This window comes from Desulfatiglans sp., from assembly GCA_012513605.1.
Classification (GTDB): Bacteria; Desulfobacterota; DSM-4660; order Desulfatiglandales; family HGW-15; genus JAAZBV01.
Map to the genome: position 1 here is coordinate 57672 of JAAZBV010000085.1, position 49562 is coordinate 107233.

Here is a 49562-nt window from a genome sequence, read left to right on the forward strand (position 1 = left end):
CTTTCAACATTACTGTTGGCTTCTGTTTGAACCTGTCGGAATTTCTGACAGGTTGCCTCTTCTTTCAATTCCCCTTCATCAAATATTGAACAAGCGGGGTCTACCCTTCACATTGGAAATTTTTCAATCCACCATAGGTGGACAAGTAATTACAAAACAAAAACAACTGGATTTCCCGGTGTACCGGGATCAATGACCCGCCTTTCAGGGGAATGACGTTCGGGACCTGGGTTCACCGATCCAGACATCGCTAACCACCTTTCCATCCTCTATAACAGTAGCTACTATGGAGGACAGGCGCTGAAGCTTCCACCGTCGCATGAAGCTATGGCGGGATAAAATGGTGGTCAAAAAAGTATGTCCGGCAGGCAAGTCGGGAATGACGTTTGGTGCCTGATCAACCTTTATGCATCTCTTTAAGCATCTGGCACAATTCATCCCCGAACAGTTCCATCTGCCAGTTTTTCAATATCGATTGGTTTGACAATGCTGATATATCACATGGATCAATCTGTACCAGCATCTGTATCTGGGAATTGGTGCACAAAACAGATGGCTCCAGTGCAAGCTTTTCAGCCTTTCTGTTTCTCCATTCCTTTATAAGCCTTATCTCTTTCCTGAACTCTGTCTCAATGCCCCTTGTCCCATTTTTAGGATATAAAGGAAGATTATCTTCCGGCATCCTCATGATCTCATCAATTTTTCTGAGTATATCATTCCCCATATTTTTAATCTGCATGTCAGAAAGCGAGGCAAGGTCATTTCTATTTACAGGCATCTTCTCAGCCAATTTCAATACCTGATCATTACTCAACACCTTGAAGGCAGGCCTGTCTCTAGCAATGGCCGCTTCATCCCTGAGCTTTAATATGGCCTCAAGCGCAGCAAGGTTTCTCGGCGCCAGCCTTTTTGCCCCCTTGAACTTCATATATAGGGGCTCCTCATTACCAGGTGTAAACCGCACCCTGGTTAACATATCGCACTCCTCGATAAGCCATGTGATGCGCCCCTTAATAGTCAGCTCCTTTTCAAGTATCTGGCTTAAAGGTATGAGGTAAAAGGTATCATATACGCCATAGGCAAGCATCTCTTCAGGCAAAGGTCTTTTTGACCAGTCTCTCTTCTGATATTTTTTTTCAAGTTCAACATCAAAATGCAGTTTTAACAGGCTTGCAAGACCGGTCTCACCAGCCCCAAGCAGACGCGCTGCAATCTGGGTATCAAACAGGGATGATACCTCAATCCCGAAATCACGATAAAGGGAGCGTATATCATAATCAGACCCATGCAGTATCTTTCGTATTGAGGGGTTTGAAAAGAGAGGGGCAAGGGGAGAGATGTCCTTTATTGCAAGTGTATCTATTAAAAGGTTTTTATTGATCGTGGATATCTGTAGCAGGCAGATCTTTTCCCTGTAATGGAAAAGGGAGTCTGACTCCAGGTCAACCCCTATTGCCCTCTCCTTAATAAGAGAAGATGCCTCTTCCTGAAGTGATTTAAAATCAGTAATATATTTGTATGAAATACCTTTTTTATTCAATTATTTTTTACCTTCTTCCAATATAAATCATATTAAATTTATTATAGCAAATCATAATAATGCTAATTAATTATTATTAAGTATGCGATTATAGGTTAAAAATGACACCACGGTCAAGCTGAAAGGGCATATAAAGGGTATAATCAGTTAATTTATCACAAATAAAACCCTTAAGTATTTTTTTAGTTATACCGATACTGTTGAAAGCATCAGATATGTACGGAATCTATTAATTAAGGTTAAAATGAGTCAGCCAAAAATTCTAATAATTGATGACAGTCCATTTTTCAGGAGCCAGATAGAAAATGAACTTAAATCGATTAATGGTTCGTTCTCACACGCTGAAGATGGTAGAAAAGGCCTTGATATGGCCCTGCTTGATTCATATGACCTTATTATCTCCGATATTGAGATGCCCAACATGGATGGATTTGCCCTTTGCAGCAAACTTAAGGCAAACCCTAACACAATAAGCATACCGGTTATCCTGATCAGCTCCAATGATACTGACAAATATATTGACAAGGGCTTCAAGGTTGGCGCTGACTCATACATTATAAAAACCGATCTCAAGACCAAGCTGCTCGATACAACGCTTGAGGTCTTAAAAAAATCAAAATTTCATAATAATAACAGAATTCTGGTTGTTGATGATTCATCGACAATAAGGTCAATTGTAAAGGACGCCTTTGAAAAGGCAGGGTTCCATGTAACAATCGCAGAAAATGGAAAGATGGCCCTCAAAAAGATACAGGAAGAGCCGCCTGACCTGATCCTGAGCGATATAGACATGCCTGAGATGAGCGGGATTGAACTCTGCAGCAGGGTCAGGATGGAACCTGCATTCAAGGCAATACCATTTGTGATCATGAGCGCCAATGACAACAGGGCCACCATGCGCCAGCTACTGGAAAGGGGCGTAAGCGCCTACCTGGTTAAGCCATTCAACATGGAACAGATGGTTATAACTATTGAAAAACTGCTGTCAGATCAATACCTCATACTTCTCAAGGAAAAGGAGCGACTCGATTCAGAAAGGCAGTTTATGCTTTCAGGCATCACCAGCCTTATTACCGCACTTGAGGCAAGGGATCATTACACCTGCGGTCATTCACAGGCAGTAGCCGCTATTGTGGAAAAAATGGCTGTTAAAATAGGTTTGTCAATGGAGGACATTGAATCTATAAGCATTGCCGGAAAGCTGCATGACCTTGGAAAGATAGGGGTACCGGACTCTGTTCTTTTAAAACCCGGCAGGCTCACTGATGATGAATTCAACCTGGTAAAGGAACACCCCCTTGTTGGTGTAAATATCCTTGGCAATATCACAAGCCTTGCAAGGGTAATACCCGCAATAAGGCACCATCATGAGAGGTTTGACGGCAAAGGATACCCAGACGGCATAAAAGGCAGTTCTATCCCGATATGGGCAAGGATAATGGCAGTGGCGGATACATACCATGCCCTTACCTCAGACCGCCCCTACAGGGATGGCATGCCCCTGCAAAAGGCAATGGATATAATCCTTACTGCAAAAGGGACCCAGCTCTGCCCTGACTGTGTGGATGTTTTTGTTGAGCTTATAAGCGAAATATCCCCTAAAAATCTTATTGCCTAATAACGAATAATAAAATAATTATCAACCTGTTATCACATTACAGGCATTGATCTATGGATTACAGGTTAAAACGATATCAAAAGGAATTCCCATTCAGCTATGCGGAGGGGGTCTATAGCTGTATAGAGCTGCTTGATGCACATCCCGAACATGCGACCCGTGTTTTATTATCATCATCTGGAGAAAGGAACAGCGGGGTCACACAGATAATCAAGATCTGCAGGAATCATTCTATACCCTTTGAGATCAATGACAGGCTTATAGAGAGGATCTGCCGTAATGGAAAACATCTTGCAGTAGGTGTATTTAACAAATACCTCTCTACTATTGAACCTGATAAAAACCACATGGTGCTTGTAAACCCCTCTGACATGGGTAACACAGGCACCATTGCCAGAACAATGGTCGGCTTCGGGATGGTTAACCTGGCATTGATAAGGCCTGCCCTTGATTATTTTGATCCAAAGGTCATACGCGCCTCAATGGGTTCAATTTTACGCCTCAATATTGCCTATTTTGATACCCTTCAGGATTACCAAAAGGCATTCAATAATAATCTCTACCTTTTCAGGACAGGTGAAAAGAGCAGCATCAGGGAGGCCAGCTTTATCTGGCCCTATAGCCTTGTATTCGGGAATGAAAGCTCAGGCCTGCCTGATGATATTGATGTACAGGGAACAACCATATCTATCCCGCAGGATAATAGAATAGATTCGCTTAATCTTTCTGTTGCAGCGGGTATTGCCCTTTATGAGAGTTGTAGAGAGGGATTTTAAAAGGGTTTAAACCATTTTGTTCCTACTTCCATAAATACGGCTTAAAAAATGGTGCTATAAGGCCCATATATATGTTTTTAAAAAATGAAAGGTTTTATCTTATGGTCGAAATGACAAGGATAGGTACAGGCGTAAATCAGCTTGACAGGATTTTGGGCGGCCTGTTTGTTGGCGATAATGTGGTGTGGTATGATGATGCAGGAAGCCTTGCATATGCATTCTGCCTCCATTTCATGAAGGAATCTGAATCACAGGATAAATATATAATATATGTAAGCTTTGACAGGTCTCCCAAAAATCTTCTCGATAAACTTGATACCCTGGCTGACTATGAAAAACTTACCATACTGGACTGCTTTACCCATGGGAAGGGTGAGGGCTCTGAGGTTTTTTTACGATTCTATAAAGAAAATATGCCTGAGGTTAAGTGCAGGATCATCCCGGTAAAAGCACCTAAAAAGGTGGAAGAGGTAATGAATGCCTTTTATGGCATACATGCAGAGATGATAGGCGATGTGCGCTTTATGTTTGAGAGCATAACAGGGATGCAGGAGCTCTGGGGTGGAGAAGATTCAATACTCACCTTTTATTCCCATTCATGCCCGAGATTATATGAACTGAATACAATAGCATACTGGATCATGGAAAAGGAGGCCCATTCCCCGCGCCTAAGGGCCAGCATAAATCAGATAGCGCAGGTAGCGATTGATCTTTCAGTAAAAAGGGGTAAGACATCACTGACTGTCCTTAAGGCAGAAAAGAGGGATTCAAGCACACTCAACAGGCCCTATGGCTACTGGACAAGAGATTTAAATATCCTGTTTGATTCTGAAAAAAGACCGACTGCCAGTATTGATATGGGGATGAGGCTCAAGGAACTCAGGATTAAGCGCGGATTATCCCAGACTGAACTGGCAAAACTAATTGGTGTTACACCCAGCACTATTTCGCAGATAGAAAGCAACCTCATATACCCCTCTGTGCCGGCGTTATTAAAAATGGCAGAAATGCTTAACATTGATGTCAGCGCATTTTTTCAGGGAGGAGGTGAAGGCAGGCCTAAAAATGTCTTCACCAGCTCTGATGCATCCGATATAAGGTTTGGTGAACTCGCTGAAAATATTATATCAGGGAAGCTCCTCACGCCCCTTGATTTTTATGCAAAGGCTGAGCCTTACATTATTGAGATAGGGCCAGGAAAAAATTTCCCTGGCCATTTTTTTATTCATAAGGGTGATGAGATAGGTTATCTAATATCTGGAGAGCTACAGATGAACCTGGATAAAACCTCATGTACTGCACGTGCAGGTGATCTTATATACCTGGCAAATGATATCCCTGCAAGCTGGAAAAACACAGGCCCAGAGGTGGCAAGGCTTCTCTGGGTTAAGATAATATAATTTAGTGTCAGCCCAGAAGAATCTTTTTTGCTGTCTCATCGTTGATATCTGAAACATGAGGAATCCCTGTTTCCCTCTCAGTCTCCCTGTTTGCAGAAAAGAGATCTTCCCTGCTTATTCTATCCAGTGAGAATTTCCTGGCGCCGGCCATGAGCTGCTGTAACCCGCATGAAAGTTTGTCGGCAAGGGTGTAGAAGGCAATTGCGCCATACGGGATATTCTTCATCTCCTTTTTACCCACCTTGTTCATGACATCAAAATAGGAGGCGAATATCTCTTCTGCCTTTTCTCCTATGCTGCTGACTGTTCTGGGCAGGCTATCCCAGTTGCCGTTTAATGCCTCTTTTTTTGCAGGCACAAGGGCGCCCTCAATATTGGAGCCTACAAAACCCGGTATCATGACTGCCCTACCCATGCAGACCATTTTTGTGTATGGAGCGCCAAGGGCCAGGGCCTTGAATATGCTGTCTTCAAGCGCAAAACCACCGGCAAAAGACATATCAACAACCTTTTCACCCTTTGCTGCAAGTAAACTTGCATATTCATATGCCTTTGCATGCAGGAATATGGAGGGGACACCCCAGCTCTGCATCATATTCCACGGGCTCATGCCTGTACCGCCGCCTGAGCCGTCAATGGTTAAGAGATCACACTTTGCATCACTGGCAAACTTTATTGCCATCGCAAGCTCTTCCATGCCGTATGAACCGGTCTTAAGGGTGATTCTCTTAAAACCAATGCTTCTCAGGTAATCGACAGAATCCATAAAATCCTTTCTTACCTGATCTGCTGTATCAAGGTTTGTACCGCCAAGCCTGCTGTGACGGGCAAAGGATTTTATTGAACCCTCTTTGAATGCCTGTTGTACCTCAGGCCTTGACGGGTCAGGATCAACTACATAACCACGATCCTTCAGGAACAGGGCATATTCAAGGCTTGTTACCTGGATCTCCCCGCCTATACATTTTGCACCCTGGCCCCATTTAAGTTCTATTATGCATTTGTTGCCATACTTATCTATTATAAATTCTGCGACGCCATTTCTTGTATCTTCAACATTCATCTGCACTATAATAGCGCCATATCCCTCATGATACCTTAAGTAGGTATCTATCCTTCTTTCAAGCTCTGGGGCCCCTGTTATCCTGCCCTTCCTTGTTTTACCCTTGCCGATCTTTGATTTAAGGTCAACACCGACTACGTTTTCTCCAATAACAACAGGTATACCAACAAGCGATCCGCCAATAGCAAAAGAATCCCAGTATTTTGCAGCTATAAATGTTGACCCCAGGGCGCCTGTCATTAAAGGCACTTTTACCTTGGTTTTCATCTCATTGCCAAACTCTGTTGAAAGGTCAACATTCGGGAATATGCAGTCATCAGGGTCATTTGAAAGACCCGATTTAAGGCCATGAGCTCCATAGGCATAACCCTGAATACGGAGTGCATTATAGTTTACCCCAACAGCTGTTGTATTATTGGCGCCAGCAGTTACAGTGCCAAAATCCCTTGGGTATAAAAGTTTACGTCCAACCAGACTTGCAAGCCATGTTTCGCATTTTCCCTGGCAATCTGCCCTGCAAAGTGTACAAAGCCCTGATTCAGCGGGGTTACCTCTGTTTACTGTTCCCAGAACATCATTGCTTTTATCAAATCTCATTGTTAATACCTCCAGTTAAATAATTTTTTAAGGCCCTTTCCCTTAATGAAAAAGATGGTTTTAAACCAAAAAAAAAGACGCCTCTCCGAAATTGGAGTAGACGTCTTTGTCATCATTTTAAAATTTACACGCCGTTGTGTAACTAAATTATCTCTATTTTTAGTTTTACTAAAATAAAATGTCAATAGTAATAATTTAAAATTTGCAAATATTTAGTATTACTAAAAAATGAGAGTAAGAGAAAGAGCAAGAGTAAGAGAATATTACCCCAAATCCTCTGAAAGCAGTATTGCCTCGGCCACCTGCCTCATGGATTTGCGTGTATTCATGCTCTGTTTCTGTATCCACCTGAAGGCATCGTTTCCGCTGATATTCTTCCTGATCATGATAATCTCTTTAGCCTTTTCAACCAGTTTTCTGGTCTCAAGCTCCTCCTGTATCACCTTTGATTTTACCATCAGTTCAGTGTTCATGATGGCAACTGCCGCCTGGTTTGCGACCGCGGTAATAAGATTAATCTCAGGTTCTGTAAAATCATGCGGAACAGATGTAAAACAGTTTAAAACACCTATAACCTCCCCCTTTTTAGCCTGAAGCGGCACACTCAGCATGGAAACAAGGCCCAGTTTTTTTGCCATCTCCTTTTCCTTGAACCTCGGTTCGGTAATGACCTCCTTGAGTATAAGGGGTTTGTTATTGGCTACCACATAACCCACAACACCTTCATTGAAGTCAAGAGACCTGTCCTGCACATAATCAGGGTCAATAGCCTGTGTGGCTTTAAGGCGTATCTTTTTGGGATTGGTTGAATTGTCAACAAGCCACAGGGAGCAGATTTCAAGCCCTGTAACCTTTGCTGTAACCATAACTATAAGCTTAAGTATCTCTTCTATATAAAGATCTGAAGTTATAGCGCTGCTGATATCGGTAAGCGCCTTTATATATTTATTATAATCTATCGAAGATATGTCATCCAACTCTTAATATCCTCCCGGATAAATTAATTGATAATATGAACACCATTTTCCAACCTTTCCAAATGAAAAAGAAATTAGAACAAATAGGGGATGATTTCAAGAGTAATCGTAATCATTTTTGATACTTGACACCCGGTTTTTATCCTCATATATTACTTGCAAAGGTTTACCTCATTATTTATTTCAGAAATGGCAGCATTGTTACACAATCTCACATCTCTGAGTTTAAGGATGGCTAAATTCTCATCATAGCAAAAGGTATTCAAAATAAAAAATGGTAAAAAATCATGCCGGCACTGATATGTTTAATTATGATAAATCCCGGCAAAAAAAAAGGAAATAATTATTATGTCACAGCTAAAACCAGATATGAAAATAAAAATCCTGAAATTTATGTGGGTCTACTTCCCGTGGATGCTGGTCATACTTCTGCTTATAATTGGCGGATGTACAGGCGCCATGCTGGCATCCAAAAAACAGCGGCTTGATTATGAGAAAAAGAATGCAATCAAAGAAGAGTCACCCGCTGTAAAAGTAGTAGCCCTGCATATTGAACCAAGGGAATTCAAAGACAGGATCAATCTTCCTGCAACAATTGAATCAGATGAAAATCTCTGGGTAAAATCAGAGGTTTCAGGCCTTGTGGTTCAAAAACTGGTTGATAAAGGCCAGTTTATTAGCAGAGGCCAGACACTCGTAAAACTGGATGACAGGGATTACCAGCTTAGGATTGACAGTATTGAGGCAAATTACAGGCTTGCCCTTATTGATCACAAACGTATTTCTGAACTGGCTGAAAAAAAGATCGCTGCCATTACTGATCTGGATAAAATAGATGCACAGCTCAAGGCACTGGAGTCCCAGCTTAATGAGGCAAAGCTTGCCCTGGAGAGGACAAGAATAAAGGCCCCTATAAACGGAAGACTTAATGAGATAGAGGCAAAAGTTGGCGACTGGCTTGGAGTTGATAAACCTGTTGCACAGATCCTTCAGATGGGCAGTGTAAAGGTTACAGTGGGTATTCCTGAGAGCGATGTGGCCGCAGTTTTTGATCTGAAAGAGGCTGATGTGACTATTGAGGCCCTTGACAACATTACAGTAAAAGGTAAAAAGATATTCCTCTCCAGAAATCCCGGTACCATGGCAAGGCTCTATAACCTTGAGCTGGCTGTTCAAAACCCTGATGGAAGGATATTGCCTGGCATGTTTGCGCGGGTGGACATCGTTAAAAGGAGCTTTAGCGATGCCATTGTCATACCCCTCTATGCTGTAATAACACAGCAGAATGAACGGTTCGTCTACATAGAAAAAAATGGAAAAGTTGAAAAGCGTATTATAGAGCTAGGGTTGCTCTCTGACTGGGAAATACAGGTAACAAAGGGACTCATGCCTGGTGACAATGTGATTATAGTAGGTCACAGGGTGCTGGATACAGGGCAGAGGGTTGATATCATAAGAACAGTAAAAGACCCCAGGGAGATCTTGAATTCATGACATCAATAACTGATATTGCCGTAAAGAAAAGCACTGCTGTCATAGTTCTGGTAATATGCCTGGCTATTGCCGGCATTGTCTCCTACTATTCCATGCCAAGGGAGTCAGCCCCTGATATCTCCATACCATATGTATTTGTGAGCACAGCTTATCCGGGGGTTGCACCTCTTGATATTGAACAGTCTATTACCATACCAATAGAAAAGAAGCTGAAGGGGCTGGAAGGTATAAAAAATATAACCTCATCAAGCGTCGAAGGGGTAAGTTCGATTGTAATCGAGTTTGTAACCGGAACGGACATAGACCAGGTTGTTACAAAGACCAAGGATAAGGTTGACATGGCAAAGGGAGAGTTGCCCTCTGATCTTGAGGATGACCCTGTTGTAAGCGAGATAAACATTTCCGAAATGCCCATACTCGTGCTCTCACTATCCGGCAATGTAGGGCTTGTAAGGATTAAAGATCTTGCCGATGATCTTGCTGATGAGATTGAGGCTGTTCCAGGTGTTCTTGATGCTGAGATAACTGGAGGGCTTGAGCGGGAGATAAGGGTAGAACCTGACCCTTTAAAGCTCGCCTATTATGGTCTTTCTCTTGTCAGCCTTCAGGCCGTAATTGCTGATGAAAACAGAAATACTTCAGGTGGTGGAATCAGGATGGGTGATGGCCGGTTCCAGTTGAGGGTGCCTGGTGAATTCAGGACCCCTGATGAGATATTCGGACTTGTTGTCGGAACCTATGAAGGGTATCCTGTTTATCTCAAGGATGTAGCAAAGGTTATTGACGGATACAAGGAGGAGACCGGGCGGTCTCGATTGAACGGAAAGCCTGCTGTAAATATACAGGTCAAGAAACGTACAGGTGAAAATATCATCAGAATCGCTGACAGGGTAGACGAGATTATTGCAAAACAGTCCAGACTCTGGCCAAAAGGCACGGAAGTAACCAAGCTGATGAATGAGGCCAAAGATATTCGCATGCTTGTGGAAGACCTCGAAAACAATATAATAACAGGGCTTATCTTTGTAATATTCGTGCTATTTTTTGCAATGGGAATAAGAAACGCAATTCTTGTTAGCACAGCGATTCCCCTCTCCATGTTTATATCCTTTGTAATCCTGGATATTATGGGTATTACCCTTAATATGGTTGTCTTGTTTTCACTTACCCTTTCACTCGGTATGCTTGTTGATAATGCCATTGTTATTGTAGAAAATATCTTCAGGTACATGGAGCAGGGAGTTCCGAAATTGCAGGCGGCCGTAAAAGCAACAGAGGAGGTTGCAATGCCGGTTGCCGCATCAACGGCTACTACTGTTGCGGCATTCTTTCCCCTTGCGTTCTGGCCGGGGATCATGGGCGGTTTTATGAATTATCTGCCAAAAACAGTTATTGTTACTCTCATTTCATCTCTTTTTGTTGCGCTGGTAATTAATCCTGTCCTTGCCTCCATTTTCATGAAGACTCCGCAGAATAGCAATTCAGTTAAAAAGAGCGCTGAAGAGGTTGAAAAGGCTGGTGAAGCACCCATTGAGGTCAAAGGGCCTATACTGAGGGCTTACAAAAGGTTGCTTGAAGGCTCCCTTGACAACCGGACCCCGGTGCTCCTGATCTCTTTTTTAATTGTTTGCCTGCTTGTAATGTTATGGGTATACAGGGTCGGGCTTGAAAAATCAGTGGAATTCTTCCCCAGCATTGAACCTGAAAATGTATATATCAATATCAAGATGCCTGAAGGGGCAGACCTGGATTATGCTGACAGGGTTGCGAGGGATATAGAGCTAGCAATATGCAGAGGGGCTGACTATCTGCCCTCACCGGGTGAAGAGCCTACTGATTGCTATAATAAGATAGATAACACCAGAAAACGCACTTTAAGAAGCGGTGTGGAGGTGATGGGTATTACTGATCTCCCTGATATTCAATATATAAATTCACGAGCTGTCTCTGTGCAGGGAGGCGCATCTCTTTTTGAAGAAAACTCCCCGAATCGAATTGGCGTGCAGCTTTATGAACTTAAGGAAAGAACCCGCTCATCATATGAAAATATCGAGCAGATCAGGGAAAGGATCAGGAATGTAACAGGTGGAGAGATAACCTTTTCCGAAGAAGAGCAGGGTCCTCCAACAGGCAGCGCGATAAACATAGAAATATCCGGTGAAAATACCGACATACTTGGAGGTTACGCCCGTGAGATAAGAAATATCTTAGAAAAGATGCCCTATGTATATGATGTGCGGGATGACTATGTATCAGGCTCCCCCACAATAAAGGTCAATGTAGACAGGCAGAAGGCAGCAATACTTGGTCTTTCAACAAACACAATAGGCTTTGTATTAAAGGTTGCCTATAACGGTATGAAGGTCTCCACATTTCGTGAAAACAATGAAGATTATGATATCACCATACAGCTTGGAGATGATGCCAGAAAGAAGACCGATATATTAAGGGAATTGCTCATACCGACAACTCAGGGTCTTATCCCCTTAAGCACAATAGCCAAATTTGAGGTTACCGGAGGTCTGGGGCAGATAAACAGGAAGAATGATGAGCGCATAGTCACAGTTAAGGCAAATGTTGATGAAGACAAGATACCTGGTGCAGTTGTAAGGCGCGAGGCAGAGAAATACCTTGAAAAGTTTGATCTACCTCCAGGGTATAACATAAAATTTACAGGTGAAGAGGATATGCAGAAGGAGGCAGAGGAATTCCTTACCAAGGCCTTTGCTGTGGCTATATTTCTTGTTGTTATAATCCTTGTAGCCATGTTCAATTCGCTGATGCAGGTTACTATCATTATGATTTCTGTCGTCCTTTCACTTGGGGGGGTCTTCTTTGGCCTTACTATTATGGATTACCCATTTGGAATAATCATGACAGGCGTCGGGGTGATATCCCTTGTAGGTGTTGTGGTTAATAATGCCATTGTTCTGATAGATTATACCAACAGGCTTTGTAAAAAAGGCATGGGCATCAGGGATGCAATAATAGCAGCAGGATGCACAAGGCTCAGGCCTGTTCTCCTTACGGCAGTAACCACCATTCTGGGCCTAATTCCGATGGTAACTGGAGTATCATACGATTTTCACCGTATGGAGATTGCATGGATGAGTGAATCAAGCCAGTGGTGGACATCTATGGCGATCGCTGTTATCTTTGGTCTGGCTATTGCCACGGTGCTGACACTGGTAGTGGTTCCTGTCCTCTATTCAACAGTGTATTCCTCTACACTGGCCTGGGAAAGATTTATTAAAAGGATCAGAAAGGCCTACTGGGCCCCATTTTACAGGCTTACAGGGACAAAACCTGACGACCAGTCATTAGAAATTTAGCGTTTTTTAAAAAGACAGCAATCTGTTTACAATTGCTGTCTTTTCTATATGGTAATCAAATATGGAAGCAGTCCTCAAAAAAGAAAATATAACCATTATACTCATTGATACACAGATACCGGAAAATATCGGTGCTGCAGCGCGTGCCATGAATAATATGGGGATAGAGAGGCTGATCCTTGTTAATCCAAAGTGGATTGACAGAGGTAGGATGCTCAAATCCGGGACTATTCATTCTGAGCGGATAATAGACAATATAGAGATAATTAATGACTTGAAGGAGGCAATAGGAAGGTTTGGATATATTGTCGGGACAACTGCCCGGCTTGGCACACACAGACCGGCGATGGCCGCGCCTGAAAGCCTGGCAGAAAAATTAGTTGATATCTCACAGAATAATGAAGTTGCAATATTATTCGGCCCTGAGGATAAAGGGCTCTCAAATGAACATCTTCAATACTGCCACACAATTACCACCATCCCCACATCGGAGTTTTCATCATTGAATCTTGCACAGGCAGTCCTGATTGTCTGCTATGAAATTTTCAAGGCATCAATAATACATACTGACTCAAGCATTCCAAGGCTTGCCAACAGTTTTGAACTTGAGGGGATGTATGCCCATCTGAGTGGTATACTCACAAAGATAGGCTATCTGAATCCCCAGAACCCTGATCTATGGATGCTCTACGTAAGGAGGTTTTTTTCAAGAATGCAGTTACGTGCAAGAGAGGTGCGTCTGATCAGGGGTATATGCCGCCAGATAGACTGGTATACTGATAAAAGGTTAAAAGATATAAAAGGATCTGATGAGTAAAACCAGGGGATGCAGGTTAAAAGATTATCCATAAAACACTTTAACCTTTTGCCTCCATACCCAATTTCTCAATTAAAGGGAAATATGAGTAATTATATTACGAATTTTGTCAGGGGTTGGTTAACTTGTGTTCTCGCTTTAGTGTTGTTTTTTGCAGCAGGTAATGCATATGTGGAACATGGGGTTATGTGCCCTGATCAGGCCTAAAAAGGCATGGGACGTGTGAATTGTCTTGAGCCAGTATTGCCTGACCATCTTCATTGAAGCTATTATGGGCGCAGAAATACCTTAAGAGTGACTATTCTATTTACCTGATTCACTCAGTTTCTCGCTGATTATTGCCCCTTTGTCAGGAGGCATCATGGCCAGGATACCTCCGGCCTCCTTGCCTTTCATATTACCCAGTATACGCACAACCGTATCAATCTGGAGTCTGTCCAGTATATCTGCTGCCTTTTTTGCCTCCATTGAGCTATAGAGTTTTACAAGATGGGCAATCTTGGCATCCTGCATTACCTTTTCTCTCTCTGCCAGGCTTTTTGAATATGCGGTAAGGGTGTTCTGGAGTTCATTAAGTTCAGCCATCCTGGAATCTATCTCTTCCCTTAAGGGCATCAGCTCAGTTTCCATCTTTTTAAGCTCTGCTTCTTTTTGCATAAGCTCTTTTTCCTTTTTACGAAGGCTCTGTTCCAGCGTTTCAAGCTTTCTGTCATCATCCTTTTTAACCTCTGGTAAAATCTCCTGGGCCATGACAATATTAGCGTTTGCAATGGATAAAGGTGAATTTGTGAGGAAAAAACCACTTATCACAATCTTGACACCAAGCAGGACAAAAAAGAGCGTAAGTGTAGTTATGTAAAAATTTTTTTTCAGAGAAAATCCTTTCCGTGTCTTATTATCGCTGCTTCGTTTATTTCCTTCAATTCCAGTTGATTCTGATCGTGAAGCCATTTTTCCATATCCCTTTCTTTTAACTTTTCAAAAACCTTATATTCCTTTGTTTTTTCAAGCAGATTTTTTCTCTTTTGAATCAGGGCCTGCTCTGCCCTGATCCTTTCCATTTTTTTGATCTCAATCTGTATAAGAAGCGCATTTATAAATTCAGAACAATTTATAATATCATCTGATGACATGGTTTCACGCATACGCTTTTCGAGGTCATCATTTGCCTTTCCTGTTTCACCATTCAGGGCGTCTATTTTTTCATCAATCTCCCTCACCCTGTTTTGCGCCCTTGCAAATTCAATGGCTGCCTTTTCCTTCAGGTGGCCCCTGTATGATAGCAGGGATTCGTATCTGAATTTGAATTTCAATTAATAAAGCTCGCTATAAAACCTTGTTCAGCCATTAAACTATCAGTTCCCTTTTGATAAAAGCTTTGTCATCTGAACAACAGATGTCTCTATTGTGCTTCCTTCATTTACATCCTGCCTTAAAAAGCCGTTAAGAGCCTCTATCATTTCAAGGGCATAGTCGGTGTTTTTGTTGTTACCCCTTTCATATGCGCCAAGGTTAACCAGGTCTTCTATCTTTGCATAGTCTGAGAGGATCCTTCTGAATTTATATGACAGAGCAAGATGGTCCCTGTTTACCACATCGCTCATCAACCTGCTTATACTTGAAAGCACATTAACAGCAGGGTAATGTCCTTTTGATGCAAGTGATCTGTCCAGCACAATATGCCCGTCGACAATGGACCTTACAGCATCCGCTATAGGCTCGTTCATATCATCACCCTCCACAAGAACAGTATATATGCCTGTTATAGAGCCCTTTCCTGAGTTTGTGCCGGCCCTCTCAAGAAGCTTTGGAAGATGTGAAAAGGTGCTTGGAGGATATGCCTTGCTTGTAGGCGGTTCACCTGCTGAAAGGCCTATCTCCCTTACCGCCATTGCAAATCGTGTTACCGAATCCATCATAAGCAGCACATCCCTGTTTTTTTCCCTGAAGTATTCTGCAACTGCTGCTGCAAGGTATGCCCCTCTCATCCTTATAAGAGGCGATGTGTCTGATGTTGCGGCTATAACCACAGATCTCTTCAAGCCTTCAACGCCAAGATCGCGTTCAATAAACTCCTTGACCTCTCTGCCCCTTTCCCCTATGAGGCCGATCACATTTACATCTGCCTTTGTAAATTTTGACATCATGCCCAGAAGCTTACTCTTCCCCACGCCTGACCCTGCCATAATGGCGGCCCTCTGCCCCTTTGCAAGTGTATTGAGGCAGTCTATTGACCGCACACCCACTGTAAGTGGTTCAACTATCCTGTTTCTCATGAGAGGGTTAACCGGCTGGGAATAAAGAGGTATTGTGCTCTCTGTTTTTACAGGCTCGCCGCCATCAAGGGGGTTTCCTAGGCCGTCAAGTACCCTTCCGAGCATGTTTTTACCCACATCAATGGTTGCAGTAAAGCTCAGGGCCTTTATTGAACTGCCCGGTTCAACGCCTTCTGCCCTCTCAAGCGGCATTAAAAGGATGTTCTGATCCCTGAAGCCTATAACCTCAGCCCTGAAAGGCTCCTGTTTACCGGATGACACAATCTGACATATACCGCCTACAGGCATGGCAGGGCCGTTACCTTCAATCACATTTCCAATAACCTTTGTTACATGCCCTTCCACTGCCACAGGGCACATGGCGCTTATCCTGTCGCAATACCTGTCAAGGGCTATTTTCATTGCATGCCTCTCTTTACCATGAGGTATTCCTTGTCTATAACCTTGAGCATCTCATCCACCTGGTCATCTATTGTTGCATTAACCCTGCCGAACCCTGTCTCCAGCATGCACCCCCCCTTCCCTATTGAAGTGTCTTCCATAAGCTGGAAATTACCACCTTTTGTGAGCCTTACAAGGTCAGGAAGCATCTTTTTGACCTCTTCCATATCATCAGGGTTTATAATTATCCGCACCTTTCTCTTATCAGTAAGAAATTTTGCAGCTGATGCAATACAGTGTTTTATTACAGCACTGTTTGTCTTTGTCTCTTCGCCTATGATTTTCTTTAACATAAGCTCTACAAGCCTTAGCATCTCTCCCTCAGATTCATGAAATATCCTGATCTTTAGATCCCTGAGTTCAAGGAAAAGCGCCTCATACTGCTTCCCCATCTCCTCCAGCTTTGATTTTTCAAGGTCAAGGCCATCCTTCTGCCCCTGCGCAAAACCCTTTTCATATGCCTCTCTTTCAAGCCTTGCTATCCGTGTCTTGAAATCTTCTTTTGCTGTGGGGTCTTCCTTTTCCTCTATTTCAGGGAGATCCCATGAAATCACAGTGGATTGGTCTGCAACACAAGCATTGATCTGCGATTTTACGCCCCGTTCAGACATAATTTCATCAGCGTGAAATGATTCAATGTTGAACAGGGGTGAAAAATTATCGTCAGAGTTTTTAAACAAGGACCTCATCGCCTCCCTTGCCGCCAAGCACTATTTTCCCCTCTTCTTCTAGTCTTCTTGCAGCCTTTACAATATTGAGCTGGGCCTGCTCCACATCCTTAAGTTTTACAGGGCCCATAACCTCCATATCCTCTTTCATCATCTCTGCTGCACGCTGGCTGATATTATTGAATATCTTCTGTGTCAGATCCTCAGAACTTGTCTTGAGCGCAAGTATCAGCTCATCATTGCTGATCTCCTTCAAGAGCGCCCTTATAGAACGGTCATCAAGGCTGACAAGGTCTGCAAATACAAACATCTTCTGTCTTATCTCATCTGCCAGTTCTTCCCTTACACTCTCTATCTTGTCAAAAATATTATTTTCTGTCTGATTATCAAGATTGTTCAATATCTCAGCCGCAGCCTCAATCCCGCCCTGAGTTGCATGGGTTTCATTTCCCATATCAGAGATCATTTCATCAACAACCTCATGTATCTCTTCTATTATCTCAGAAGGCACATCATCAAGATCCGCTATTCTTATAATAACCTCACCCTGAAGATGCTCAGGGAGCGCCTTTATTATCTCTGCTGCTGTCTGATGTTTCATATTAACCAGGATAAGCGCAATGGTCTGGGGGTGTTCTGTCATGAGAAGGTTGGCAAGGACTATCGGGTTGTAATTGCTCAGCTTCTCGAATGACTTTTCATTACCCTTTGAAAGCAAATCACCAAGCAGTTCATCTGCCTTTTTGGTATCAAACGCCTTTGGCATGGTTTTCTGAAGAAAATCCCTGCCTGATAAACCCATGCTGCCGTCACCCATCTCTTTTGAAAACTCATCCATAACAACGGAGATTGTCCTTGAATCAATCTTCTTTATGGCAGCCATCTCTTCTCCAAGTACCTTGATTTCCCTGTCATCAAGGTGACGGAAGACCTGGGCCGTAAAGTTTTCACCCATTACCATCAGAAAAATTGCTGCCTTTTTCTTTCCTTCCATGAATATCCTGTTCTCCATTTAGCTTACTTCATTAAGCCAGGTTTTGATTATATCAGCAGCAATATCAGGATTTTCCTTTGTTGCCTCCAGGAGTTTTACCTTTTCAGTATATCTTGACTGTAGCTCACCCACACCGTGTACCTCATCTTGTTGAGAGCCTGAGGTAAGCGCGGTCCTTACAGATACATATTCACCTGTCTGACTTAACCACTTTTTAAACGGCTTGATGGCAACAAGAAAAAACAGCCCTACAATCAGCACATTCAGGATCGGCTTACTTGCCTTTTTAAGATATCCAATCCAACCCTCTGATACAGCTTCCGGCATCTCTTCAATGCTCTGTTTATCCATGCTGAAGGCAATATTTGATACTGTCACCTGATCGCCGCGATCGCTATTGAATCCTATTGCATTTTTAACTGAATCCTCAAAAGTCTTCATCAGCTTCTTGTCTCTTGGTTTAAACACCTTTATCGGGTTACCCCTGTCATCAGTGCCATTTTCATATGGTCCATCTATTATTACTGATGCAGAGAGTCGTTTTATCACACCAGATTCATCAATGGTCTGTCTTTCAACCTTGTTGATCTTGTAATGAAGCGTGGAGTTTTCCCTTTCAAGTACATTTGAAGATAATGTGATCCCTTCTGCACCGGTCAGCATTCCCTGGTTAAGAAGGTCGGGAGAACCCTGCGGCAGGCCTTTACCATCGGTCTCCTTTTCCTTATTTCTCTGCTCGCTGAAAATTACAGCGCTGTCAGGATCGTATTGCTCTTCGGCGGTGTTGACCCTTTTGAAATCTACATCAACCGAGACCTTTGCTACCACGTTTTTCATGCCAACAACCGGTCCCAGCATTGTTTCAATCTGCTTTTCATAGGTATCTGCAAGTTTGCGCTGATAGTCAAACTGATCAGCGCTTACATCGCTAATGCCCCTTTTATTCTGTCCCTTTGTGAGTATGCCCCCTTCCATATCAACAATAGAGACATTTTCCGGCTTAAGACCTTTTACAGAACCTGAAACAAGGTTTATGATCCCCTGAAGATGCCTCTGGTCCAGTTGCCTGCCCGGATTAAGCCTTATTACAACAGAGGCGGTTGCCGGTTGCTCTTCTTCTGCGAAAAGAGAATCGCCTGTGGTTACAATATGAACCCTGGCCTTGTCTATGGAATCAAATGACTCGATTGTCCTGGCGAGTTCACCCTGAAGCGCCTGCTGATACCTGAGCTTGAGTTCAAATTCCGTGGTGCCGAAAGTCATGTTGTCAAATATCTCAAAACCTACACTGCCTCCCGTGGGCAGTATGCCTTCAGAGGCCATGTCAAGGCGCAGCTGGTGGACTTTGTCATCAGGCACCATTACAGTTTTTCCTCCATCCTTTAACTGATATGGCACCCTGCTCTCTTTCAGTTTTTCTGTTATTTTTGAGGCATCGGTCGGGACAAGGTCACTGAATAGGACCTGGTAATCAGGCCGGTTTGTATAGGCCAGAAGTGCAATAAACCCGCCAATAACTATGCCAAAGGTTATCAGGAAGGAGATTTTCTTACCTGCTGGTATTGCCTTAAAGACCTCTATTATATTTGCCATGCCTTCTGCCATTTCAACTCCTGGTTATTAAATTTATACTTTAAATTTTGCCGAAACTAAAAACTCATCCTCATTATTTCCTGGTAGGCATCCAGTAATTTGTTTCTGATCTGCAGTAAAAACCGCATGGATATTCCGGCCTTTTCAGATGCTATCATTACGTTATGGATATCGTTATTCTTGCCAGCAGCAAAATCCCGGGTAAGCCGGTCAGACTCTTTCATCTGTGCATTAACATTTGATACAAGCTCTTTCAGCGTATTCTGAAATGACATACCGCTCTCTTCATTTTTTTTACCTATTTTTGAGGGGATCAGGAATTCTGTATTTATGTTCTGGACTTTCATGGTTTAACTCCTATCTGCCGATCTCAAGGGCCTTTGTTGCCATATCCTTGGCTGCCCTGATTGCTGAGGCATTTGCCTCATAAGCCCTGTTTGCATCAAGCATTGCCACCATCTCTTCAACCAGGTTTACATTCGGCAGGTGTACATAACCCTTATCATCAGCATCAGGATGGGTAGGGTCATAGAGCTGTTTAAATGGGGTATCAACAGGTACTATATTCTTCACTTCAACCCCATATATCTTTTTATTCATCGTATTTTGCAACCGCTCTTCAAATGTGCTATTTATTGGAACTGTCCTAAAAATGGCGGTCTTCCTTTTGTATGGGGTACCGTCTGCAGTCTTTGTGGTATTTGCATTTGCAAGGTTCATTGAAATAACATTCAACCTTGTCCTCTGTGAGGTCATACCGCTTGCAGCTATATCCATGCATTTAATTAAATCCATGTTACCTCCTTGACTCTATTACGGTCTTAAGGGATTCAAATTTCTTTGAAAGCAGTCTGGTAGACACCTCATAAAGCAGGTTATTCTGGGACATCTTGGCCATTTCGCTATCTATGTTCAGCTCGTTCGGTTTGCCATATTCCCTGATCAACTTATTGGGGTCATAAGCATCCTCAAGAATTGCCTCATTGCCTTTTATATAACCTGGTTCCAGTTTTACAGGTTTGAGGGTTGTATCATCAATCGCCTTCTGGAGCTCCTTTTCAAAGGGGATTTCCTTCATGACATACCCTGGAGTCTCTGCATTTGCAAGGTTACCAGCGATTACATTCTGCCTCGCAGCCCTGAAATCCAGGGCTTTTGCTAAAAGCCTTGAGGTGCTGTCCATAAACATATTTTTCCCGGATTTTATTGTTTCCATAATGCCTCCTGATTTCTAACAAGTATGCCTGCAAAACAGATACCAAAATCCAGCATCTTTTCTATCTGAATGTATTATACGAAAAACATTTATATTTAAAGGGTGTTACATCAGTTGTTTTTTGTTTTAGATGATGTATATCATTGTTATTATGTATATTATTTGTTTTACACCTGTAATGGGATCATATTGGACAACACTTGAATCTTTTAGACCTTATAAATGAGCGACAAAAATTACATCATATTTCTGCCTTTAAATCTGCCATTTAGCGTCGAAATATTGACGTTTATAAAATTAAAATAGCCTTTTACTGATAAATTAAAAATCCAGTGTCATTATTATTGCGATCATATCGTGCTTAATGCCTGGATTTACTTCTAAAAAGGCGGCTTTTTGCTAATGGCTTTATGTAATTGGAAAAAGAGCTGATCTATGGTTCAGGGTAGTCAGCCTCATATTCATGGAGTTTGTTTCTGAGGGTCCTGACACTGATGCCGAGTATCTTTGCTGCATGTGTCCTGTTGCCTTTATGATCATCAAGGGCCTTGATAATCATCTTTTTTTCCATCTCTCTCAGAGGCACAACCGACTGGTTTAAGTTTACACCTGATACCTGAGCCTCAGCAGGGCCTGCGATCATTTCAATATCTGAGGCGGTTATCTTTTCTGAATCAATAAGGAGAGTGCATCTCTCTATAACGTTTTCAAACTCCCTGATATTACCAGGCCATTCCATTCCTTTAAGACAGGTTATGGCATCACCTGAAAGGGACTTTTTTGAGACATTATTAAGCTGGCAGTGTTTTTCAAGAAAGAACTCAGCTAAAGGGGCAATATCATCCCTTCTTTCTCTTAATGGCGGAAGGATAAGCGGTACAACATTAAGCCTGTAAAAAAGGTCGCTTCTGAATCTCCCTTCCCTGACCTCCTCTTCAAGCTCCCTGTTGGTGGTTGCAATAACCCTTGTGTCAACCGGTATCGCGTATTGGCCTCCAACCCTGTCTATCTCTCTTTCCTGCAAAACCCTTAAGAGCTTTGCCTGAATTGATACGGCCATTTCACTTATTTCATCCAGCAAAAGTGTCCCGCCGTTTGCGAGTTCAAACTTACCCTTTTTTCTGTTCACTGCCCCTGTAAATGAGCCCTTTTCATGACCAAACAACTCGCTTTCAAGGAGATTTTCAGGAAGCGCAGCGCAGTTTACCGCAATAAATGGGCTGTCATTTCTATTGCTGTTTTCATGAATATACCTTGCAAGCACCTCTTTTCCAACGCCTGTTTCCCCCCTTATCAGCACTGTTGAACGTGAAGGAGCTACTTTTTTTGCCATCTGGAGCAGCCTTTCCATTGACGGGTGACTGGCAATAAGCCTCTTTTTTTTATAATCCTGTTTTGCCCTGCCACCCTGCTGCTGCGCAGCAGGAATATAATAATCATCAAGGGCTGCCTCAAGGATGGCCCATAATCTATCAGGAGAGAATTTACCATTAAGATAATCAAAAGCACCAAGCTTGATGGCATTAACCGCATCATCCACGTTTGATTGGATGGCTATCAGTATAACAGGAAGAAGTGGCATCCTGCCCTTTACATCCCTTAGCTGTGAAAGCGCAGATTCGGAATCACCATTGATCTGCCCCACCCAGACCCTTGGTGCGATATCATCTATCTTTTCATTTACATTAAGGTTTTTATCTGAAAGCAGCAGCTTTAACCCGCGGTCTTCGAGCCTTTTCCATATCTCTTCGGGGATAGCCACATCAGATGCTGTCCAGAGTATACTGTTTGATGAATCATTCATTAACTTCTTAATCTTCTCCCATGGATAATACTTTAAGTTGTTTTGACAATTGAATAGATCCCAGTTTAAGCTGGGCCCTCTGCTGCAGTATTGAGTCCTCGCCTCCTTCTGAGATATCCCCGAGCAGGGTCTCTGCCTTACTGTTATCACCTGTCTTTATATAGCCCATTGCCTGCCTGAACCTGATCTCCCAGTAATCCTGGTTGTCAGAGTCATAACCCAGGTCAAACCCCTTTTCAAATGCCTTTACCGCCTGTAAATATTTACCCTCAGCATGAAGGACATTACCCAGCTCTATGTATGATCTGGGCAACAACTCCTGACTGCCTTTATTATCAAGGGCAATATTTATGCTGTTTACAAGGGCATTTCTTGCCTCATTATACTGTTTTCGCCCCTTGAAGTTAATGCCCAGATTCAGATATGCCTTTGCCATATCATGGGGTGGAAGGGTATTGCTGTTTTTTATAATCTGGTTGTAGATATCCTCTGCCTCTTTATTTCTGCCCTTAAGCTGATACATATCAGCAAGACGCATATTGACCATTTGCAGATCATTTTGCTCTATTTTTTCCTTTTTTGCCTTTTCTAGAAAGGTTATTGCCCGGTCTGTATCGTTCATGGAGATATAGCTGTCTGCCAGCCCCAGCATAAAATTGCCTCTTGAATCTATATCTATATCATGGGCATTTATCTGATTATAGACCCTGACAGCCTCATCATTGCGTCCAAGCTTCCTGTAACCCTCAGCCACCTTTACAAGCGCCTCAGGGTTGATCTTATCTGTAATATCTTCCCTGTTTTCATCATAGACAAAGATGAGATCATTATACATCCCTGCATCTTTAAGCCTTTCGATCTCCTTCTCTACAGAGCGTAAATAGAGCCGCTTGGCATCCTTTCGCGTCTCTGTCTGGATAGGTTTAAGGGCAATCTCTTTAATGGTTTTAATGGTTTCAGCATATTCTTTATTTTCAAACAGCTGATAGCCCTTTTCGAGCTGGGCAATCTCGCTGATAGTCTCATCAGTAGATGTCTTGCCTACCTCATCCAGCATGGCGATATCAGAGAAATATTCTGCAAGCCTTAGTTTTGAGATAGATGCCCCTTCAGAACCGGGGTAATAATCAACAACCATTCTGTAATATTTTTCAGCCTCTTTATCATTCTCCTCATTATGATATGTATCACCTATGCGGGATAAAAGCAGATCAAGGCTCTCCTGTTGCCCCCCTAAATTGACTGCCCTGAACAGATGCTCCCTTGCCTCACTGTATTTTTTCAGATAGATATAGTTCTTTGCATTGAGAAGAATGGAATCAGGATATTCAAGAAACAGACCGGGATACATGGTCTCAATCTCATTCAGCTTCTTTTCAGCCTCCTGGTAAAGGCCAACCTTATGATAATAATTACCTATCCAAAGGTTTGCCTCCATCGCATATTTTGTGTCACTATACTGGTCCAGAATGGTTTTAAAATCCTTTATAGCCTTTTCTGTCTGATCGATCTGTAAAAATATCTTACCTCTTGTAAGATAGGCAAGGGGTGTTAACTCAGGGATATCGCGGCTTATGACAATGCTCAGATAACCCAGGGCCTGGTATCCATTGTCCATTTCAGAGGCAACTATGGCCATCCTGATATAGGCAGGCGGGACATATTTTGATTTTTCAAAGTTTTCAACAGCAAATGTGTATGCCCTGATAACCTTTTCACCAATGCCTTTATCGCCCTTTTCCCACTGGTCAAAATAGAAATCGCCGCGCCAGAATGCGATCGCTTCACGCAAAATAGATTTTGGAAATTCATTTAGAAACTGGTTGGCAAGTGTAATGCCCATGCCATAATCGCTTATCTCCTTTGCCTGCCTTATGCGTCCAAGCAGGAATGCCTCTCCAGGGCTTAATTTATCGACATTAACAGTTATATCAGCGCTGGCGGTCAGGGTTTCTTTTAATGTGGGTTTAATATCAGCAGTGATATGGGGCACTGATACCTTCTCATTGGCGGTACTGTTTTTGATGTTGTTCATTGCCACATTTTTATCTATCTTCATGCGCACAATATTCCTGAACTCATTTTTTTCAGGATCATTAATATTGTATTTTGCAGGGGTATCTTTCTTTTCTGTATTATTATCGGATGATAATCTTACCAGTATCTCTTCAGGTCTTTCTGCCATATCCAGCACAAATCTGTTACCTACTGGTATCCATGATATCCCTGTCTGGTCAGGGGCTGAATTGAGGTCAAGTCGAACTGAAGTGGATTTGTCATTTATTTCAGAGACAATGGCGCTGTTTAACCACTTGTCTGAACTGTAATTTCTGGTTTTAACTCTTTCAGATGTGGCATCAATAAAAAGCATCAGGGCATTTGTCTCAGAGTATTCTATCCTCCATCGCGGTCTTTCTAATGTACCAATAACCATCCTTGCTGCATTTTCCTTAAATCCGAACCTGATATCTTTTATTACTGTCCCTGTGTTTGCATTACCGGTATTTTCTGTATCATCAGCAGATTCTATGTTTACCAGAAAAACAGACCTTTCATTTATCCAGCCGCATGTGACCCGGCCATGATATATATCTGTTGTAAGAACGAAATCGGTTTTGGTTTTATCTGCTGCGCTATCGAGGTGAATATAAGGGTTATTTACCAGGCTGGCACCAAACCCTTCCGGTTTATCAGTATCTTTAAAAGAGAGGGAAAGCCAGCCGTTCCCTGAATCACCCAGCGAATAAAAAGGTTTTTTTGCAAGTTTGAACGTATATAAAAATGAGCTCTCCTTTTTAACAGCCTCAAGATCAGAAAGCTTGTTTTTTATGGCCTCGGCCCCGGTCAGACCATGTTGACCAGGAAAAAGCGTAATTATTCCTGCTATAAAAAAATATTTTAATTTGCTCATTTCTTATTCTTGTCTGCTATAGTTTTAAGAAGGTAGATAATCTCTTCCTGCTGCCTGATGATCTGAAGGTTTGTTTCCACCATAAACCTTGATGATACTGATATTTCACGCAGATATTCAGTATCCTTATCGTTGCTGTAGGTAGTTACCCTGTCATCTCTCAAGGATTCATAGAATTCTTTATTTAGCCTGAGGTACACACCATCAGGTATTTTTTTATTTGAGACTGAATCATCTTCTGCAATGCAGTAGAGAGCAATCCCTGAGGCAGTAATGAAAATTAACACTGAGATATATATGACCTTTTTTATTCTGTTATTCATTTTTTATGTCCCTGTGAAAGATCTTTCATATAGTGCTCAATAGCACAACCTATGCCATCCGGTTTTTTTACCGGCAAATAACCCAACTGTTAATATAACATCTTTAATTAATTGGTAATTTATGTAAATAAAGCCATTTTCTTATCTGGCTTTTTAAAATACTCCCCATGATAATGTCAATAAATTGACATTGAGAAAATTTTCAATAGAGCAATAAGTTAAAAAAAGACAAAAATTTGTCAAAAATCTCTTTTTCATTTTCAGGCAGATGTGAAGGTATTTATGCCTGATAATATTAACTGGAACGGAAAATTTTTCATTTTATAATTATTAAGGGAACAATTTTCCTACAATGAGACCAGTGCAGAGTACCTGACATATCCGGCTGATCCATCCCACTTATGTAATTATAGTCCAATCCCACTAGCCAAATCGAAATCGAAATCCAAGTCGTACTATCTTTTACCTTCACAAATTAATGACCCTGTTTCCTGAAAACCTATTTATGGCATTATTATTGCTATTTACATATCAAGGAGAATAAAGGATGAATATAATCGATGTGCTTGAGAAGAAGAGAGACAATTTTTTTAAAATAAGGAATATCGCAACACAACAGGAAGAGCTGTTGTCTGATGATAGTCTTGATGAGTATATCTCATTATGGGAAAAAAGGGAGCAGATCACAAAGGAGATCGATTCTGATCAGAAAAAATACAGATCAGCCTTTGAAAGTGCTGATAAAAGGGAAAGAGAAATAGCAGTGTCTTTAAACAGGGAAATATCCGAGGTAATTGAATCCATAATGGATGTGGATAAAAGGGTTGAAGAGCTTGTAAGAGAAAAACGTGATCTTTTTTTATGTGATATTAAAGAATTAAAAAAGGGTCGTACCGCTGTAAAAAGTTATGAAAATAAGAAAGGGCCTGTGTATTCAAAGTTTATCAAGACTATTGGATAAATAATTTCCATCCAGGCAATTTATTAATTAAAGAATATGGAAAAAAACATTTCTGAGAATAAACAGGGGACACTTAAAGAGTTGATCAACTCCCTGATGCTGGAGATTGAAAAAAAGGATCCGGCCATGAAGGCGCATGCAACAAGGGTTGCAAACCAGTGTGTATTGTTCGCTAAGGAACTTGACCGCCCTTCAAAGGAGATAAACCAGATATATATAGCGGGGCTCCTTCATGATATTGGTATGGTTTTTATCCCGGACAACATATCATCAAGGAAAAATGGCCTCAATGAATCGGAGATGGAATTCATCAAAAAACACCCCATTCTTTCTGAAAAAATATTATCAAAATATGATGTTTTAAAAGAGATTTTACCAGTGATACGCCACCACCATGAGGCCATAGATGGAAGCGGATACCCTGATGGATTAAAAGATGGTGATATACCCATAGGGGCAAAAATCCTGCATATAATAAACATTTATGACAGGCTGATGACCAATGGAAATAATTCAAAGCCATCAAGTGTTGATGAGGCGCTTGATGGAATGAAAAAATTATCAGGGCATACGCTTGACACGGGATTAACCGAACGCTTTATATCCTTCATAAAACCGGATGAAACCAATCAGGATAATAGAGATATAAATTCCAATCCGGCACCTGTAAGGAAAGAACCTGAAAAGCCCCTTGATAATGAGGAGATATTAAAGGGTTCAATAAAAGATATTGTATCCGGTATAATACAAAAATTCAGGAATAATGATTTAAATCTGCCGGTATTACCTGAAGTAGTTAAAAATATCCAGGATGTTATCAATTCCCCTTCAAGCGGTGTGGACAAGCTTGCAGAGGTGATTGAAAAGGATGCAGTGATTTCTGTCAGGCTGATACATGTTGCAAATTCTGTCCTATACAGGGGCGCAGAGAAGATACATACAGTAAAACAGGCTATCCCGCGCATAGGGGCAAAGGAGACACAGAGCATTGTAGCTACAATAGCAAACAAAAGCCTTTATGAGGTCAAAGACAAAATATTTAAAAAAATGATGGAAAGGTTATGGAAACATTCCCTTGCAACCGCATTTGCCGCGAGGAGCATTGCCGGGGAATTGAGGCTAGGGGACACGGAAAAATACTATTTTATGGGCCTTGTCCATGATATCGGGAAGGTATTGATACTTAAGACCCTGGGAGATGCCCACTACAAGGATCAAACCCTGAATCTAGATGACATGATCGCTGAAGTGAGGGCTGCCCATACAGGTTTTGGCAGCTCCATATTGAGAAAATGGGGCTTTGGTGAAGACTATTGCCGGGTCTGTCTTCTTCATTCAGGTCCAAAGTTTAAACCAACTGCTGATAAGGAGATACTTGTCACCAATCTGGCAGGCAATATCGCAAAAAAGGCAGGTTTCGGTGTGACAAGCACACCTGATTCTATTAACATCTCTACCCTTTTTTCAAGGATACTGCTTGGCATTGAACCCCCTTTGGTTGATTCTATTACAGAAGATACTGCCAGGCGCATGAGTGAAACGTCAGATATTTTCCATTAGAAAACTATTATCCTCGTTTTGACTTTCAGAATTCAATACCAAGCGATGTTTTTTTTAAGACCTGTTTTCCATTATCTTCTTTATTATTGGGTGGTTACACCTATATATCATTCCTTTGATATCTTAAATCAATAAATGATAAATTTTTCATTTAAGAATACTTGATTATAATACGATACCGTATTATATTGCGCCGTATTATTTTTTGTCGAACTTAAATGGAGCTCTTTATAGAGGAAACAGCCAATGAAAGATCAAAGATACACTGACATAATAATTGGATCATTAAAGGCATGGCCGGATGAAGACAAAGATATAGTGCGAGAAGGTCTCTATCTCCTGGACCTTCACAGGGAAATAGAGATGGTTACAGATATAATCGGGTCCAAACTTGGCCTTCATGTAAGGCAGATTGAGATACTTGAAATCCTTTATAACCACCCTGATATGAGGTTAACACCTGCACAACTGGCAGATGAGGTGCACCTTACACGCTCAACCATGACAGGAAACCTCGACTCTCTTCAAAAAAAGGGGTTTATTAAAAGGGAATCCCATCCGATTGACAGAAGGATGCTGCTCATAACACTCACACAGGAAGGCATTGATTTTTGTAAAAAAACAATGCCAAAAAGATATGCGCATGTCTTAAGGGTCATGAAAGGCATGTCAGGAGATGAAAGAAAAAATCTCAGTAAAATATACTCTAAATTACTTGGCATTATCAAGGAACTGGCAGAGGAGTAAAACAATTGTTAACCAATAAAAAATCTTTACCTGAATTTTGTTATGGAATTATTATCTTCGCATTTTTGGCTGCAACTACAGGGTGTTCAACAAATTCATTAGCATTACGAAAAACAGAGCTTACTAAATTTAATGATGAAATCGCTCTGAAAACCAGCCAGGTTTTGTCAAAGGATAAAACCTATGACCTTAACTCATGTATTCAAATCGCTCTTGAAAATAACCTTGATATCAGGATTGCAGAGATAAATTCACGTCTGGCAAAATTGGATAAAAAGATCGCCTTCACCTATTTCCTTCCCCAGGTGGATATCACAGCAACCAGAACAGATACGGATAAATATCAGATGCGCTATACAGGAAGCTCCTATATGGCCATGTCTGACCAGGAGACAAGGGTAACTGTAATCAACGGTCAACTCGCCATCTTTAATCCTGAGACATGGTTTTTGTACAGCGCATATAGCAAAGGGGATGATATCCAGGGGCTAATAAACACGAGGGTTAAGCAGGGTATAAGGCTTCAGGTCACTGCCCTTTATCTTTCATGCCTGTCACTGGAATCAGCATATGCAGCAGCAGAATCAGCATCAGCGCAGGCAGAAGCCCTCTTAAAAGAGATGGAGGCCCTGCATAAAGAGGGCATGATTCTAAAAAGCGATCTTGAAAAGGCCCAGGCATTCAAAGCCATGCAGCAGAATAACCTGTCCGAGGTAAAAAGACAAAAAATATATGCAAAGGCAGAGTTGCTTGAGGCCATGGGGCTCTATCCTCTTTCCGAGATAACGCTTGGCGCCCCCCCTTCCCTTTCAATAGATGAAAGGGAGCTCTCTGAGATGATCACTACGGCGCTGCTTAACCGGCCGGAACTCATGGCCGCTGATTTAGGAATTGAGGCCAAAGGCGATTCCCTAAAGATGGCAATATCCGCCTTTCTCCCTAAAATATTTCTTATCGGTGACTTCACCAATAACAGGGACTCATTCTTAAAGTACAGTGACATCTTAACATACGGGGCATCAGGCATCCTTACCGTATTTGATGGATTTGCAAACATATATAAATATAAGGCTGCAAAACAGGAAAAGGCACAGGCAATGGTTGAACGCGAACAGGCTTGCATCAAAATAATGCTTGAGGTCATAAATGCAAAGCAGGCCTTTGATCGTGAGGCGGATAACAGAGAGCGGTTAAAACTGGAGCTTGATTCAGCAAAAAGCAGCTTAAATGAAACAATGTCATTATGGAAAGAAGGCATGGTGACTTCATCAAAAAAACTTGAGTCAGCAACATATTACACATCAATAAAAAGCAATATGGAGCTTGCAGATTACAGGTATCAGGTAGCAGCGGCTACAATGGCTGATGTTATGGGCATAACAGGAAAGGAATAGGATCGTGAAAAATTTAACAGTTTACCTTACGCTTATAGTAATAATATTACTAGGAGGCCATGCACTATTCGCCTCTGATGCTAAACAGAAATCACAGGAAAACATTGCTACAGTAGTGGTTACAAACACAAGAAAAATGATCTTTGAAGAGAGGGTGGAAACATCCGGTAATCTTGAGACCAGATATTATTCTATTGTTTCTGCACGCTCTTCCGGGATTATAGATAATATCTTTGTCAGGGAGGGCGACCAGGTGATTTCCGGAAAAACAAACCTCTTCCAGATCGACAAGATAAAATCAGCACAGTCTGTTGATATCTCAAAACATTCTGTATCGGTTGCCGAGTTTACACACAGGGCCAGGGTCTCAACAGTTAAAAGAGTAGAGGCTGATTACAACAAGGCTAAGCTTGATTATGAACGTTATCAGAGGCTTTACAAAGATAACATGGCTGTTACAAAGAATGCCCTTGAAGCTCAGGAATCACGTTACATACAGACAAAGGCGGCTTTTGATGAGGCAAATGCAATGGCTGATCTATCTGAAAAGCAGCTTGAACAGGCGCGCGCACAATACATCATAGCAGAGAAGGATTATGAAAATTCCATGGGGCTTTCTCCTATCAGCGGCTATGTAAGTAAAAGGTTCAAAGAGCCAGGCGAAATGGTATCTGCTGGCACCCCCATTGTCCAGATAGATGACCTCTCTGTTCTTGAGGTTTCAGCTTTTCTTCCTGCTGCCTATTACCAGAAGGTGATCACCGATAAAACAACCATGAAAATAACTGTTGGCAACATAGATGTGGGGGAGCTTCCGGTGGTATATAAAAGCCCTGTGATTGACAGCAGACTCAGGAATTTTGAGATCAAGACCCTCATTAAAAATCCTCCCAAAGGGGTTACCTCAGGCGATATTGCCCGCATTAAAGTTGTTCTTCAGTCGCATTCAGGTACAGGCGTACCACGTGAAACAGTGCTCAGAAAACTCGACGGTATAAAATTATTTATAACACAACAGGGAATCGCAAAAATGGTTTCTGTTGAAACAGGGATTGAAAATGACGGCTGGATTGAAATTATCTCTAAGGATATTAAACAGGGTATACCTGTAGTTACCATGGGCCAGGATCGGCTTTTTGACGGCGCTCCTGTAACGATTCTCAGGGAGGAAAAATAAATGTTTCTTTCTGATGCATCCATAAGAAGACCTGTGGCCATGGGATGCCTTATCATCGCTTTTACCATTCTCGGGTTTAATGCCGCTAGAAAGATTGGCCTGGAGCTGATGCCAAGGGCTGAGATGCCATATGTAACCATCACCACAATATACCCTGGAGCAAGCCCTTCAGAGATCGAAACCGATATTGCAAAACCCATAGAAGACCAGATGGTAACACTGGACGGGCTCAAACATGTAACCTCTACATGCATGGAAAATGTGGCACAGACAATGCTTCAATTTAACCTTGATGTTGATGTTGATATAGCGGCAACCGATGTCCGCGAAAAACTTGACCTCATAAAGGCAGACTTTCCAAAGGATGCGGAAGACCCCAAGATACTCAAGTATGATATCAATGCATCTCCGATCATCCAGATGGCTTTAACAGGGGATGTTCCAATAGATGAGTTGTATGATTACGCGGACAATGCGCTGCGTGACCGGATCACGGTTATCTCAGGTGTAGCAGATGTTACCCTTGTTGGCGGTGCTGAGAGAGAGGTTCATGTGATACTTGACAGAGAAAAACTGGCTGCAAGATCTCTTACCAGTGCCAACGTTGTCCAGGCCATAAGCCAGGGAGTAGGAATTATTCCTTCCGGTCGTATCAGGGGAAACAACATGGAATACTCTGTAAAATATGATGCAGATTATACCAACGTTGAAGAGCTTAATTATCTTGAAGTCACCAACGTGGATGGCCAGCGTTGCTATATAAAAGATATTGGTCATGTTGGGATGAGCACTGAAGAGCTGAGGCAGATGGCTGTTGTGGATGGGAGGCAATGTGTTGCTATCAAGGTCGTTAAAAAATCCGATGCAAATGCAGTAAATGTAGTAAACGGTGTAAAAGCTGCAATGGATAGTATCAGGGAACGTCTCCCCGGAGGAATGGAGCTTTTATGGATAACCGATGACGGGACATTCATCGGTGCAACCATGAGCAGCGCCTGGTCAAATGTTATTCAGGGGATAATACTCACTGCCCTGATCCTTTTTGTGTTTCTTTATAATTTCAGGGCGCTCCTCGTTGTATCAATCACCATGCCTCTTACTATAATCATCGGCATTTTCTTTATGTATTTTATGGGGTTCACCTTTAACACCCTTACACTGCTTTCAATCGGCCTTTCTGTGGGTGTTCTGGTAACAAACTCGATAGTTGTTCTTGAGGCTATTTCAACAAGGCTTGATGAAACAGGAGACCCTGTAGCATCTTCCAGGCTTGGCGCAAAAGAGACTTTTATCGCTGTTCTGGCAAGTGCAGGGACAAATGTTGTGGTGCTTTTTCCTTTATCAATAATGGGAAGCCAGGTTGGTGTTTTCATTAAATCATTTGCCCTTTCAATGGTTATAATGACACTTGTTTCTCTTTTCATATCCTTTACACTTACTCCCCTTCTCTGCTCTCTGATGTTAAAACCAAAGGATAAAAATTCAAAATCACGCCTTGCCATAATGGAAAAGGGGTGGAACAATCTTTTTGACAGGATAGTATATGGTTATGGCAAATCTTTATCTTTTCTTGAAAGGCACAAATTTGCCGGGGTTGGTGTGCTGATTCTAGTTGCATTTTTCTTTTTCAGTTCACTCTTTATTGCATCAAGGCTGGGAAGCGGGTTTGTAAGCGAGTCTGACAGGGGTGATATCTTTGTGAAGCTGGAATTTCCCACCTGGTACAACCTTAACCATACAAAAAAACGGGTCGACGACTGCGTGGAAAGACTCAAAGATCTTCCAAACCTCAGGCATGTACTCATGAGCATCGGAAAGGTCGAGGGTATGATTGGGCAGGCTTCAGAGGGTGTAAACCTTGCTCAGGTCCTGCTTAGTTTTAATGATAAGACAGAGAGAGATGAGTCTATTCATGATCTGCTCAAAGAGATACGAAGCCGCCTGGAGAATGTTCCTGATGCCATCATTGCAGCCAGTATCCCCACAATAGTGGGAGGACAGAGTACAGGTATAGAGCTTGAAATCGCAGGTGAGGACTTAAGTGTACTTGACAGCCTCGCGATCAAGGCAAAAGAACTTACAATGGATATTAACGGGATAATTGATCAGGATACCACTGTAAGAATAGGAAAACCTGAGATCAGGATCAGGCCAAACAGGGAGATAATGGCAGATATTGGCCACCCGGTAACAGGGCTTGGTATTGTAATGAGAGGGAACATTGAAGGAATTGAAGCGGGCACATATAAACGCAATGCAAGAAACTATGACATTGTTGTAAAAATGGCAGAAACAGAGGGTAAAGAACAGATAAACAATACCCTTTTACCTGGTAAAAACGCCCCTATTCTTCTGGAAAACCTGGCATATATTGAAGAAACAACAATGCCGGTACAGATAATCAGAAAGGATAAACTCAGAATTTCCAAGCTTTTTGGCAACCTTGAAGATGGGATGCCGCTGGGTACGGCTGTCAGCAGGATAACAAAAGCCCTTAATGAAAAAGGCGGATTGATGCCAGGTTACCGCTTTTCCTTTTCAGGGATGTTTGAGGTAATGGCTGAGGCACAGACCGAAATATCTGAGGCAGCGATGCTTGCAATGGTACTTGTTTTTCTTACACTGGCAGCAATCATGGAATCTTTTAAACAGCCATTTATCATACTGATTACAGTTCCGCTAGCCTTGATAGGTATCTTTTATGGTCTTTTTGCCGCAGGAAAAAGCATTGAACTCTTTGCACTTATGGGTGGTGTAATGCTCATTGGCATTGTTGTTAATAATGCGATCCTGATAATGGACCGTCTTAATGTGCTGGTTAACGAAGGTGTGCCAAGGCACCAGGCAATGGTACGGGCAGCGTGTGACAGGTTCAGGCCCATTGCAATGATTACACTTGCCGCCGTGCTGGGTATGCTCCCGCTTGCAGCAGGGTCAGGGATCGGAGCGGAAATGAGACAGGCATGCGGCGCTGCATCTGTTGGTGGAATATTTGTATCGGGCATACTCACCATGTATGTGCTTCCGGTGATTTACAACATGTTTACAAGGAGAAAAAGCTAATATTTTTTTGTTCGAATAATGATGACAATAAGCCATAAACCCAAAAGGCTGGATATGAGGTAGCCTATTATCCCGAGCGCCGGATAGCCGAAGAATAAAGGACCTATACCGGTTGTTATAATCATTGATGAGCCGATGATAAGGGCCGCTATAATAACGCTGAATGCCACACGGTTTGAGATATTTTCAAGGGTGTGATTGAGGCTTTCAAGGTTTTCATGGCGGAATCTTATGGCAAGTTCATCACGATCAATCTTGTCTGCTATCCTTAGAATCCTTACAGGTATATCCTTCTGTATGGCTACAAATTTGAAGAAGGCCCTTTTTACAGCCTGCCATAATATCTCTGACCTGTAGCGTTTGGATGCAATTTTTCTAATATAGGTTTGCGCCTCAGTGACCACATTAAGTTCCGGGTAAATCTGTCTGGCAGTGCCTTCTGCTGTTACAAGGGCCTTTATCATGATAACAAGATCAGATGGCAATTTAAGCCTGTATTCTCTTAATATGTCTGTAATAGCCAGGAGCAGATGGCCTATATTCAGACCTTTTATAGGACCGGAAAAGAATAGATCAAGCACCTCGGATATCTCCCTTTCAAGTGCCCTGTCATCCACATCCCTTTCCTTGGCAGTAATCCTTAAAAGGGTATCCATTAAGAGGCTGCTGTCTTTTTCAACAATACCTCTTATAAGGTCTATCATGTCATAGCGGTCTCTTTCAGAAAGCCTCCCAACCATGCCCCAGTCTAAAAGGCACAGCCCCTTTTCAGTTGAATAGATTATGTTCCCCGGATGGGGATCTGCATGGAAATAACCATCTTCAAGTATCTGCTTTATGGCAGTGTTTAAACCCTGCTTTGCAATGGTATGCGGATCAGCAATATTAAGTGATGGTTCACTCAGTGCTGCGCCTTCGATAAATTCCGAAACCATTACCCTTTCTGAACAGTAATCAAGATACACTTCAGGTATATAAACATCGGGTTTATATGACCTTGCAATCTTCATATTCTTTGCCTCTCTGAAAAAATCCAACTCCTTCAGGAGGTTCCGCCTTGTTACCCTGAATAGGTTAGGAAGGTCATATATCTTGAGTTCTGTTGATCGTTCATGAAGGCGGTCTGCTATTGCCTTTAGTATATCAAGATCAACCTCCATCAGCCTTTTTATCCCTGGTCTCTGTACCTTAACGGCTACAGCAATGCCCTCTTTTTTTAAAACTGCCCTGTGGACCTGGCAAAGGGATGCTGCGGCAAATGGTGTCTGATTAAATTCAGAAAAGAATTGATCAATACTGCCACCCAGACTCTTTTCAAGTATCGCTGATATTAAACCATTATCAACTGTGGCAGCTTGATCCTGTAGTTTGCTGAGCTCCTTTACAAGATCGGGTGGAAGCAAATCAGGGCGGAGGCTCATGATCTGACCTATTTTTATGAATGTAGGCCCTAGCTCCTCCAGGATATGCTTGATCCTGACATAGGTACCTACATCCTTTCCCTCTTTGAATCCCTTTTTAAGAAGTTCTATGCCGGGGAATTCAAGCCTCTGTACAAGGTCTTCAAACCCGTATTTAAGCAGGGTTACGATAACCTCTCTGAACCTGCCCAGTCTTGCGATAGTACGAAAATGCAATCTCAGTTCACCTGTTAATTATTACCGGTTTTCTATTCTGCCGCTGTTCTATCTCGTTTTTCCAGCTCCTCTACCCTTTTCTGAAGTTCAGCCATCTCTTTCCGGCTGCACAGATCAAGCCCTTGCATGATCTTCTTTATGATGCCTGTGAACATATCTTCAAGCTCAGACCATTCGCGCTCGCCTGTTTTATAGAGTTCTTCCTTAAGGTTATGGGCATCATCTTTGCTTATCTTTGCCTCATCAACCATTGTGCGCGTGATCCTTTCTATCTTATCCTTTGTAAGAAACACAGCGCCAAGCCCTGAGAGTAGACCTTTTTTTATCTCTTCAAGCATGATAACCTCCTTTTTTGTTTTCAGGAATAATAACACTAAAGCTGCCAGTGGTAAAGCAGCGAGTTTACAGAACTATCAGTGGTGAAAACATTTCATCCACTGTTAATCCCCCGTGTATCCCGATGAGTTCCTTGTTTTTTTCCCCTGACAATGCTTCACGTATCATATAATTTTTCTTCATGATAAGGGTATAGTCACCTGTCCTCTGGTACAATTTCCTGTTTGGTTCATACAGGCCGAAAAAACCCTTTTCAATAATATCAAGGCTTTTATGCATACTGCAGTACTCTTCAAGGTTTTTACTGATATAGTTCTCAAACTCCGCCTCCATGCCAGGCCTGACATAACAGTATGCAACCCTCGGGTCTCCTGTAAGAGGCAGTGTAAGGGTATCTTTCAGGAGGAGGTGATCAGAGAGCCTTATCGTATGCCTTTCTGATGAATCTACCATCCCATGATCAGAAGTAACTACAAGGGCAGCATTGTATTTATCAAGTAACAGGGCAAGCCTCGAGATTTCGGTGTCTACCTTTTTTAGCTCTTCAAGGGTTTCATTGCTTTTAACCCCCTTTTCATGGGCTATTTTATCAATCTGATCCCAGTATGCAAAGATGAATTTCCTGTTGCCGCCTGAATCAAGGATATTTTCTATATTACTGAAAAATCCCTTGATATCTGAATATGCCTTTTTCTTTGAACCCTTTGTTATGGATGCTGAGCATTGTGAATTTGAATAGCTCTTATGAATAATCGAGTATGAGGCAGCGTCTAACCCCATAAAGACAGTATCCTGATCAAAGATATCTGTGAAGGGGATATTTCTTAAGGGGATACCGCCCGCCTTTGTTATAAAGGGGAGTATGCTTGTAATGATGCCTGTCTCCCTCAGGTATATGAACCAACCGGTTAGGCCATGCTGCTGAGGCGCAACCCCTGTTATAAGGCTTATATATGCAGAGGCAGTGCTTGATGGAAACACGGATGTCATCTTTCGTATGGTGTGTTTCTTTAGAAAAGTATCATCACCATATTCCATCAGGTAATTATATCCAAGGGCGTCAATAACTATAAAGACTATGTTTTTTTCTTTAAATGGCCCGATATCAAACCCGTTAAGCAGGGGATAAAGATAATCGCCTCCATAAGCCGATCTTATGGAACTTATCAGGTTAACAATACTGTTACCGGAATAGTCAGGGAGGAACGATGTAGATTTCATTTGTGATTTAGTCATAATTAACTATTAAAGGGTTTAAGTTTTGTAAAGGCACAGGGCGCAGGGTAAATCTTTAAAACGCTTTTTCCCAGCGCCTTGCCCTATACGCTCTGCGCAGCCTTTCCTTGAGCCTTGAGCCCTGAACCTTGCGCCTGGCTTTTATCCCATCCCCCACCTCTTAAACAGATCCTGATAAAGCGGCGGGAGCGGGAAGTTATAGTTCATCATATAATTAATATCCCTGTAGCCCTGTTTATACCCCTCGGTCAGTTTCTGCCCCTCTATCAGCTCCCCAAGTCTTGAACCAGGGAATGAAATTATAATTTCATCATCACCTGGTAATGCCCTCATATGTTCTCCAGGGTCAGGGAGCGCAACCATGTATTTCCGTTTCTGCATTACCGGTACCAAAAGATACGAGCATACCGGCGGAAAAAAGTGGTACATAACATCATCCTCCTTCTGCATAAAGTGAAGAGGCATAATAAGCCCCCTCATCTGCGCCGAATTTGAATAGATGATTATCACATCCGGTTCAAAGTTTACTGTCTTTAAAGGAGCTGAGACAATCCCTTTATATATACCTATTTCAAAGGCCGGAAACCGCATAAAAAGCCTGTATTCGGGGTCCTCAGGCCTCTCCACATGCCCATAGGCAATTAATGGGGCAAAGCAGTTATTGTCTTCTTTCAGCATGGCAATTGTCTTGTTATCTCTTCGTGATAATGCAAATGACTGGCACTGTGCAACAGGATGACCCAGGTCAATTGATGGCCTGATTGCGCCTGGAGGTATTGTATCTTCCGGTTTAAGCATCTTTACAGCAATCGGGGCAGTGCGAAGAGCAAACTTTCTCTCCAACTCTTCACCATATGAATTAAATTCCGATATGGATGTCATTTTGGTTTCTCCTTTGAATTATTAAGGATTAACTATAAAACTACTAGATTCCACGGTCAAGCTGTGGAATGACGAATTCTAAATTTGCCTTTATCATGTAATCCGGTCTTTCGTCCACGTCATTACCCGACTTGATCGGGCAATCCAATTCCATCTTCGTCATTACCCGACTTGATCGGGTAATCCAGTTTTTTGTTTTTTCATCCGGAATATCACAACTTATACATTGCTATATTCACAGAGATTTATCCTATCATATAAAATATTATTTGAAAGGATATATATAATTAATATATTGTTGTATCTCAAAAAAGAAGCAGATCGATTATAAATGATAAGGAGATGATAAATGCCAAAAATGAAAGGTGCAGAGGCATTAATAGAGGTATTAAAGAGTGAAGGTGTTGAATATGTCTTTGGTATACCAGGGGCAACAGAGGTGCTCTTTATGGATGCACTGGAAAAAACAACCGGTATAAAATATATACTTGGCCTTAATGAACTGGTATCAGCAGGTATGGCCGAAGGCTATGCCAGGGTTACAGGCAAGCCAGGTTTTTTAAATCTCCATACAGGGCCGGGTGTTGCCGGAGCACTTGCCATGCTATACAATGCACAGGCAGGAGGTGTTCCCCTTGTTATTACCGCGGGTCAGCAGGATACCAGGCTTTTACAGCAGGACCCCCATCTTACAGGCGATATTGCAGGCATGGGCAAGATATTTACCAAGTGGTGCACAGAGATACATCATGCTGAAGATATACCCATGATTATTCAGCGTGCATTCAAGATGGCCTTACAGCACCCACAGGGGCCGGTTCTTGTATCCCTGCCCCAGAACATAATGAATCAGGATATAGAATTTACCGGAAGAAAAAAAAGTACGATCTATTCAGGAACAAGGGCAGATGAGTCTGCTATTCAAAAGGCCCTTGACCTGATAAAGGCCTCTAATAATCCGGTAATCATGGTAGAAAGCGGTGTTACAAGATGCAATGCCTTAAATGAGGTTGTAAGATTTGCAGAGCTGACGGGCGCAAGGGTTTATCAGGCATGGATGTCAGATGTGAATTTTCATGTAAGGCATCCACAGTATATGGGTGACCTTGACCCCTCAATGCCAGGCACAAAAGAGACCCTTAAGGATGCTGACCTCCTGATTGGTGTGGGCTGTTCAGTTTTCAGTCCCAGCTTTTATAACCCTGAAGATATACTGCCGCAAAACATAAGGATTATGCATATTGATGAAAACCCGTGGGAACTCGGTAAAAACATGGTGACTGACTGCGGTATACAGGGCGATATCAAACAGGTGTTAACTGATCTTAACAGCGCCCTTGAAAACAGGCTTTCGGAAGAGATAACCAGGAAAATAGAAAATAGAAAAGAAGAAATAGAAAAGCAAAAAACTGAAAAAACCAATACTCTTAAAAAACAGATTGAATCCGAAAAAAACAGCATCCCGATTGCAGTATCCAGGCTCATGAAGGAGATAGATAAGCTTACAAATGAGAATACTATTATTGTTGATGATTGCTGGTCATCTTCACAGATGCTCAGGCAGGTTGTTGACCTAAAAAATGCCTGGCAGTTTATTCGTGCCCGCAAGGGCGGAAGCATAGGCTGGGGTCTTCCCGGTGCAATGGGTGCATCCCTTGGCGCTCCTGGTAAAAAAATCATAGCAGTGTGCGGTGACGGCAGCGCTGCCTGGGGCATGCAGAGTTTATGGACCGCTGCAAGGTATAATATCCCTGTAACATTTGTGATTACAAATAACGGGGTCTACAGGCAGGTGAAACTGGTAAGAAGACATGTGCTGGGCGATTATGTACTTACTGAAAAGCATGCCGGCATGGATATAGATGAACCTGTTATTGATTTTAAACAACTGGCAGAGTCAATGGGTGTCAACGGGGTTCAGGTCAAAGAACCGGGAAAACTTGAAAATGCTCTTAATGATGCGGTTAAGGATAATCATCCCAGGCTTGTCGAGGTGTTTATTGAGAATAAACCGAAGGTGTAGAAAAAGAGGGGTCCAGGATTCAAGGTGCCAAGGGTTCAAGTGGAAAAGATGAACGTCCAACATCGAACGTTCAATGTTCAACCTCCAATCGGAAAAAAAGGCAATGAAAAGATAATTTGTTCTGTATTCCATTGAACAATGTAGGGGTGGACCCGCGTGTCTACCCGGCATTTGGGTATGTGAACCGTTACCACTCGACCCCTGGAACCCTTTTTCTATTTATATGGATCCTCCCCATCCCACTTCCCACCGTTTGCCAGCACTGTATAAAGGGCATCATGAGTCATTGTCTCAAAGATGGTAAACTCATTAAATGATATCAACTCCCTGTCATCTACGTAAAGGCGTTCACTGGAGAGTTCTTTTACTGCAGGAAGCACCTTTGCGTTTCCACCACTCCACCCCGGTATGCCCGGACCAAATACCGTGATACCAGGTTTTGGACCCCATCCTTTTGATATGGTATAGGCACTCTCACGGTCATGGGGATTATGCACCTGGTTAAAACCCAGCCCTGTCACATAGGATATATTTAGGGGATTGAGTCCGAGCTTGTAATCCATGAACTCAGATGCAGCATCCAGATATTCCTGATCTCCGCTGAGACGATAATAAAGCATAGGCGCGCATGCATAGAGTGGCTGTCTTACATTGTGCCCCCAGCCTCCTGATTTTGAATTATTCCCTATTGGATATGCATGTTTCCTCAATTCATCTATGTTGCTGTCAGCAGCCTCTTTAATGGCATTTGTAAAAAATTGAACTACCTCAGGATCAACAGGCAACCTTTTTTCGACGATATAGGAATAGATATACGCAGGGTTATCAAAACCCGCATCATTCAGTGAATAACCCGGTGTAGCATAAATATTCTTTTTAAGTGCTTCAGCCGCCCTGTAAAGCTCTTTTACCTTTTGATGTGCCTCATCACTTCCTGTAAGCAAATATTTCTGGATAAAATAATAGAGCCTTTCAGGCGCAGCCATATCCTTTTCACTATATTTTAATGCCCTTTCCGCCCGGTCAAACAGTTGAGCAGATTTTTCCGGTTTATAGGGCTTTATTATCCTTGCAAGATGCATAAAGAGCCCCGCGCATGTCGTAGTGGCCCTTGCATCTATGGCTACAGTCCCGTATTTTTTAGTATCCCTGTCCATTGGAGCAGCAAATGGTTCAGGATACCCCTTTGTCTCAGTACCAAAGTGAACACTGCCATCTTCATTCTGCAGATATTCCCATGGAAGTGCGCCCCATTCTGCCTCATCGATTATATCCGGGATATTATTTGTATAGTTCTTGATATTATATTCAGAATCGAATTCTCCGGGGATGTCATACTGGTTGTCATAAAAATATTCAGGGAATGCCTCATATATCATCAGATTTATTATCGGGTTTGAGATATGATATGCCCTTCTGTCTGCATCTCCTGCATCATGGTATCCGCCGTAAACCCTGAACTCTCTTTCATTACCCTTAACCTCGATATTTGCCTCACCTATCGGGCCGTCAACATCATAAATAATGGTGTGACATGGTTTTTCTCTGATATCAGGATTATGTATGGGGCACCCGCACCGCTGCAAATACTGGGCACGGAACAGTAGATAGGCAGCGCGTTTTAAAAACTCACCCCCTACCCCGAATAGATATGAAGCGCCATAGCCTTCTACAACTATTTTATATGGTCCGCCCTCAGGCACTTTGGATAGATCAATACGATAGACAAAATCACCGGATGATTCATCATTGCCAATCTCATTAAGCTGACCTTTTAAAATACTCTTACCGGAGGAGGTTTGAATTACTTCATAACCCGGTATATTCCCATCTATTTTTTGGCTTCCACCAGTACCAAGCCAGATTGCGAAATTTGCATACCGCGTTTTTGATAAAGCGCTGTAACCCGCCTGATTAACCTTTATAGATTCACAAAGGATATCAGCGGAGTTAAATACAAACCTTTTATCCCCATAAGGGGTTTCCACCAGATATTCTTTGCCATCCTTAAGCGGTTCAGTCTTTATATAGATATGATGATCACATGGGTCAGCCTGCATGACATACTTATATATCCCTTTTGCAGGCGCTCTGTTAATTTTCCAGGCAGCCGTGTTACTGATATCCGCTTCATTGATATCAATAATGTCACTGGTAAAAACTAGTGCAAGAACATCCTTTGATGCAGTGCGAAGCTCTTTGAGTGTGAGTTCAGCATAGGAATTAGTACATGTAAGCAGGATTAGTGTAACAAATATTTTAAGATTTCGGGGCATGTAAATTATCTCTCCAATCACAATTTTACATTGCTTCATTACCACACATTAATATCCTTGGACGCTGTCTTTATCCTCTCCCCATCAGATTCTGTTAAGAACCTCTCTTCCACCAGCTTGTCTGTAACATCATATACCTTTTTAAGGTAATCCTGCTTAGCCGGGTATAAAGCCTTTATCTTTTCAGCATCAAAGGTCACCTTATACCCTGCAAGGGAACAGAAAAATCCGCTCGCCTCATCCAGTGCCTTACTGTTTCCGAAATATGTTGCCGCAGGCGCCTCAACATAAGGATGCCTTACACCTCCAAGGGCATTACCATGTTCATCAAGCTTTATTGTTATTCCATTTTTGCCAGGGGCCTTTTCTGTTACGATAGGCTCTGCCTTTGGCGGAGGGGTATTAGTTCTGATCCATGCGTAAAGATTCTGATAGGCGCTGTTCATGAAAAACTCTAATGGAAAATCAGTCACCCCGTATTGATCAATACCCTCACATTTTGTTACTGTATCAGGCACACCCGCCCTGGCCGAATCAGCAGAATTAGGCGAGTTATCCATGCTTTTTTTATTTACATGGGCTGCGCCCGGTATCTCATACCTTCTGAATCTGTCAGTTAGCTCATCATTGTCAGGCCGTCTGGCTACAACTGTAGAGTTAAGCAGGCCCTGGGTAACCACGCTTATTACAGGTACACCACTTGGTTTTATTGTTACACCCCTTTCTCCGGGGGGCACAGCATCTACACACTGGTTTAAGGGTACAATAAAGGCATCGCCATCACCTATCATGTAGCCGTCAAATATCGGCCTGCCATTAGCCATTTTTGCAGTATCAAGCGGGTGTATAAGATTGATATACGTTGTAAGGTAGCCACCTGTCTGTGAATAGCCAGTGGCAATAAGGTATTTCACATCATACCCCTTTAAAGGGTTTAAATCCTTGCCCTTAAGCAGTTTACCAACCTGGCTTACAATATCCCAGACAAGGCCGTTTTCTGTCTCTTTTGTTGTATCATTGAGGGTTGAAGGTTTTATTTCACATCTCTCCTTTTTTGGCGCAGGATTATCCATTGATAATACACTGTAGCGCTCAGGATTAAATTTTTTGAGTGCCTCAAGTGCAATGGGTTTTACTGTAATACCAACCCATATGTCGCCATTCTCTATAAAGAAATCCCTGCAAAACATCCATTGAAGATCCATATCAAACATATTTGTCGGGTTATTTAACTCCAGAACCACATTACCGCTGAACCGTGATTTATCCTCCGGACGCCTTACGAGTATCCTTGTAGTGTATGGTGCATCAGCCCATTTTACTATAACCTTTCCTGCTGGATCATAATCATAAACATTTGCCTTCCCGCTTACAAAATATTCCTCTTCTATGTAACCCGAGGATGCAATATTCTGCGGCACAACAGATTGGTCTGCCCCATTAAAGGGATATGATCCATCAGTCACATTGACAGGCCCTGTTACATTGAAATGGCTGATCTCGCCATTAACATCTTTAGAACATGAATAACAAAATAATATTAGAAAAAATATAGACGATACGAGATAGAGTTTCTTCATTTAATATTACCCCTATTTATGTGTTTTTTAAAAGGACAGCTATGTGCAATACAATGGTATTATTAAACCTTTTTGATATTTTCCGCCACCCTTTTCTTATATCTACAGTTTCATATCAAATTATTGCCTCATTGTAGAGCTACCAAATAAACCCTTTCCAGCCGATTAATGATAATCGAAAGGAAGATAACTATTTCATGCCTGATCAAAATTAATCATGGGGGAGCGATGCCATTACAAAAAATATTATTCTGGCTGTATCTATTAACAGGCATAGTTACCGGAATTATCGTGATGATAATGCCTGTTACAGGTATAGCACTCACCTATCAGAAGCAGATTACAAACTGGGCGAATAAAAAAAATCTGCATTATAAACCCAACTCCCGGTTCCCAACATCTTCCGGTTGCAGTTATCCAATTTAAGTAGTGGAAATGTATCTTACTGGGCCTTTTTTAAAGGTGTTGTATAAAGCCATAATGTATGCTCTGAGTTATCCTCGTTTGATATGATCTCTATCTTTTTATCAGGGATATATCCGAACAGATCATAATTGTGAAACACAAGCCTTGAACCGGGTTTGAGGGTCTCAAACTGTGGTAAAAGTCTTAAGTTCATTTCAGGTAGAAGATAAATCGGGAGCACATCCGCCTCACTTATATCCACTGTAAAGATATCTGCCTGGATAATCTTTACAAGGTCTGAAACATTATTTCTATCTGCATTCTTTCGGGATTCCCGAACCATAACCGGGTCAATCTCATAACCTATCCCTTTGCTGCCATATTTCTGCGCAGCCAGAACAAGCATCCTTGCATCTCCGCATCCAAGGTCAACAACAAGGTCATCCTTTTTCACCCCTGCCATGTGAAGCATCTGGGAAACAATGTCATATGGTGACCCTACATAAACCACATCAGGTGTCTGTATAAATATCGGCTCTTCTGTGCCCTCCCCTGCAAAAAGCACTGGCAGGCATAAAAAAAAGATAATCGGGATAATAAACTTTACAGAAAATTTGATCTTTTTCATGGTATCTCTCTCCTCTCGGTTTCAGGCTGATAAAATCAGTTTCAACGAAAAATAGCAAGGGATGGAAACCTCATAATAACATCCCGAACCGCCATATCATTCAGGCCCGAACCCTCCGCATACACGATACGCAGGTTTGGCATGGATATAAAATAGGATAGATCCATATCCGATATTGAGCATTTTTCAATATTCAATTCATTTAGCCTTGCCATCCCGGATAGAGCCTTTATACCCTGCCCTGAAATCTGTGTGTCGGCAACAGAAAGCACCTCAAGATTTTTGAAACGTGATATCTCAACCATATCTTTGTCTGTAATCCTGTTCCCGCTTAGATTCAGCACCTTCAGGGTGTCAACAGCGTTGATTTTTTTTAACACCCCGCCATCGATATTTGTATTCTGAAGGGCCAGTGCCTCAAGGTTAGTAAGACTGGATATCCAGGAAAAATCGGCCCCATCAAGATTGGTGTCATGTATGTAGAGCCGTTTGAGAGAAATGCACTTTTTAAGATGTTTTAACCCTTTAGCTGATATTTCACCCTTACCGATCTCAAGCCATTCAAGAGAAGGAAGATGGGGAAGATAACTCATTGCCTTGTCGTTAAACTCACCATTTTTTGCCTCTATCCAGCGGATATGACCATTCGGATCGGTCTGGACAGGGATGCCTGCCTGTGTGAGTCTGTCTACTGATTTTTTACTGTCTTTCGGGAGAACAGCATTATTACCGCTTGGGGACACATTACATGAAAAGAACAATGCTAAAACAACCGTATACCACACTCTCTTTAAATTTAATGCCATTGGAACACCTGTAATTCTGTTTTTTCATAAATGAAATCCTGTTTTTAATCGCACACAGGATAGTGAAAAAAGCCGTAGTCTTTATGTTTTTTTGTACTTCAAAAGACTACGACCTGAAAATCATACAACCTCAAAGGTAGTTATCGTACTTTTACAAACAGGGTGGCAATAATTCCAAGCACACAAAAAGGAATCATCCAGTAACCTGCAATTGCCCAGCTTTCCTGTAATCCTGCTGTTGCGGCATAAGCCTCCTGAATTCGTGGAAAAAGTATACCGGCAACAAACATACCTATGTTCTGAACGAAAATAGCTATAGCCATACCTATTCCGATGAACTGGGGTTTCTTTGCCACTTCAGGAACTGAAGCAAGAAGTACCGCTGCGAGAGGACCGTGCAGAATACCAAATACGAAGGTATACAGAGGAATCATATTGCCTTCAACTTTAAATGGGAAAAGGAAGGTTAAGGTCACAAGGGTAAAGGGAATAATAATCATAATCTTACGTTTACCGATAGTGTCAGATATCCAGCCTCCGATCGGTGATGAAATGATTGAAAACCCAAATACAAAAGCGGTGACAAAAGAAGCATACATAAGAGGACCTTTATCGAAAGTCGGAAGAAAATTTCTAAATTCCATCAGGAATGACGGGTAAACATTAGTTACTGCCATAACAACCAGGTTATAGCAGCCAAACGCGATACCAATCATCCAGAAACTGCGGTTAGCCATCCCCTGTAACAGGCTGGGAGAGGCATCCTCTCCTGGAGGCGGAGCAGGTGCGGGCGCCATTTCATCTGCCCTGGGCATACGAAACATAATTGCAAATATAATAAAGGAGAGAGCAGAAAAACCAGCGCATAACCACCATACATATTTCCAGCCGAAGGATGCATCAATTAATGGTGCGATAAGCAACATAACTATATTACCTATTCCAACGCTGGTTGCCCATATTCCTGTGGGTAGAGATGTTTTTTGTAAAGGAAACCATATGCTGATTGCCAGTGGCGCAGTTACCATAATCAGCCCCATCCCCACTCCTTCGATGAACCGTCCTACTTTGAGCATTAAAAATGTTGTTGCTAGGGCGCCAATTGTAGGCCCTATTGCAACTGCGGCAACAGAAATCAATGCAGTCATCTTGATTCCAAATTTTTTAAGAATAAAGCCGGCAGGAAGAGCAAGAACAAATCCCATGATCGAAAAGATGCCCATCAGATCACCTGTTTCGACAAATGTCACACTAAATTCCTTGTTTAGTGTGACCATCAGTGGCGGCACCTTGAACAAATTAAGAGTTGCCGACAATGTAACCATGTAAAGTGCAAACACTATTCCCCAGGCATAGGCTGGAGTTTTCGGGATTGCTGTAGATTGCTGATTCATTGGACCTCCTTTTTTACGTTATCCTATTGGAATAACGGACGAAAAATGGTTAATGAGAAGTCCCTGCAAGGGGCAGGACAAAAAAAATATATTTTTATGATTTATCGCGGGCGTATAATATTGTTGCTCTATCTCTTTGTCAAGAAAACTCATTTTAGTAGTTGACTCTGTATGGTGAAATAATTATTATAAGGCCAAAGAGTAAGATAAAATAAAAGAGAAAAAGGAGAAGCGAATAGGAAAAAGCAGTTAAACATAATTTTGAAAGGAGAGTAACTATGACGACACTACGAAACCCAGGCATCAACTTTCCCATCTTAAACGGTTTAGCAGCATTAATAATAACAGGTTTGCTTCTCATACTTTGCGTACAGCTTGTAAAATTCACCCCTCCAGCACCCAATGTAAAACATAAACCAATGTTTATTAATTATGTTCCTCCAGCAGATCTGCCTGATCCGATTGAGGAAGAGGTAATTACTCCAAAACCTATTAACCCTGTAAATAATACTCTACCTGAAAGGATTCAATATGAAGCGTTGCCGGACCTTAATACTGGTATAAATAAAATTGGCAATGTCCCGATACCTGTTGTAAAATCAGGGGATATTATTACAACACCTCGAAAGATTCCTGATATATATACACTTAGCCAGGTTGACCGCAAACCCCGCGTAATTCGGCCTTTTACCCCAATATACCCTTATGATGCACAGAGAAAAGGGATTGAAGGCAATGTGGTTCTGCGTTTTGTCGTGGATGAAAATGGAATGGTTCAGAACCCTGAAGTAATAAAGGCTGAACCGGCTGGTGTCTTTGAGCAGGCAGCACTTGCGGCTATCGTTAAATACAAATTTGACCCAGCGGTAGTGAATACGAAAAAGGTAAAATGTTACGCAGTTCTTCCGATTGGGTTCAGACTTAATTAGTCTTTATCCAAAAACTCGCATCTCCGCTTGCCCATCCTCAGGAATAATCTGCATCATAAGTGGATGGGGATCAGTTGGCTCCTTTACGCCCCCTTCGGGTGAAGGGGCCATAGAAACAGAACGGACAATCAGGGCCTCTATCTCTGAGACCTTCGCACCCATTTCAACCTTGAGCCTTACAGCATACCAGTTATTATTTCCATTTTCATTGATCCTGTCAAGAAGCCCTACCTGCCCTGTTTTTTCATCTATAACATCTACACGATAGGTGGGCATGGCAGATGCGGTATTCCACAGGCCGTCATTAAGATTAATACGCACCCCGTTTTCAGTATATTTTACATTTTTAGTCGTAGGTAGTTTTGAGGCATCATGAGCAGTAAGGGCATTAAGATATTTTGTCATAAATCCTGCCAGGCATTCACGGTTGCACTCACCTGAACCTGCTGCACCGGTTGAAACAGAAAGGCATAGTACAGAGACTGTTAACATGGTTAAGATTGTTCGTTTCATGGTATCTCCTTTATCTTTTTAAGTTATAATTGACCTTAAAACCAAAAGAAAATTGGCTCCTCACAAGAATTTGTGGGTGCCAGGTTAATAAAAAACTTGAAAGCATGAATCAAATCAAGTACTTCCTGTTGGTGACTAACCTATGGGAAGGAGGATATGATTCATGCTTATCGAA

General features: G+C 42.1%; 40 protein-coding genes. 15 read left to right on the plus strand and 25 right to left on the minus strand.

Going from position 1 to position 49562, the window contains the following annotated elements; all coding sequences use genetic code 11:
- Positions 1 to 397: 397 nt before the first annotated feature.
- Positions 398 to 1540, minus strand: coding sequence for a ribonuclease D (locus GX654_10915; protein NLD37367.1), 1143 nt, complete (start codon positions 1538 to 1540; stop codon positions 398 to 400).
- Between the two features lie 244 nt (positions 1541 to 1784).
- On the opposite strand from GX654_10915, the gene GX654_10920 reads away from it, so the two are divergent.
- The 3 genes from GX654_10920 (at position 1785) to GX654_10930 (ending at position 5334) form a co-directional block, all read left to right on the plus strand.
- Positions 1785 to 3158 carry a response regulator gene (locus GX654_10920; GenBank protein ID NLD37368.1) on the plus strand — a complete coding sequence of 458 codons (1374 nt, stop codon included), beginning with the start codon at positions 1785 to 1787 and terminating at the stop codon, positions 3156 to 3158.
- A 53-nt stretch (positions 3159 to 3211) separates the two neighbouring features.
- Entirely contained in the window at positions 3212 to 3934 is a 723-nt protein-coding gene (locus tag GX654_10925; protein ID NLD37369.1) for a TrmH family RNA methyltransferase, read from the plus strand.
- Between the two features lie 101 nt (positions 3935 to 4035).
- Positions 4036 to 5334 carry a helix-turn-helix domain-containing protein gene (locus GX654_10930; protein ID NLD37370.1) on the plus strand — a complete coding sequence of 433 codons (1299 nt, stop codon included), beginning with the start codon at positions 4036 to 4038 and terminating at the stop codon, positions 5332 to 5334.
- Between the two features lie 7 nt (positions 5335 to 5341).
- Here the strand turns inward: GX654_10930 and GX654_10935 are convergent, their stop codons facing one another.
- Positions 5342 to 6994 carry an FMN-binding glutamate synthase family protein gene (locus tag GX654_10935; protein NLD37371.1) on the minus strand — a complete coding sequence of 551 codons (1653 nt, stop codon included), beginning with the start codon at positions 6992 to 6994 and terminating at the stop codon, positions 5342 to 5344.
- Positions 6995 to 7257: 263 nt separating this feature from the next.
- Complete coding sequence (locus GX654_10940; protein ID NLD37372.1) at positions 7258 to 7962, minus strand: GAF and ANTAR domain-containing protein; 705 nt, start codon at positions 7960 to 7962, stop codon at positions 7258 to 7260.
- Between the two features lie 357 nt (positions 7963 to 8319).
- Between GX654_10940 and GX654_10945 the strand changes: the two genes are divergently transcribed.
- The 3 genes from GX654_10945 (at position 8320) to GX654_10955 (ending at position 13614) form a co-directional block, all read left to right on the plus strand.
- Positions 8320 to 9465: an efflux RND transporter periplasmic adaptor subunit gene (locus GX654_10945; protein NLD37373.1), complete on the plus strand. Its 1146-nt coding sequence runs from the start codon at positions 8320 to 8322 to the stop codon at positions 9463 to 9465.
- A complete protein-coding gene (locus tag GX654_10950; protein NLD37374.1) occupies positions 9462 to 12797 on the plus strand; it encodes an efflux RND transporter permease subunit in 3336 nt (1111 codons plus the stop codon). Before GX654_10945 ends, GX654_10950 begins: the two co-directional genes overlap by 4 nt.
- A gap of 61 nt (positions 12798 to 12858) precedes the next feature.
- Positions 12859 to 13614: an RNA methyltransferase gene (locus tag GX654_10955; GenBank protein ID NLD37375.1), complete on the plus strand. Its 756-nt coding sequence runs from the start codon at positions 12859 to 12861 to the stop codon at positions 13612 to 13614.
- Positions 13615 to 13917: 303 nt separating this feature from the next.
- Here the strand turns inward: GX654_10955 and GX654_10960 are convergent, their stop codons facing one another.
- From GX654_10960 to GX654_11015, 12 genes are all read right to left on the minus strand, one after another.
- On the minus strand, positions 13918 to 14565 hold the full coding sequence (locus GX654_10960) for a hypothetical protein (GenBank protein NLD37376.1): 648 nt from the start codon (positions 14563 to 14565) through the stop codon (positions 13918 to 13920).
- Entirely contained in the window at positions 14484 to 14927 is a 444-nt protein-coding gene (fliJ, locus tag GX654_10965) for a flagellar export protein FliJ (GenBank protein NLD37377.1), read from the minus strand. Before fliJ ends, GX654_10960 begins: the two co-directional genes overlap by 82 nt.
- Positions 14928 to 14969: 42 nt before the next feature.
- A complete protein-coding gene (locus GX654_10970; GenBank protein ID NLD37378.1) occupies positions 14970 to 16292 on the minus strand; it encodes a FliI/YscN family ATPase in 1323 nt (440 codons plus the stop codon).
- Entirely contained in the window at positions 16289 to 17011 is a 723-nt protein-coding gene (locus GX654_10975; protein ID NLD37379.1) for a hypothetical protein, read from the minus strand. Before GX654_10975 ends, GX654_10970 begins: the two co-directional genes overlap by 4 nt.
- Positions 17004 to 17993: a flagellar motor switch protein FliG gene (gene fliG, locus GX654_10980; GenBank protein ID NLD37380.1), complete on the minus strand. Its 990-nt coding sequence runs from the start codon at positions 17991 to 17993 to the stop codon at positions 17004 to 17006. Before fliG ends, GX654_10975 begins: the two co-directional genes overlap by 8 nt.
- Before the next feature lie 18 nt (positions 17994 to 18011).
- Complete coding sequence (gene fliF, locus GX654_10985) at positions 18012 to 19598, minus strand: flagellar M-ring protein FliF (GenBank protein ID NLD37381.1); 1587 nt, start codon at positions 19596 to 19598, stop codon at positions 18012 to 18014.
- 44 nt (positions 19599 to 19642) lie between these two features.
- Complete coding sequence (gene fliE / locus GX654_10990; GenBank protein ID NLD37382.1) at positions 19643 to 19933, minus strand: flagellar hook-basal body complex protein FliE; 291 nt, start codon at positions 19931 to 19933, stop codon at positions 19643 to 19645.
- Positions 19934 to 19943: 10 nt separating this feature from the next.
- On the minus strand, positions 19944 to 20381 hold the full coding sequence (gene flgC / locus GX654_10995; GenBank protein ID NLD37383.1) for a flagellar basal body rod protein FlgC: 438 nt from the start codon (positions 20379 to 20381) through the stop codon (positions 19944 to 19946).
- A 1-nt stretch (position 20382) separates the two neighbouring features.
- On the minus strand, positions 20383 to 20802 hold the full coding sequence (gene flgB / locus GX654_11000; protein ID NLD37384.1) for a flagellar basal body rod protein FlgB: 420 nt from the start codon (positions 20800 to 20802) through the stop codon (positions 20383 to 20385).
- 433 nt (positions 20803 to 21235) lie between these two features.
- Positions 21236 to 22606, minus strand: coding sequence for a sigma-54-dependent Fis family transcriptional regulator (locus GX654_11005; protein ID NLD37385.1), 1371 nt, complete (start codon positions 22604 to 22606; stop codon positions 21236 to 21238).
- Positions 22607 to 22613: 7 nt separating this feature from the next.
- Positions 22614 to 25517: a tetratricopeptide repeat protein gene (locus GX654_11010; protein NLD37386.1), complete on the minus strand. Its 2904-nt coding sequence runs from the start codon at positions 25515 to 25517 to the stop codon at positions 22614 to 22616.
- On the minus strand, positions 25514 to 25840 hold the full coding sequence (locus tag GX654_11015; GenBank protein ID NLD37387.1) for a hypothetical protein: 327 nt from the start codon (positions 25838 to 25840) through the stop codon (positions 25514 to 25516). The genes GX654_11010 and GX654_11015 overlap by 4 nt, the downstream gene beginning before the upstream one ends.
- A gap of 547 nt (positions 25841 to 26387) precedes the next feature.
- On the opposite strand from GX654_11015, the gene GX654_11020 reads away from it, so the two are divergent.
- The 6 genes from GX654_11020 (at position 26388) to GX654_11045 (ending at position 34742) form a co-directional block, all read left to right on the plus strand.
- Positions 26388 to 26801 (plus strand): hypothetical protein, encoded by a 414-nt coding sequence (locus GX654_11020; protein NLD37388.1) that lies wholly within the window; start codon positions 26388 to 26390, stop codon positions 26799 to 26801.
- A 36-nt stretch (positions 26802 to 26837) separates the two neighbouring features.
- A complete protein-coding gene (locus GX654_11025; protein NLD37389.1) occupies positions 26838 to 28361 on the plus strand; it encodes an HDOD domain-containing protein in 1524 nt (507 codons plus the stop codon).
- A gap of 246 nt (positions 28362 to 28607) precedes the next feature.
- Positions 28608 to 29108, plus strand: a complete 501-nt coding sequence (locus GX654_11030; protein ID NLD37390.1) for a MarR family transcriptional regulator — start codon at positions 28608 to 28610, stop codon at positions 29106 to 29108.
- 5 nt (positions 29109 to 29113) lie between these two features.
- Positions 29114 to 30502 (plus strand): TolC family protein, encoded by a 1389-nt coding sequence (locus GX654_11035; GenBank protein ID NLD37391.1) that lies wholly within the window; start codon positions 29114 to 29116, stop codon positions 30500 to 30502.
- 4 nt (positions 30503 to 30506) lie between these two features.
- Complete coding sequence (locus tag GX654_11040; protein NLD37392.1) at positions 30507 to 31679, plus strand: efflux RND transporter periplasmic adaptor subunit; 1173 nt, start codon at positions 30507 to 30509, stop codon at positions 31677 to 31679.
- Positions 31680 to 34742, plus strand: a complete 3063-nt coding sequence (locus tag GX654_11045) for an efflux RND transporter permease subunit (protein ID NLD37393.1) — start codon at positions 31680 to 31682, stop codon at positions 34740 to 34742.
- Here the strand turns inward: GX654_11045 and GX654_11050 are convergent.
- The 4 genes from GX654_11050 to GX654_11065 all read right to left on the minus strand — a co-directional run bounded on the left by GX654_11050 (position 34739) and on the right by GX654_11065 (position 38833).
- On the minus strand, positions 34739 to 36379 hold the full coding sequence (locus GX654_11050; protein ID NLD37394.1) for an AarF/ABC1/UbiB kinase family protein: 1641 nt from the start codon (positions 36377 to 36379) through the stop codon (positions 34739 to 34741). The genes GX654_11045 and GX654_11050 overlap by 4 nt on opposite strands.
- Positions 36380 to 36411: 32 nt before the next feature.
- A complete protein-coding gene (locus GX654_11055; GenBank protein ID NLD37395.1) occupies positions 36412 to 36717 on the minus strand; it encodes a hypothetical protein in 306 nt (101 codons plus the stop codon).
- Between the two features lie 64 nt (positions 36718 to 36781).
- Entirely contained in the window at positions 36782 to 37951 is a 1170-nt protein-coding gene (locus tag GX654_11060) for an alkaline phosphatase family protein (protein NLD37396.1), read from the minus strand.
- A gap of 141 nt (positions 37952 to 38092) precedes the next feature.
- Positions 38093 to 38833, minus strand: coding sequence for a DUF169 domain-containing protein (locus tag GX654_11065; GenBank protein ID NLD37397.1), 741 nt, complete (start codon positions 38831 to 38833; stop codon positions 38093 to 38095).
- 349 nt (positions 38834 to 39182) lie between these two features.
- Between GX654_11065 and GX654_11070 the strand changes: the two genes are divergently transcribed.
- A complete protein-coding gene (locus GX654_11070; GenBank protein NLD37398.1) occupies positions 39183 to 40856 on the plus strand; it encodes a thiamine pyrophosphate-binding protein in 1674 nt (557 codons plus the stop codon).
- 215 nt (positions 40857 to 41071) lie between these two features.
- Here the strand turns inward: GX654_11070 and GX654_11075 are convergent, their stop codons facing one another.
- Both GX654_11075 and GX654_11080 read right to left on the minus strand, forming a co-directional pair.
- Entirely contained in the window at positions 41072 to 43132 is a 2061-nt protein-coding gene (locus tag GX654_11075) for a hypothetical protein (GenBank protein ID NLD37399.1), read from the minus strand.
- Between the two features lie 38 nt (positions 43133 to 43170).
- Entirely contained in the window at positions 43171 to 44712 is a 1542-nt protein-coding gene (locus GX654_11080; protein NLD37400.1) for a hypothetical protein, read from the minus strand.
- 228 nt (positions 44713 to 44940) lie between these two features.
- Between GX654_11080 and GX654_11085 the strand changes: the two genes are divergently transcribed.
- Positions 44941 to 45138 (plus strand): PepSY domain-containing protein, encoded by a 198-nt coding sequence (locus GX654_11085; protein NLD37401.1) that lies wholly within the window; start codon positions 44941 to 44943, stop codon positions 45136 to 45138.
- 16 nt (positions 45139 to 45154) lie between these two features.
- Here the strand turns inward: GX654_11085 and GX654_11090 are convergent, their stop codons facing one another.
- From GX654_11090 to GX654_11100, 3 genes are all read right to left on the minus strand, one after another.
- Complete coding sequence (locus GX654_11090; GenBank protein ID NLD37402.1) at positions 45155 to 45745, minus strand: methyltransferase domain-containing protein; 591 nt, start codon at positions 45743 to 45745, stop codon at positions 45155 to 45157.
- Positions 45746 to 45786: 41 nt separating this feature from the next.
- Positions 45787 to 46551 (minus strand): hypothetical protein, encoded by a 765-nt coding sequence (locus GX654_11095; protein NLD37403.1) that lies wholly within the window; start codon positions 46549 to 46551, stop codon positions 45787 to 45789.
- A gap of 140 nt (positions 46552 to 46691) precedes the next feature.
- Positions 46692 to 47945: an MFS transporter gene (locus tag GX654_11100; protein ID NLD37404.1), complete on the minus strand. Its 1254-nt coding sequence runs from the start codon at positions 47943 to 47945 to the stop codon at positions 46692 to 46694.
- 278 nt (positions 47946 to 48223) lie between these two features.
- Here GX654_11100 and GX654_11105 point away from each other — a divergent pair, with 278 nt between their 5' ends.
- The gene (locus GX654_11105) at positions 48224 to 48874 is read left to right on the plus strand and encodes a TonB family protein (protein ID NLD37405.1); all 651 of its coding nucleotides are present in this window, start codon (positions 48224 to 48226) and stop codon (positions 48872 to 48874) included.
- Between the two features lie 3 nt (positions 48875 to 48877).
- Here the strand turns inward: GX654_11105 and GX654_11110 are convergent, their stop codons facing one another.
- Entirely contained in the window at positions 48878 to 49387 is a 510-nt protein-coding gene (locus GX654_11110; GenBank protein NLD37406.1) for a hypothetical protein, read from the minus strand.
- Between the last annotated feature and the right edge of the window lie 175 nt (positions 49388 to 49562).

Excerpts from the sequence above, each read along its gene's own strand:
- GX654_11025 (NLD37389.1), top strand. The coding sequence starts at position 26,838 with ATGGAAAAAAACATTTCTGAGAATAAACAGGGGACACTTAAAGAGTTG.
- GX654_11020 (NLD37388.1), top strand. The coding sequence starts at position 26,388 with ATGAATATAATCGATGTGCTTGAGAAGAAGAGAGACAATTTTTTTAAA.
- fliG (NLD37380.1), bottom strand. The coding sequence starts at position 17,993 with ATGGAAGGAAAGAAAAAGGCAGCAATTTTTCTGATGGTAATGGGTGAA.
- GX654_11085 (NLD37401.1), top strand. The coding sequence starts at position 44,941 with ATGCCATTACAAAAAATATTATTCTGGCTGTATCTATTAACAGGCATA.
- GX654_11095 (NLD37403.1), bottom strand. The coding sequence starts at position 46,551 with ATGGCATTAAATTTAAAGAGAGTGTGGTATACGGTTGTTTTAGCATTG.
- GX654_10925 (NLD37369.1), top strand. The coding sequence starts at position 3,212 with ATGGATTACAGGTTAAAACGATATCAAAAGGAATTCCCATTCAGCTAT.
- flgC (NLD37383.1), bottom strand. The coding sequence starts at position 20,381 with ATGGATTTAATTAAATGCATGGATATAGCTGCAAGCGGTATGACCTCA.
- GX654_11110 (NLD37406.1), bottom strand. The coding sequence starts at position 49,387 with ATGAAACGAACAATCTTAACCATGTTAACAGTCTCTGTACTATGCCTT.
- GX654_11100 (NLD37404.1), bottom strand. The coding sequence starts at position 47,945 with ATGAATCAGCAATCTACAGCAATCCCGAAAACTCCAGCCTATGCCTGG.
- GX654_10950 (NLD37374.1), top strand. The coding sequence starts at position 9,462 with ATGACATCAATAACTGATATTGCCGTAAAGAAAAGCACTGCTGTCATA.
- GX654_11055 (NLD37395.1), bottom strand. The coding sequence starts at position 36,717 with ATGCTTGAAGAGATAAAAAAAGGTCTACTCTCAGGGCTTGGCGCTGTG.
- flgB (NLD37384.1), bottom strand. The coding sequence starts at position 20,802 with ATGGAAACAATAAAATCCGGGAAAAATATGTTTATGGACAGCACCTCA.
- GX654_11065 (NLD37397.1), bottom strand. The coding sequence starts at position 38,833 with ATGACATCCATATCGGAATTTAATTCATATGGTGAAGAGTTGGAGAGA.
- GX654_11075 (NLD37399.1), bottom strand. The coding sequence starts at position 43,132 with ATGCCCCGAAATCTTAAAATATTTGTTACACTAATCCTGCTTACATGT.
- GX654_11005 (NLD37385.1), bottom strand. The coding sequence starts at position 22,606 with ATGAATGATTCATCAAACAGTATACTCTGGACAGCATCTGATGTGGCT.
- GX654_10945 (NLD37373.1), top strand. The coding sequence starts at position 8,320 with ATGTCACAGCTAAAACCAGATATGAAAATAAAAATCCTGAAATTTATG.
- GX654_10970 (NLD37378.1), bottom strand. The coding sequence starts at position 16,292 with ATGAAAATAGCCCTTGACAGGTATTGCGACAGGATAAGCGCCATGTGC.
- GX654_11010 (NLD37386.1), bottom strand. The coding sequence starts at position 25,517 with ATGAGCAAATTAAAATATTTTTTTATAGCAGGAATAATTACGCTTTTT.
- GX654_10930 (NLD37370.1), top strand. The coding sequence starts at position 4,036 with ATGGTCGAAATGACAAGGATAGGTACAGGCGTAAATCAGCTTGACAGG.
- GX654_11045 (NLD37393.1), top strand. The coding sequence starts at position 31,680 with ATGTTTCTTTCTGATGCATCCATAAGAAGACCTGTGGCCATGGGATGC.
- GX654_10955 (NLD37375.1), top strand. The coding sequence starts at position 12,859 with ATGGAAGCAGTCCTCAAAAAAGAAAATATAACCATTATACTCATTGAT.
- GX654_11090 (NLD37402.1), bottom strand. The coding sequence starts at position 45,745 with ATGAAAAAGATCAAATTTTCTGTAAAGTTTATTATCCCGATTATCTTT.
- GX654_11070 (NLD37398.1), top strand. The coding sequence starts at position 39,183 with ATGCCAAAAATGAAAGGTGCAGAGGCATTAATAGAGGTATTAAAGAGT.
- GX654_11105 (NLD37405.1), top strand. The coding sequence starts at position 48,224 with ATGACGACACTACGAAACCCAGGCATCAACTTTCCCATCTTAAACGGT.
- fliF (NLD37381.1), bottom strand. The coding sequence starts at position 19,598 with ATGGCAGAAGGCATGGCAAATATAATAGAGGTCTTTAAGGCAATACCA.
- GX654_11060 (NLD37396.1), bottom strand. The coding sequence starts at position 37,951 with ATGACTAAATCACAAATGAAATCTACATCGTTCCTCCCTGACTATTCC.
- GX654_11015 (NLD37387.1), bottom strand. The coding sequence starts at position 25,840 with ATGAATAACAGAATAAAAAAGGTCATATATATCTCAGTGTTAATTTTC.
- fliE (NLD37382.1), bottom strand. The coding sequence starts at position 19,933 with ATGAAAGTCCAGAACATAAATACAGAATTCCTGATCCCCTCAAAAATA.
- GX654_10920 (NLD37368.1), top strand. The coding sequence starts at position 1,785 with ATGAGTCAGCCAAAAATTCTAATAATTGATGACAGTCCATTTTTCAGG.
- GX654_11030 (NLD37390.1), top strand. The coding sequence starts at position 28,608 with ATGAAAGATCAAAGATACACTGACATAATAATTGGATCATTAAAGGCA.
- GX654_11080 (NLD37400.1), bottom strand. The coding sequence starts at position 44,712 with ATGAAGAAACTCTATCTCGTATCGTCTATATTTTTTCTAATATTATTT.
- GX654_10935 (NLD37371.1), bottom strand. The coding sequence starts at position 6,994 with ATGAGATTTGATAAAAGCAATGATGTTCTGGGAACAGTAAACAGAGGT.
- GX654_10960 (NLD37376.1), bottom strand. The coding sequence starts at position 14,565 with ATGGCTTCACGATCAGAATCAACTGGAATTGAAGGAAATAAACGAAGC.